This is a genomic window from Vibrio sp. 11-4(1) (assembly GCF_013048625.1).
In the GTDB taxonomy this organism is placed as follows: Bacteria; Pseudomonadota; Gammaproteobacteria; order Enterobacterales; family Vibrionaceae; genus Vibrio; species Vibrio diabolicus.
Window position 1 is genome coordinate 1 of the sequence record NZ_VHSY01000013.1, and the last position, 57,671, is coordinate 57,671.

Consider the following 57,671-nt stretch of genomic DNA (forward strand, 5'->3'; position numbering starts at 1 on the left):
TGCAGTGCTCTTTAGGGACGGGCGCGTCCTTGAAGATTCAGAACCGCTGCCCGCCGGGTTCAGGTCAGGGTACTTAACCAACTCTGGTAAAGAGGGCGCAGTTTTCGATATCAACTTTCGTCAAGCTCAGGGCATTACCCTTTAATAAGTGGCGCGTCCTGGAGGATTCGAACCTCCGACCGCCTGGTTCGTAGCCAGGTACTCTATCCAGCTGAGCTAAGGACGCGCAGTTTTTGATATCAACTTTCGTCAACATCAGGGCATTACCCTTTAATAAGTGGCGCGTCCTGGAGGATTCGAACCTCCGACCGCCTGGTTCGTAGCCAGGTACTCTATCCAGCTGAGCTAAGGACGCGCAGTTTTCGATATCAACTTTCGTCAATACCAGGGCAATACCCTTTAATAAGTGGCGCGTCCTGGAGGATTCGAACCTCCGACCGCCTGGTTCGTAGCCAGGTACTCTATCCAGCTGAGCTAAGGACGCGCAATAATCTTATTTTACTTTGTATAACCCGTTTATCAAACGAATTATTAAATAGTGGCGCGTCCTGGAGGATTCGAACCTCCGACCGCCTGGTTCGTAGCCAGGTACTCTATCCAGCTGAGCTAAGGACGCGCAGATCTTCTTGCTAGGAAGTTGTGAAGCAAATCACATTCATTTCTTACGAAACAAAAAAAAGGCCATCGGGCCAGTCAATGAATGGCGGTGAAGGAGGGATTCGAACCCTCGATACGGGATAAACCGTATACTCCCTTAGCAGGGGAGCGCCTTCAGCCTCTCGGCCACCTCACCGTTTTCATTGTTATATCTCAGAAGAGATATGGCGCGTCCTGGAGGATTCGAACCTCCGACCGCCTGGTTCGTAGCCAGGTACTCTATCCAGCTGAGCTAAGGACGCACTTTTTTGTTGATTTCTCAACGTTGCAAGAATGGCGGTGAGGGAGGGATTCGAACCCTCGATACGGGATAAACCGTATACTCCCTTAGCAGGGGAGCGCCTTCAGCCTCTCGGCCACCTCACCGTCTTGCGGAGGCACATATTACGTTTTACCGAAAATATGTCAAACACTTTCTTTGAAAAAATCCACGAAACTGACTTAACCGTTGCTGATTTAATCAAAGTGACTATTAAACGAACTTTACCACTCTATTATGATGAAAAAAAGAGAGTCTTCTCTGAAAAAAAGACATTTATTTTCAAACAACTTCCTGGTGTTCGATTCAACAATATTGACGGATTCACAGCCACAGTCAACACAATGGTTTCCGCAAATCTTCAAAAACATTAAAGACTAAAAAGGCCAACCCTTCGGTTAGCCTTTTTCATTCAAACTAAGCTCTGTAAACAGGAGCGACTTAGTAGTTACCTGAAGCAACGTTGCCATTGCCTTTTTCAGCTTGAATGCGCATGTAGATTTCTTCACGGTGAACTGAAACCTCTTTCGGAGCGTTAACGCCGATACGTACTTGGTTACCTTTCACACCTAGTACAGTTACAGTCACTTCATCACCAATCATCAGTGTTTCGCCTACGCGGCGAGTCAAAATTAGCATTCTTTGCTCCTTGAGTAATCTCTAAATTTTCTTGCTACAAAGCTATTATCCAACAAAAGTTATATTTTCGTAAACTACCTTGTTAGCGAAAATCAGCCTAAAAAGGCATGTTTTTGTTGAATGTTTAATGCTTCACTAGATGTAATGTAAGCATCATGCAGAATGTTTGCTGCTGTATCCACACATTCGGGTGCTAAAACTAGCATCATAGTGAGTGCATTCGTTGCGCTGAAATTGATCTCAATATCTCGCTTTGCCAACAAATCGCATGCGTGCTCTACCATTCCATTGGCCTCAAGCCCCACTGCGGTCAACAGGCTTACCACTTCACTATTACGGATTTTGTCGCTGAACACCAGATCGAACTTGGCACATGCATCTTGTTTTATCATGATACCTGCCCGTTCTGCTTCCTCGATCACATTCCAAATGTCTATACCCAGCATCTGACATTGTTTTGTAGCACTAGATAAATGTTCTTTATCGACTTCGATAATGGCAAGGTTACGTTGAATGGCTATACCAGAGACGGCTTGATTGCCTGACTCCCCCTTTACCAAACTGCCTTCATTAACATCAAATGTCGAAAGCACGCGTAGTGGCACATTATTCTTCCATGCAAATTGCACTGAAGGTAAATGTAATACTTTTGCGCCTCGGCTTGCCATCGCTTCCATTGAAGGAAAATCGATAACCGCCAATTTGCGCGCATTTTTCACTATACGTGGGTCACAAGTATAAATACCATCAACGTCGGTAAAGATTTGACACTCGTCAGCGCGCAATGCGCCCGCCAGTGCCACAGCGCTCGTATCTGAGCCACCTCGACCTAATGTGGTGATATCCCCGTTCTCATTCACACCTTGAAATCCCGCAACAATCACGATTTGGTCTTGCTCAAGCAATCCCATAATTGTCGTGGTATCAATGTGTTTAATCGTTGCGTCATTGTGTTGATTATCCGTCACAATATTCGCCTGTGCTCCGGTAAGCGAGCGCGCAGCATGACCCATTTTATTCAAAGTCATGGCTAACAGTGCCATTGACACTTGCTCACCAGCAGAGAGCAAAACATCAAGTTCTCGAGCTGTAGGTACGCTATCTATCTGTTTAGCGAGATCCATCAGTCTGTTTGTTTCGCCTGACATTGCAGACACGACAACAACAACTTGATTGCCATCATTTTTCGCCTTAATGATGTGTTCAGCGACTTGGTGGATTCTTTCAATTGAACCCACAGAGGTTCCGCCAAACTTTTGCACGATAAGGGGCTTTTTCACCAGTCTTCACCTTCCCAAGACCGAAGTCTCTTTAGAACTGCTTACATCTTAAATATTTCCTTTGAGAAAAATTATATAAGCAGTAGTTACAACAAAAACCAAGCAGCTTAAATGACTCGGTTAACTTTTGGTCAATTAAACCACTTGGTTGCTAAAAAAAATTACGCTCAATCAAAGAAACTTGATTGAGCGTAATTTTATTAGTTAAGAGCTTATAAACGCTCTTCTAGCCAAGGCTGAACTGTTTTGATTGCCTCTGGTAGTGCTGAAACATCAGTACCACCGGCTTGAGCCATGTCTGGACGACCACCGCCCTTACCACCGACTTGCTCTGCAACCATTTTAACCAGATCACCTGCTTTTACTTTACCAGTGAGATCTTTAGTCACACCAGCAATCAAGCCAACCTTGTCACCCGTTACGTTTGCAAGCAGTACAACACCAGAACCCATTTGATTCTTGATGTCATCAACCATGGTACGTAGGTTCTTGCTATCAGCACCTTCAAGGGCCGCAACTAGAACTTTTGTGCCATTTACTTCAACCGCTTTGCCCATGATGTTAGCGCTTTCTGCGGCTGCCATCTTATCTTTTAGCTTCTGCACTTCTTTTTCTAGTGCTTTTGCTTTCTGTGCAGACTCTGCCAGTTTCTCTTCGTACTTCGCGTTTTGAGCTTCAATAGCGTCTAATGCCGCCTCGCCTGTTACCGCTTCAATACGACGAATACCGGCTGCAATACCGCTTTCTGATGTGATTTTGAATAGACCAATATCACCCGTGCTTGATGCGTGAATACCACCACAAAGCTCAGTAGAGAAATCGCCCATAGATAGCACGCGAACTTCGTCATCGTACTTCTCACCAAACAATGCCATTGCGCCTTTCTTCTTAGCAGACTCAATATCCATCACGTTGGTTTCAATCGTGTGGTTACGACGGATTTGCGCGTTAACTAGGCGCTCAACTTCTTTCAACTCTGCTGCGGTTACGGCTTCTAGATGCGAGAAGTCGAAACGTAGGTTGTCTGCCTTCACCAATGAGCCTTTCTGCGTTACGTGCTCACCAAGAACTTGGCGTAGTGCTGCGTGTAGCAAGTGCGTCGCGGAGTGGTTAAGAGAGATAGCTGCGCGACGCTCTGCGTCAACGATGGTTGCCACTTCGTCACCTTTCGCTAGCACGCCTTCTGCCATTACACCGTGGTGTGCGATTGCGTTACCGAGTTTTTGAGTGTCTTCAACGCGGAATACACCAGACTCAGTACGGATTTCACCCGCGTCACCACACTGACCGCCTGACTCTGCGTAGAATGGCGTTTCACCAAGCACGATGATGGCTTTATCGCCTGCAGATAGTGAATCTACTTCGTTGCCTTCAACGAACATCGCTGCGACTGAACTAGAACCTTTAGTACCTGTGTAACCACAGAACTCTGTTTGCGTATCAACTTTGATTGCTGCGTTATAATCTGTACCGAATTGACCAGCTTCACGCGCACGTTGACGCTGCTCTTCCATCGCTTTTTCGAAACCCTCTTCGTCGATCGCGAACTCACGCTCACGTGCAACGTCGTTAGTGAGGTCTGCTGGGAAGCCGTAAGTATCGTAAAGCTTGAATACCGTTTCGCCGTCTAGCACTTTGCCATCTAGGTTATCTAATGCTTCGTTAAGAATTACCATACCGCGCTCAAGTGTACGACCGAAGTTTTCTTCTTCAATACGCAGTACTTTTTCAACCACTGCTTGTTGACGCTTCAGCTCTTCGCCTGCTGTACCCATCACTTCTGCTAATACGCCAACAAGCTTATAGAAGAATGCACCTTGTGCACCTAGCTTGTTACCATGACGTACGGCACGACGAATGATACGACGTAGTACGTAACCACGACCTTCGTTTGAAGGCATCACACCATCAACAATCAAGAATGAACATGAACGGATGTGGTCAGCAATAACGCGTAGCGATTGGTTCGATAGATCTTCATAACCAATGACTTCAGCTGCTGCTTTGATAAGAGTTTGGAATACATCGATTTCGTAGTTTGAGTGAACCCCTTGCATGATTGCAGAGATACGCTCGATACCCATACCAGTATCTACCGATGGTTTTGGTAGCGGTTCCATAGTGCCGTCTGCGTGACGGTTGAACTGCATGAATACGTTGTTCCAGATCTCGATGAAACGGTCACCATCTTCTTCAGGCGTGCCAGGACGACCACCCCAGATATGTTCACCGTGATCGTAGAAGATTTCAGTACATGGACCACAAGGACCAGTGTCGCCCATTTGCCAGAAGTTATCAGACTCGTAAGGCTTGCCACCTTCTTTGTCACCAATGCGCACGATACGATCAGCAGGCACGCCAACTTTTTTGTTCCAGATGTCGAATGCTTCGTCGTCGGTTTCGTAAACGGTTACCAATAGACGATCCGCAGGCAGTTTAAGAACTTCGGTTAGGAATTCCCAAGCAAATGAAATCGCATCTTCTTTGAAATAGTCGCCAAAGCTGAAGTTGCCTAGCATTTCAAAGAATGTGTGGTGACGAGCGGTAAAGCCAACATTTTCCAGGTCGTTGTGTTTACCACCAGCACGTACACAACGTTGAGCCGTAGTCGCTCGAGTATAGGCTCGTTTTTCTAAGCCTAAGAAACAATCTTTAAATTGGTTCATACCTGCGTTTGTGAACAGCAGGGTTGGGTCGTTATGTGGAACTAACGATGAACTTTCTACGATTTGGTGTCCTTTGCTTTCAAAGAACTTGAGGAACGCGTTACGAACCTCGTCAGTGCTCATGTACATGCAGCTCTTCCTGAAAATAGTCGAGTTAGAATTTTGCCGTATTGTAGATCATGCAAACAGCTGAGACTAGTTTTCTTGAGGAAAAGAGGGAGTAGAAGAAAAAATTTGAAGCAAAACAAAAATCAGCGCAATTGGATCAACGCTAATCTTGGTCTTCAAAGGCAAGCGCATAGCTAATTTGGTCGAAACTGTAGCCTCGGTATTGTAGAAAACGGACTTGTTTCGCGTATTCTTTTTGGTCCTTGGCTTTGACACCTTTGAATTTCTTTTCTGCCGCCTGCTTAGCAAGTTCAAACCAGTCTTGCGGTTCTTCAGCCATGGCTTGCTCAATCACCGATTCCGCAACACGTTTCTGGTTTAACTCTTGGCGAATTCGACGCTCTCCATGTCCTTTGTATACATGCTGCCGAATTTGGCTCTTCGCATAACGTAAATCATCTAAATAGTTATGGTCTAAGCAAAAATTAATCGCGATTTCGATGTCTGATGCTTCATAGCCTTTCATCGACAGTTTTTGGTACAGCTCATACTGACCATGATCGCGACGGCTAAGCAGTTGGATAGCCGCCTCTTTGCTCGATAATGTTGGTGTCTGGCGCTTTTGGTACATGGTGATCCTAAAAGTATTTTTGCTGTACAGACTCTCAATGGCCTTTGTGATGATTCGATTTTTGATGTCAATAGATACAACAAAGCCCCGCATTGCAGGGCTTTATCACTTTTTAATCTGTGAAGGGATTAAAACTCTTCAGCTTGCTCAGGCGCCTCGCCTGCTTCAGGAGCTTCCGCAAGGGCTGGCGCTAACAACATTTCACGCAATTTAGTATCGATGGTTTTAGCCACTTCAGGATGCTCACGTAGGTAGTTGCACGCGTTCGCTTTACCTTGACCAATCTTATCGCCTTGGTAGCTGTACCAAGCACCAGCTTTTTCAACCAGTTTGTGCTTCACGCCTAGATCTACTAGTTCACCTTCGCGGTTAAAGCCTTGGCCGTACATGATTTGCGTATTGGCTTCTTTAAACGGTGCAGCAATCTTGTTCTTAACCACTTTGATGCGCGTTTCGTTACCAACGACTTCGTCACCTTCTTTGATTGCGCCAGTACGACGAATATCAAGACGAACAGAAGCGTAGAATTTAAGTGCGTTACCACCCGTGGTCGTTTCTGGGTTACCGAACATCACACCAATCTTCATACGGATTTGGTTGATGAAGATACACATACAGTTAGACTGTTTTAGGTTACCTGTTAGCTTACGCATCGCTTGAGAAAGCATACGTGCTTGCAAACCCATGTGGCTGTCGCCCATTTCGCCTTCAATTTCTGCTTTTGGTGTTAGCGCCGCAACTGAGTCAACAACCATTACGTCGATAGCGCCAGAGCGAGCTAGTGCATCACAAATCTCTAGTGCTTGCTCACCAGTGTCTGGCTGAGAAACCAAGAGCGCATCGATATCAACACCAAGTTTCTTCGCGTAGACAGGATCCAGAGCGTGCTCTGCATCGATAAACGCACAAGTTTTACCTTCACGTTGCGCAGCAGCGATAAGCTCAAGCGTTAGTGTTGTTTTACCTGAAGATTCTGGACCGTAGACTTCTACGATACGACCCATTGGCAGACCACCTGCACCCAAAGCGATATCAAGAGAAAGAGAGCCTGTTGAGATGGTTTCTACGTCCATTGCTCGGTTATCACCAAGGCGCATGATAGAGCCTTTACCGAATTGCTTTTCAATTTGACCTAGCGCAGCGGCGAGCGCTTTCTGTTTGTTCTCGTCCATTACTTTCTCCGATTTATTCATCTTCTTTGGGCGACGAATAGTAATTCATTTTTCTTAAGCAGCTAACCTGCTCAGCAATGAAAGTCATTATACTGTTGATTCATACAGTGTCTATACCTGTATAGAAAAAATTTAGTTCACTGCTTCTAAGGATTTGCTCTAGCCCTTATCAATTCTGGGCTAAGACGGTGTAAGAAACTCTAAATTAAATGTTGATGCAATCGAGTCAATGCATGCATCACCGCTTGTTGACGAACTTCCGCCCTGTCACCAGAAAAATGCATGGTCTCAACAAAGAGCCAGTCGTGCTTATCCGCAAAAGCAAAGCAGACGGTTCCAACCGGCTTTTCATCACTGCCTCCTCCCGGCCCAGCAACACCACTGATGGAAACCCCAATAGTGGCATTCGAGTGTTGAAGCGCACCTTGCACCATTTCAATCACAACGGGCTCACTCACGGCACCATGTTCCTCTAAGGTTTCCACTCTCACACCCAGCATTTCCATTTTGGCTTCGTTGCTGTAAGTGACAAAAGCTCTATCTAACCAACCTGAGCTGCCTGCAATATCTGTAATAGCGGTCGCAACACCGCCACCCGTGCACGATTCTGCCGTCGTTAAAACATGACCATACTTTGCCAATAATGCGCCTAAATCTGCGCTCAATTTTGTTGTTTTTTCCATAGCCAAAATGCCCTTTGTCTCTTTTTACTTGATAGGGATTCACGTATCCTAAGCCGCTACGGAAATAAACAAAAGAATTTACCTGTGAAAGCTGAACAAAAACACACTCCGATGATGCAGCAATACCTCAAGCTAAAAGCTGAGAACCCTGAGATTTTGCTGTTCTACCGCATGGGCGATTTCTACGAACTCTTTTACGATGATGCAAAGCGAGCGTCCCAACTGCTTGATATTTCGCTAACTAAGCGCGGTTCGTCAGCTGGAGAGCCTATTCCTATGGCGGGAGTGCCATTTCACGCAGTAGAAGGCTATCTAGCAAAACTTGTTCAGCTTGGTGAATCAGTCGCAATCTGCGAACAAATTGGCGATCCAGCCACCAGCAAAGGTCCGGTAGAACGTAAAGTTGTGCGTATCGTGACACCAGGCACTGTTACTGATGAAGCATTACTTTCTGAGCGTGTCGATAACTTAATCGCAGCAATTTACCATCACAACGGTAAGTTCGGTTATGCGACGCTGGATGTCACTTCTGGTCGCTTCCAACTGACAGAACCAGAAACCGAAGAAGCGATGACAGCCGAGCTTCAGCGTACCGCACCACGTGAGCTACTATTCCCAGAAGATTTTGAACCTGTACATTTAATGGCGAGCCGCAACGGTAACCGTCGTCGCCCAGTATGGGAGTTTGAGCTTGATACGGCTAAGCAACAACTCAATCAACAGTTTGGCACCAAAGATCTGGTTGGTTTTGGTGTAGAACATGCGTCCTTAGGGTTATGTGCTGCTGGTTGTTTGATCCAGTATGTGAAAGATACACAACGTACGGCTTTACCTCATATTCGCTCTTTAACGTTTGATCATCAGGACCAATCCGTCATCCTTGATGCCGCTACCCGACGCAACCTGGAAATTACTCAAAATCTAGCAGGCGGAACCGATAACACGCTAGCTGAGGTACTCGACCATTGCGCGACGCCGATGGGTAGCCGAATGCTGAAGCGTTGGTTACATCAGCCTATGCGTTGCATTGAAACGTTAAACAATCGTCTTGATGCGATTGGTGAGATTAAAGAACAAGCGCTGTTTGCCGATCTTCAACCAACGTTAAAACAAATTGGTGATATTGAACGTATCTTAGCACGCCTTGCACTACGCTCTGCTCGCCCTCGCGATATGGCTAGACTTCGCAATGCCATGCAGCAGCTACCAGAGCTAGAATCTGTCACCGCTTCTTTGACCCATCCATATCTAGCAAAACTGGCACAATACGCAGCTCCGATTGACGAAGTATGCGATCTGTTAGAGCGTGCAATTAAAGAAAATCCGCCAGTTGTTATTCGTGATGGTGGTGTGATCGCTGAAGGCTATAATGCCGAGCTCGATGAATGGCGCAAATTAGCAGACGGTGCAACAGAATACCTTGAGCAGCTTGAGCGAGATGAGCGTGAACGACACGGCATCGATACGCTTAAAGTCGGCTACAACAACGTACATGGCTTCTTTATTCAAGTGAGCCGTGGCCAGAGCCATTTGGTTCCACCGCACTATGTACGTCGCCAAACACTAAAAAATGCCGAACGCTATATCATCCCAGAGCTCAAAGAGCACGAAGACAAAGTACTTAACTCGAAATCGAAAGCGCTGGCACTTGAAAAGCAGCTGTGGGAAGAACTGTTTGATCTATTGATGCCAAATCTGGAGAAGCTGCAGAATTTAGCTTCTGCTCTGTCTCAGCTCGATGTACTACAAAACCTAGCAGAGCGTGCAGATTCGTTGGATTACTGCCGACCAACGCTTGTGAAAGACGCTGGCATTCACATTCAAGCGGGTCGTCACCCAGTCGTAGAGCAAGTAACAACAGAACCGTTCATCGCGAACCCAATTGAGCTTAACCCAGCTCGTAAGATGTTGATCATCACCGGTCCAAACATGGGTGGTAAATCCACCTACATGCGTCAAACTGCGCTGATTGCATTGATGGCGCATATCGGCTCTTATGTACCTGCAGAATCTGCACAAATTGGTTCTTTAGATCGTATATTTACTCGTATTGGTGCGTCAGATGATCTTGCATCTGGTCGTTCAACCTTCATGGTAGAAATGACGGAAACCGCTAATATTCTGCACAATGCGACTAAAAACAGTTTAGTGCTAATGGATGAAATCGGTCGCGGTACCAGTACTTACGATGGCCTCTCTTTAGCTTGGGCAAGTGCGGAATGGCTCGCAACACAAATTGGTGCGATGACATTATTTGCAACTCACTACTTCGAATTGACAGAGTTGCCAAACCAACTGCCAAACTTAGCGAACGTTCACTTGGATGCCGTAGAGCATGGAGACAGCATTGCCTTTATGCACGCAGTTCAAGAAGGTGCGGCAAGTAAGTCTTACGGCCTAGCTGTTGCGGGCTTAGCTGGTGTACCAAAAACGGTTATCAAAAATGCGCGTAACAAGCTATCTCAGCTAGAGCAACTAGGGCAAAACAGTGACGCACCACGTCCAAGTGCAGTAGATGTAGCTAACCAATTGAGTCTAATTCCAGAACCTAGCGAGATCGAACAAGCCTTATCTAGTATTGATCCTGATGATTTGACTCCACGCCAAGCACTTGAAGAGTTGTATCGTTTGAAGAAGATGCTTTAAATCGATTCACTTTAGCGAGCGCAAAAAAAAAGGCTATGGATAACCATAGCCTTTTGCATATCTACTGAAGTACGGATTATTTAATCATCTTCGACGTTAAATAAGTTTTCCATATTCAAACCTTGCTTGATTAAAACTTCACGAAGACGACGTAAACCTTCTACTTGGATTTGACGTACGCGCTCACGTGTCAAACCAATCTCTCGACCAACTTCTTCAAGCGTCGAAGGCTCATAGCCTAGAAGACCAAAACGTCGTGCAAGTACTTCTTTCTGTTTTGGATTCAACTCTTCTAACCAATGAATCAGCGATGATTTGATATCGTCATCTTGAGTCGAGACTTCTGGATCGGAGTTGTTTGCGTCGGGAATAATATCCAACAGCGCTTTTTCACCGTCACCACCGATTGGCGTGTCGACAGAGCTAATACGCTCGTTAAGGCGTAGCATTTTGCTTACATCTTCGACTGGAATATCTAACTGAGCAGCAATTTCTTCTGCGGTAGGTTCGTGATCGAGCTTCTGAGAAAGTTCACGCGCAGTACGCAGATAAATGTTCAGCTCTTTCACGACATGAATAGGTAGACGGATCGTACGAGTTTGGTTCATCAACGCACGTTCGATCGTTTGTCGGATCCACCAGGTCGCATAAGTAGAGAAGCGGAAACCACGCTCTGGATCGAACTTCTCGACCGCACGGATCAAACCAAGGTTACCTTCTTCAATCAGATCGAGTAGTGCTAGGCCGCGATTACTGTATCGACGAGAGATCTTGACCACCAAACGTAGGTTACTTTCGATCATACGTTTACGTGCCGCTTCGTCGCCACGCAGAGCTCGTCGAGCATAAAGCACTTCTTCTTCGGCAGTAAGTAGAGGTGAGAAGCCAATTTCACCTAGATACAACTGAGTTGCGTCTAAGCTTTTACTGCTCGCGTCAAATTCTTCACGCGCAGCCGTTTTGCTTTCTGTGGATGATGATTTTTCGAGTTCGTTATCAATGGTCTTCACTGACGCATTGTCAAATGCAAACTCTTCAACTTTGGTTACTGTGTTGCTGATACTCATAACGCCTCCCCCTGGCGAGTTAGCAAGACATGACAACTCAATATGTCGCTAAATGATGTCGCAAGTTGTTTTTCAAAGTTTTAAGGCAAATAGCGTTTTGGATTCACCGATTTACCTTGATAGCGAATTTCAAAGTGTAGCTTGACTGATTTTGCACCTGAACTACCCATGGTGGCGATTTTCTGTCCGCTTTTTACACTTTGTCCTTCTGATACCAGCAGTTTGTCATTATGTGCATAGGCGCTTAAATAATTGTCGTTATGCTTTACTATAATTAAGTTGCCATAACCTCGTAGCGCATTGCCTGAATAAACAACGGTGCCGGCTGCGGTTGAAACGATAGGTTGACCACGCTGTCCTGCGATGTCGATACCTTTATTTCCCTGTTCTCCCGCCGAAAAGTTCTTGATTACTCTCCCTTTTGTTGGCCACAACCACTTAGAAACTTTATCACTCTTCGCCGTGGTAACTGGCGCTTTTTGCTTCACTTTTTGGTTATCTTTTGAACCAACATACTCCTTTGTTTTCGATTGTTCAACCTTCTTTGGAGGCTGTTTTTGTACGACTTTAGGCTTAGTCTCTGTAGGTTTTTGACTAGAGTTTTTACTTGAATTTTTCGGTTTAGAGGCTGTTGATGTTTTCGTCACTGGGGCTGGTGGCGTCGTAACAACAGGAACCACAACGGGTTCAACTTTTTGGCCATATTTAGGGGCGACATATTTCGGAGCCCAAAGTTTTAGCCTCTGTCCAGGGTAGATGGTGTAAGGCTGAGTTAACTCATTGTAACGGACAAGATCATTTACATCTTTATCTGTGACATAAGCTATGAAGTAAAGTGTATCGCCTTTTTTTACCTCATAATAACTCCCTCTGTAACTTCCTCTTTCAAGGCTTGAATAGTCTTTCTTTAAGCTAGAGACAGGTGCAGGAGAATGCGCTGCACAACCAACTAGTCCTGCAGCAAACACAAAGCTAATACCAATATGACGTAATAACTTACTCACCTATCCCTAACCCTTAAGCTAAATCACCCGCAACCAGAGGTACAAATCGAACCATTTCCACAACAGTAGAGAGATATTCATCTCCCTTACGTTCAATTTTTAGTAACTGTTGCTCCTTATCTCCAACAGGAATCACCATCTTACCGCCATCTTTTAATTGTGCGAGAAGTGCTTGGGGGATCACTTCTGCAGCTGCAGTAACAATGATGGCATCGAAAGGACCACGAGCTTCCCAGCCTTGCCACCCATCAGCATGCTTGGTTGAAACATTGTAGATATCCAATTGTTTCAGACGGCGTTTTGCTTCCCATTGCAACGATTTAATTCGCTCAACGGAGTATACATGGTCAACAATTTTCGCCAGTACTGCGGTTTGATAACCGGAACCCGTTCCGATTTCCAGTACGTGACTCGTTGGCTCTAGTTCGAGTAACTCGGTCATACGAGCAACAATATAAGGTTGAGAAATAGTTTGTCCCTGACCAATCGGTAACGCATTGTTATCGTAGGCTTGGTGCATCATCGCTTGAGAGACAAAGCTTTCTCGTGGTAAGCGTTGGATAGCATCCAGAACTCTTTGGTCTTTGATGCCACTGGAGATAAGAAACGCTATCAACCTGTCAGCATGTGGGTTACTCATTACTTCTCTTCCTTTAACCAACTATTCATTGCACGCAGCGACTCATGAGCAGTGAGATCAACTTGCAGAGGCGTCATTGAAACTCGACCATGTTCAATCGCATAAAAGTCGGTGCCCTCCCCCGCATCTTGCTCTTTTCCTGGAGGCCCTAGCCAATAAATATCATGACCTCTCGGATCTTTCTGCTTAATCATATTCTCTGCGTGATGACGCGCACCTAAACGCGTGACTTCGATTTCGCCCAGGTTTTCTGCTGGTAAGTCAGGCACGTTTACGTTCAATAACCGATTCGTTGGAATCGGAGACGCTAAATGCTGTTGCACAATTTGACGTGCAATTTTTGCGGCAGATTCGAAATGACGCTTACCCACCAGCGAAAAAGCAACCGACTGAACACCAAGGAAATGCCCTTCCATTGCTGCAGCTACCGTTCCTGAGTAAAGAACATCATCACCCAAATTTGCACCATGGTTGATGCCTGATAAAACAAGATCGGGCAAATCATCTTTCATCAGCTCATTCAGCGCGAAATGTACACAATCTGTAGGCGTTCCTTGCACTGAATAGATATTTGGGGCAATTTCAGTTACGCGTAATGGTTGCTCTAGTGTCAGTGAGTTCGAAGCACCTGAACGATTTCGGTCGGGTGCGACAATGGTCACTTCAGCGATATCTCGCAACTCATCAGCAAGTGCATGAATCCCTTGCGCATGTACGCCATCGTCGTTGCTGATTAAGACTCTTAGGGGCTTCGCGTTTAGTGAATCCTGTTCCATTAGTATTCTCTTTCTACTTCAACCTCATTAACTAACTCACGAACGATAGAGGTTGCAAAAGATCCTGCATCCAGTGAGAAAGTCAGCGTAATATTATTACCTTCAACCGCCCAAGCTAAGTCTTTTGGTTTAAGTGCAATATCTCGACGGTCATGACGCATACGATTCCCGCGAATCAATGCCATGAGATCAGGCTCTTCATCTAAAAACGGTTGCTCTAATGCCAAAGCCTCAGCTTGAGTAGGCAGTGCATTATCGCCAGCAAGCGCAGCGGTAATTGCCACTTCACCTGCAGCAAATTGTGCTTGTAGATCTGCGATATTGCTTGCATCAACCAACTGAGTGCCAGAACTTGTCTGTGCAATATCACCATCGATAAATTTATCAAACACACCACTTTCTAGACGAGCAGAAACGATACGGTTGAAGATCCACGAACGCGCCGCTGATAAATACATGCTGCGCTTATTTTGATTACGGGTACGAACGTTTTCGCGTCCCCATCGACGTGCTTCTTCAAGGTTATTGCCATCATTGCCAAAACGCTGACTACCAAAGTAGTTTGGCACACCAACTTGTTTCACTTTTTCAAGGCGTTGCTCTACATCTTCAACGTCAGTCACTTCAGACAAAGTGACAACAAACTCGTTCCCTATTAAGTCTCCAGGACGCAGTTTTTTGTTGTGTCGATCAGTCGCTAAGATTTCAATACTCGGATATTGAGCTAGGAATGCCGAGAAATCCGGCGTTTCCCCTTTCGGTAAATGGACACTCAGCCACTGTTCCGTCACCGCATGGCGGTCTTTAAGGCCTGCCCAGCTCACGTCTTTCGACTTTACGCCACAAGCTTTCGCCAACTCATTCGCAACAAAACTGGTATTTTCTCCAGTTTTTCGAATACGCACCATTAGGTGCTCGCCTTCGCCCGTAAAGGCAAAACCTAAATCCTCACGAACCTGAAAATGTTCTGGTTGCGCTTTGATTTTTGCCGATGCAACAGGCTTACCCGTTAGATAAGCCAATGAAGATAAAATATCTGACATGATGTTTTTCCGCTGTTTACACAGCATTAAGGAGCAAGTTGGTTAATTATTGCTTGAACAGAAGCACCACGGCTTCCGTTGCAATGCCTTCTTTGCGTCCAGTAAAACCGAGACGCTCTGTCGTCGTCGCTTTTACGTTAATGTTACTAATATCGGTTTCTAGGTCTTCCGCAATCGCCGCACACATCGCGTCAATATGAGGTGCCATCTTAGGTGCTTGTGCCATGATGGTGACATCGGCATTACCAAGGCGGTAGCCTTGCTCTTTGACACGACGATAAACGTCTTTCAACAATTCGCGGCTATTAGCCCCTTTCCATTTATCGTCGGTATCCGGGAAGTGACGACCAATATCACCCGCAGCAATCGCCCCGAGTAGCGCATCAGTCAAAGCATGAAGTGCAACATCACCATCTGAGTGGGCTACTAAGCCCTGCTCGTAAGGGATAGCAACACCACCGATAATGACCGGGCCTTCACCACCAAATTTATGCACGTCAAAACCGTGACCAATTCGAATCATTTTTTATCCTTTCTTTTTTAGCCGCGCTCACGGCTCAGATAAAACTCGGCTAACGCGAGATCTTCTGGCTGAGTAATTTTTATGTTATTCGCATTACCCTGGACTAAAGCAGGCGTTTCGCCCAACCACTCTAAAGCCGATGCTTCATCCGTGATGGCTAAGCCTTGTTCTAATGCGTCAGCCAGTACTCGAGCCAGTTGTTGAGTTTTAAACATCTGTGGAGTTAATGCATGCCACAATGCTTCTCTCTCTACCGTATGACCGATATCTTGTGCTGCATTTGCTCGCTTCATTGTGTCTCTCACTGGAGATGCGAGGATGCCACCCGTTGGGTGAGCGCAGCAAACATCAATCAAACGGTCAATGTCGGATGTTAATACACATGGCCTTGCAGCGTCGTGGACCAATACCCACTCGCTTTCCAGATGTTCATTGACATAGTTTAGCCCTGAAAGTACGGAATCAGCGCGCTCTTTGCCACCCGCGACTTGAATTACATCGGGATGGTTCGCGATGGTTAACTCAGGGAAATAAGGGTCACCTTCGGTAATGGCGACAACCACTTTCGAAATTCGTGGGTGCGACAGCAACTTTTCTACAGTGTGTTCCAGCACCGCTTTTCCGTCGATCAATAAATATTGCTTAGGGCGGTCAGCCTTCATTCGACTACCGACACCGGCAGCAGGAACAATTGCGACATGCGATGAGTTCACATCCAACATTTTAATGGTTTTCCTCACCTATAATGCGGTAGAAAGTCTCGCCATCTTTAACTAAACCAAGCTCATGACGCGCACGTTCTTCAATCGCATCAAGACCTTGCCTTAAGTCATCAATCTCAGCAAACATTTCATTATTGCGAGCTTGTAGCTTGCTGTTCACTTGTTGCTGAACTTCAATTTCATCTTTTACTGTGTAGTAGTCAGACACTCCGTTTTTACCAAACCATAGAGTGTATTGAAGCAAGCCAAACAGTAGCGTAAGGGCTATAACAAAGATTCGCATATCGCTGCTAACATTCTGTACCGGAAGGAATTAGATAAGGTGACATATATAGCATAAATGCGAGGTTGCCTCTAGGGGAGAAAGGGAGACTCACACGCTCCTTACAAGAAATAAGCAGCAAAATGAAACAAAGACATATGAAGCTATTCTTAGCACTCACCAAAGTAAGACCAAGAAATACAAGCCTATAGATACAAAAACACCCCGCAAAATCAGGGTATTTCAAAGCTTCAACCTAAGCGGTTAATCCAATGAAGAACTAAGCTTGAGCTTCTTTAAGACCGCTTCTTTGAAACATGGAGGAGCGTGCTCACCTAGAGCTTCCTCGATGCAGATAAATGGGTTGCTTTCTTTAGGTATGGCAGCAACACGGCCAGAACGGCTCATCGCTCTTAAATAAAAAAACGCCCCACCGAAGTGGAGCGTTTCTAGAAAGCTATTTAGCTAAACTTATTCAACTAAGAATTAAGCTTGACCTTTAACTTCTTTAAGACCGTTGAAAGGAGCGCGCTCACCTAGAGCTTCCTCGATACGGATTAGTTGGTTGTACTTAGCAACACGGTCAGAACGGCTCATAGAACCAGTTTTGATTTGACCTGCAGCAGTACCTACCGCTAGATCAGCGATAGTTGCATCTTCAGTTTCGCCAGAACGGTGAGAGATTACTGCTGTGTAACCTGCGTCTTTAGCCATCTTGATTGCAGCTAGAGTCTCAGTTAGAGAACCGATTTGGTTGAACTTGATAAGGATAGAGTTAGCTACGCCTTTCTCGATACCTTCAGCAAGGATCTTAGTGTTAGTAACGAATAGGTCGTCACCTACTAGTTGAAGCTTGTCACCTAGTAGTTCAGTTTGGTGCTTGAAGCCATCCCAGTCAGACTCGTCTAGACCGTCTTCGATAGAAACGATTGGGAATTGGTTAGCTAGCTCAGCTAGGTAGTGGTTGAACTCTTCAGAAGTGAAAGTTTTACCTTCGCCTTTCATGTTGTAGATGCCAGCTTCTTTGTCGAAGAACTCAGATGCTGCACAGTCCATCGCTAGAGTAACGTCTTTACCTAGTTCGTAACCAGCAGCTGCAACAGCTTCTGCGATAACTTCTAGAGCTTCAGCGTTAGATTTAAGGTTAGGAGCGAAACCACCTTCGTCACCAACTGCAGTGCTGTAACCTTTAGACTTAAGAACTTTAGCTAGGTTGTGGAATACTTCTGCACCGATACGTAGACCTTCTTTAAGAGTCTTAGCACCAACTGGTTGGATCATGAACTCTTGGATGTCAACGTTGTTGTCTGCGTGCTCACCACCGTTGATGATGTTCATCATTGGTAGAGGCATAGAGAACTGACCAGCTGTACCGTTTAGTTCAGCGATGTGCTCGTATAGAGGCATGCCTTTAGCTGCAGCAGCAGCTTTAGCGTTTGCTAGAGAAACAGCTAGGATAGCGTTAGCACCGAATTTAGATTTGTTTTCTGTGCCGTCTAGTTCGATCATTACTGCGTCGATTGCAGCTTGGTCTTTAGCGTCTTTGCCAACTAGAGCTTCAGCGATTGGGCCGTTTACAGCTTCAACTGCTTTAAGAACACCTTTACCTAGGAAACGTGCTTTGTCACCGTCACGTAGCTCAAGAGCTTCGCGAGAACCAGTAGATGCGCCAGATGGAGCTGCCGCCATACCTACGAAACCGCCTTCTAGGTGTACTTCAGCTTCTACAGTTGGGTTACCACGTGAGTCGATGATTTCACGACCTAGAACTTTAACGATCTTAGACATTAATGTTTCCTCTCGTTTCAAATATAAATGTCAATTTTAAAGGGCAGCAGCACAACCTTCGCCGCCGCCCGTATCCTTTTACTTCTCGAATTCGCCGCGTGCGTTTTGGCCCGCAGCCTTAACGAAACCTGCAAACAATGGGTGGCCATCGCGAGGAGTCGATGTGAATTCTGGGTGGAACTGAGCCGCTACAAACCATGGGTGAGCTGGGTTCTCAATCATTTCCACTAACTTCTTGTCCGCTGATAGGCCAGAAACTTTCAGACCTGCTTTTTCGATTTGCGGACGAAGCACATTATTCACTTCGTAACGGTGACGGTGACGTTCATGGATCGTCGCGCTACCGTAAAGTTCACGAGCTTTCGTACCTTTCTCTAGGTGACATAGCTGTGAACCAAGACGCATCGTACCACCTAGGTCAGACTTTTCAGTACGCTCTTCTACGTTACCTGACTCGTCTACCCACTCTGTGATCAAACCTACCACAGGGTACTTAGTCTCTTTGTTAAATTCTGTTGAATGTGCACCTTCCATACCCGCAACGTTACGCGCGTATTCAATTAGTGCAACTTGCATACCCAAACAAATACCTAGGTAAGGCACATTGTTTTCACGTGCGTATTGAGCTGCACGGATCTTGCCTTCAATACCACGATCGCCGAAGCCACCTGGTACTAGGATCGCGTCTAAGCCTTCTAGCAGCTCAACGCCTTTTGTTTCGATATCTTGTGAGTCTACATACTTAATTGTGACACTTAGACGGTTTTTCAAGCCAGCGTGTTTAAGCGCTTCGTTCACAGACTTGTATGCATCTGGCAACTCAGTGTATTTACCAACCATACCGATGGTTACTTCACCAGTAGGGTTTGCTTCTTCGTAAATAACCTGTTCCCACTCAGAAAGATCAGCTTCAGGAGCTGTGATGCCAAAGCGAGCACACACAAGATCATCTAGACCTTGAGACTTGATCAATTGAGGAATCTTGTAGATAGAATCTACGTCCTTCATTGAAATTACTGCTTTTTCTGGAACATTACAGAATAGTGCGATTTTCTTACGTTCATTCGCTGGAATAACGCGGTCGCTACGGCAAACTAGGATATCTGGCTGAATACCGATAGATAGAAGTTCTTTTACAGAGTGTTGAGTCGGCTTAGTTTTCACTTCGCCCGCTGCCGCTAGGTAAGGAACAAGTGTTAGGTGCATGAACATTGCGCGCTCACGGCCTAGTTCAACGGCTAGCTGACGAATCGCTTCCATAAATGGTAGTGATTCGATATCACCAACGGTACCGCCAACTTCAACGATAGCCACATCATGGCCTTCAGAGCCAGCAATTACACGGTCTTTGATCGCGTTAGTGATGTGAGGGATAACTTGAATAGTTGCGCCTAGGTAGTCACCACGACGTTCTTTACGAAGTACGTCGGCATAAACACGACCTGCAGTGAAGTTGTTACGCTTGGTCATCTTGGTACGGATGAAACGCTCGTAGTGACCAAGGTCAAGGTCAGTCTCTGCGCCATCTTCTGTAACGAACACTTCACCGTGCTGAGTAGGGCTCATTGTGCCTGGGTCAACGTTGATGTAAGGGTCAAGCTTCATCATAGTCACTTTAAGACCACGAGCTTCTAGAATAGCCGCAAGAGATGCTGCTGCAATACCTTTACCTAGAGAGGATACAACCCCGCCAGTAACAAAAATGTAATTTGTCGTCATGTTTAACCTGAAATTGGTTGAATGAGGGAAATGGAGTGCTTCTGGACGGGAGATAAATATACCAGAAGCTCCTTACCGCCACAACGTGAAATCTATCACACCGTAATTTTTTATTTTTTGCTTCAAATCAAAGTGAGCAAAGACAAACCAAAGTCCGTTTTCGTGTTAAGAGGCAAACTGGCCTCATATTGTATATTCCGCTTATTTTCCCCTATCTAGACTCTTCTCGCTTTACTTCATCCCAGAAATCGTCGAGCTCTGATAAAGAACAATCTGTAAGCGCTTTGCCTGACTGCTGGACCTTTCCTTCAACTTGCTTAAAACGTCTCGCAAACTTTAAGTTTGCTTTACCTAGTGCGACTTCTGGATTTTTATCAAGATGGCGTGCCAAATTGACGGTCGCAAATAGCAAATCACCGAGTTCCAACTCCACTTTTTCTTCATCAGGCTGGACTTGTAGTGCTTCTTCCATGACTTCATCAATTTCTTCTCGCACCTTATCGACGACCGGGCCAAGAGAGTCCCAGTCAAATCCATATTTCGCACATTTTTTCTGTATCTTTGTAGCACGAGAAAGTGCTGGCAAAGAGTTTGGTATTGAGTCTAGGATACTTTCTTCCGCTTTGCCCACCTGCGCTTTTTCTTTTGCTTTTTCGGCTTCCCAGTTCGCGTTGATTTCCTCGTCCGATTCAAACTCAACATCTGAAAAAACATGCGGATGGCGACGAGTCAGTTTTTCATTCACGGTTTCGACGACATCCGAAAAGTCGAACAGCTCTTGCTCTTTCGCTAGCTGACTGTAAAAAATCACCTGAAACAACAAATCCCCTAGCTCTTCTTTTAGATTGGTCCAGTCTCGATTTTGAATCGCGTCCACCACTTCGTAAGTTTCTTCGATGGTGTGCGGAACGATGGTGTCAAAGGTTTGTTTTAAGTCCCAAGGGCAACCGCTTTCTGGGTCACGCAACTTCGCCATGATTTGTTCTAACTGTTCAATTGGATGACTCATTTTTTGTTCCTTTAAACCTTTCTACTAAAGAAAAAGGTGAGCAGCCAAAACCACTCACCTTAAGTTATTTCATTGGTCGGTTTTTACTAAACAGTTGGCTCTTTTAGCAAGGCAGCAAACTTATTCGCTCCATCACATGGTTCACCATGTGATGGAGCGAATAAGTGCAGCTAACGCAGATAAAAAGCCAAATGTGACGCAAAAATTAGCCGAGGCGTTTCACCGTCATGACATCCTTTATTTGTTCTACCCGTTTCGAAACACGAGAAAGCACCTCAATATTGGTGACTTCTAGATCAAAATCCATGATGGCAAGTTGACGTCTGTAATCGACTCGGTTCTTCATACTGGTCACTTTGATCTTTTCGTTAGCGAACAGTGTCGTAATGTCTTTGAGTAGACCGCCTCGCTCCATCGCTTCAACACGGACGGTGAGGATGTATGATCCGACGAAGCCGCTGCCCCAGACAGTATCAATGATACGCTCTGGCGCATGATGGCGCAGTTCTTCTAACTGCTCACAGTCACTGCGGTGTACTGAAATCCCGCGACCTTGCGTGATGTAACCACAGATATCATCACCTGGAATCGGCTGACAGCAACGCGCTAGGTGCGTCATTAGATTATCGACACCTTCTACAACGACGGCGTCTTTTTTCGGTCGGCTTTGCGCTGGTGATTTGTGCTCTGCTTCTTGCAGTTTTTCCAGTGCTTGCTGGTCTTCTTCTTCTGCCGTTGGCTTGTTAACGAGCGCATTAATATGGTTAATGATTTGGTTGATACGCAAATCACCGCTACCAACACCAACGTAAAGCTCATCTGGTGTTTTGACGTTAAACCGTTTCAGAGCGTAATGCTCAGCATCTTTTAACGTTGCGCCAATTTTTGCTAACTCATGTTCAAGAATTTCACGACCCGCTTCGAGGTTCTTCTCACGGCTTTGCTTTCGGAACCAGGCGTTAATTTTGGCACGCGCGCGGCCAGAATGAACGAAGCCTAATGATGGGTTTAACCAGTCACGTGATGGGTTAGGTTCTTTCTGAGTGATAATCTCAACCTGATCACCCATATGTAGTTTATGAGTAAACGGTACTATGCGGCCTCCGACTTTGGCGCCAATACAACGGTGTCCCACTTCGGAGTGAATATGGTAGGCAAAATCTAGCGGCGTTGCCCCCATTGGCAAATCGACAACATCACCACGTGGTGTAAAGGCATAAACACGGTCATCAAAGACTTGGCTACGTAGCTCATCAAGCATTTCGCCAGAATCTGACATTTCTTCTTGCCAATCCAGTAGCTTACGCAGCCACGTGATCTTCTCATCATAACCGCTTCGGCTGCTTGCCCCTTCTTTATATTTCCAGTGCGCTGCAACACCCAGCTCCGACTCTTCATGCATTTGCTTGGTACGAATCTGGATCTCGATGGTTTTGCCTTCTGGCCCTAGAATTACGGTGTGGATCGATTGATAACCGTTTGGTTTAGGGTTAGCAACGTAGTCATCAAACTCGCTCGGTAGGTGCTTGTATTTGGTGTGAACTACGCCCAAAGCCGCGTAACAGTCTTGCAGTTTGTCTGCGATGATACGTACTGCTCGAACATCAAACAGCTCATCGAATGCCAAACTCTTCTTCTGCATTTTTCGCCAAATGCTGTAGATGTGCTTAGGTCGACCACTCACTTCGGCGTTAATACCTGACACTTCCATTTCGTGCGTGAGGTCTTCAACAAAGTCTTTGATGTACTGTTCACGAACAATACGTCGCTCAGAAAGCTGCTTGGCAATTTGTTTGTAAGTTTCCGGTTGTTGGTAGCGGAAAGCGTAATCTTCAATTTCCCATTTAAGCTGACCGATGCCTAATCGGTTTGCTAGCGGCGCATAGATGTTGGCACACTCTTTTGCCGCCGCACGTCGCACTTCATCTGGCGCTTTTTTAACTTCAATAAGGTTACAAATTCGCTCCGCAAGCTTGATAACCACGCAGCGGAAGTCATCCACCATGGCAAGCAGCATGCGGCGTACGTTATCTACCTGAGATGACGCCGCACTCCCTTCCATGTTGACATTGAGTTGGCCAATAGCCGCCATTTCTTCAACGCCATCGATTAATTTTATGATTTCTTTGCTGTATTTCTCTTCCAGAATTTCTCTGTTAAAAGCACCACTTGAAACCAAAGGAAACAGTTGTGCAGCCACTAAGGTGGCCTGATCCATAGACAAGGTGATCAAAATTTCGATCATTTCTCGTCCACGCCACAACAACAGTTCCGCTTGCTCGTTATCGGCTAATACCGTCTGGCAATCTCGATATACTTCGATTAAGCGTGAGGCTGTGTTTTTCTCTTGTCCTAGGCTAGCCACCCAGTTTTCGAGTTCAAACTGTTCATCTTGGTTTAAATGCGCGCTTCTTACCGCAACCATCTCATCATCCTAATTATTATATTCGTGTGGTTTGACTAACACCGTCCAGGTTAGTTCTTTTACCTGCGCGTAAACGCTGGCTTTATGACCACCCACCACAAATAAGGGGCCAAAGTCCTAAAGTTAGGACTTTTCAAACAATGCCATCGATTCTAGATGACTGGTATGAGGGAACATGTCCAGCATACCTAATTTAGTTAATTTATAGCCTTGCTCCATCAAGCTTTGGCTGTCCCTAGCAAGGGTAGCAGGATTACAAGAAACATAAACTACACGCTGTGCGCCAAGCTCAGAAACTTGATCGATGATCCCACTTGCCCCCGCGCGTGCTGGGTCTAACAGCACTTTATCAAACTGTTCTGCCGCCCAGACCTGCCCTTCAAAGTCTTGCTCAAGGTTAGCGTGATAAAATTGCGCATTATTGATTTGGTTCAAGGATGCATTATTTGTGGATTTTTCGACCATCTCTGCAACACCTTCAACCCCAACCACGTGCTTAGCTAACTTCGCAATCGGTAAACTGAAGTTGCCTACGCCGCAGAACAAATCTAACACTCGGTCACTCTTTTGCGGGTCTAACCACTCAACCGCTTGTTTGACCATTTGTTGGTTTACACCTTGGTTTACTTGAATAAAGTTATTTGGTGCAAAAGGAATTTTCACGCCAACTTCTTGATAAAAAGGCATATCGCCTTCGATAAGGTCTAATTGCTCTGTCGATGGCATTAAGTACAACGATGCACCATGACGTTTTGCCAACTCCGTTAGAGATTGAGTTTCACTCGTTGTCAGAGCGCTCAAGTGGCGCAGCGTAATACACGGCCCATTATCACCAAGTACCAGCTCTACATGGCCCAATTGTTCCGGCTTTTTATACGCTTTTAGTACTGAATAAATCTCTGGAAGCAGAACGTTCAGTTCCGGCGCCAGCACTGGGCAGTCGGTCACTTGAACGATTTGCTTACTCTGCTTTTTACGGAAACCAAAATGTAGCTGACGTGTTTTCTTATCAACAAACAAGCTCACTCTCGCACGGCGACGGTAGGCCTGCGAATCTCCCAATAACGGGGCATCTAGTTCAATGTCACTGCCTGAAAATTTTCTCATTAGCTGACGCAACGTTTGCTGTTTGTACGTCAATTGTTGGTCATAATCTAGGTGTTGCAAGTCACAGCCACCACACTCGTGGTAATGCGGACAAAATGGCTCCACGCGAGTGTCACTCGGCTTGAGAATCTTAATCAGTTTACCGCGAGCAAATTTACTTTTTTCTTCCACTAATTGTGTGACGACTTCTTCTCCCGGCAATGCGCCATCAATAAACAGCGGTTTTTTCTTTAGGTAAGCAATACCTGCGCCGTGGTGATCTAAACGCTCCACTTGCACCGCTTGATGACGAATATTGAGTTGGGTTTTCTTTTTCGGTTGAAAGATGCGTGCCATGCTCTATGCCTGATTTATGTCTAATTGCTCTTCGGCTTCACTATTCTTGATTGCAGCCGTTGTGTGATTCGAGTGACTTGATTATGCTTACCGTTTATTAGGTGACGTCACTTCTTTGCTCAACGCCTTATCGTGCGCTTGAGAAATAATGCGTTATTTTCCCATATCCAGACTCCGATGTAATTAGATAACATGACCAGATATGGCTTACGAGCACGTGTAATTACACTGACTCTCGCTCCCACTCTCATCATTGGTTTATTACTGAGCGGTTTTTTCTCTTTCAACCGCTACCAAGATCTTGAGAAACAAGTTATCACCACTGGTAACAGCATCATTGAGCCGTTAGCAATTGCCAGTGAAACTCATCTACTATCAGAAAGCCGAGAGGCGGTACGTCGCTTGATAAGCTACGCCCATCGCAAAAACTCTAAACTGGTTCGTAGTATCGCGGTGTTTGATGAACATCATGAGCTCTTCGTGACATCTAACTTTCACCCTAATTTCGAAGCCTTGATGTTCCCTAAAGATAAACCGATCCCGCAACTGGGCAATTCGGAAATCTACGAAAACTCACTGATATTGCGCGTACCTATTTTGTCCGAGGGTCACTATTTAGCGGAGTTATCGAACGAAAGCCAAGGAACTAAAGCAATTGGTTATATTGCCGTTGAGTTAGATCTCTCCTCTTTAAGGCTGCAACAGTATCAAGAAGTTTTCTCTGCTTTTTTAGTTCTTATACTCGGTCTTGGCTTGGCAAGTGTGTTTGCTTCACGTCTGATGCACGATGTTACCCAACCTATCACCCACATGAAGAATGTCGTTGACCGCATTCGCCGTGGTCACCTAGACGTGCGTATCGAAGGTAAAATGCACGGTGAGTTAGACCAACTGAAAAACGGTATTAACGCCATGGCGGTATCGCTATCGGAATATCACGTGGAGATGCAGCACAGTATAGACCAAGCCACATCAGACTTGCGTGAAACGCTTGAGCAGCTAGAGATTCAGAACGTTGAGTTAGATATCGCGAAGAAACGCGCGCAAGAAGCGGCCAGGGTTAAATCTGAGTTCTTGGCGAACATGTCGCACGAACTGCGTACTCCGCTCAATGGGGTTATTGGCTTTACTCGTCAAATGCTTAAAACGCAGCTTTCTAACAGCCAAACTGATTACCTACAGACGATTGAGAAATCGGCGAACAACCTGCTGAATATCATCAATGACATTCTCGACTTCTCGAAACTTGAGGCGGGTAAGCTGGCGCTGGAAAACATTCCGTTTGACTTCCGAGAAAGTTTAGAAGAAGTGATTAACCTACAAGCCACGAGTGCACATGAGAAAGGGTTAGAAATCACCCTAAAAGTGGACCCTAAAATTCCACCGGGTTTAGTTGGGGACCCACTACGTATCCAGCAAATTTTGACGAACTTGGTCGGTAACTCAATCAAGTTTACCGAGCGAGGCAACATTGATGTTAGCGTTGAAATGCGCTCTCAATCAGGGGACTCCGTCGAACTGCAATTCATGGTGCGTGATACCGGCATTGGTATTTCTGAGCGTCAGCAAGCGCAGTTGTTCCAAGCCTTTAGCCAAGCAGATGCAAGTATTTCACGTCGTTACGGCGGTACTGGCCTTGGTCTGGTCATCACTCAGAAACTGGTGAGCCAGATGGGCGGCGAAATCAGTTTAACCAGCCGTCTACACCAAGGTTCGACGTTCTGGTTTACGGTGCGCTTGCACTCAACCGAAATGCCGATGAGCGAACTGATTGAAGTGGAACTTCTGACAGGCAAACAGTTGCTGTTGATTGAACCAAACATGCAAGCCGCATCCGTAACCCAACAGATTCTAAGTCAAGAAGGTATCTTAGTAACCTACCGTTCTTCGCTACCGAAAAACGAAGAACAATATGACTATGTATTACTGAATTTAGCGGCGAATCAAACGCATGATACAGACGTCATTACACCTTGGATAGAACAAGCGAAACGCATGGCTCCGAGTGTGATCCTAGGGACGCCGAGTACCGAACTGGCACTTGCCGACCAAATTATGACAGAGCATCACGTCCAATGCCTGACGAAGCCGTTGTCTCGCCGTAAACTGCTACAAAGCCTGATTAGCGAACATGTCGAATCACCACCAACATTGAGTGCTCCAATTACGCCAAGCGAAGGGGAGCGTTTACCTCTGACGGTGTTAGCGGTGGATGATAACCCAGCGAACTTGAAGCTGATTTCCGCTCTGCTTCGCGAACGAGTAGAAACCGTCACCGCCTGTAGCAATGGCCAGCAAGCGGTGAACCTTGCGACGGAGAAAAAGTACGACTTAATCTTCATGGATATCCAAATGCCACAAATGGATGGTGTGACCGCTTGTCAGCACATTAAAGAGTTGGAGTTAAATAAAGACACGCCAGTGATTGCGGTAACTGCGCATGCCATGGCGGGTGAAAGAGATCGTTTGCTCTCGGCAGGAATGGATGACTACTTGACCAAACCTATTGAAGAGCATGTGCTACAACAGGTTTTGGTTCACTGGAACCCAAATGCTTGTACAGAGAGCATTGGCAAAGTCGCCCCTTCATACGTTGATGAGCCTGAAGGGAGCGCGCCACAATCCGTTTCTTCGCCTCAGCAGGATGTGATTATTGATTGGCAAGCTGCCTTAAAACAGAGCGCGAATAAAGAGGATCTAGCCAAAGACATGCTGCGCATGTTGATTGAGTTCATCCCTGAAGTAGAAGCAGTCGTTGACCAAGCTCTGGAGCAAGAAGATATCTCCCGTGATGACCTAATTCATGTCATCCATAAGCTGCACGGCAGTAGCTCATATTGCGGAGTGCCTAGGCTGAAATCACTCTGTGCGACGCTTGAGCAAGCACTGCGCTCAGGGATCAGTCTTGAGGAGGTTGAGCCTGAAATGTTCGAGCTGCAAGATGAAATGATTAAAGTCACAACGACTGCAAAATTATACCTTGAACAGTAATCTGCTCGAGAGACAAGAAAGCCAGAGCATCTGCTCTGGCTTTTTAGTATTTTGTTTAAGACTTACAAGCTAGGATTCAAAAATGACCGTCGCCACAGCGTAATGACGCTCATCGGAAATGGACAGGTGAATGTGGTTAACGCCCATCGCATCCGCTATTTGCTTTGCTGTGCCCGTCAATGCGAGCACTGGTTTTCCAAGCGCATCGTTCGAGATGGAAAAATCGTGAAACGTGACCCCTTTTGCGATCCCTGTCCCCAATGCTTTTGAGGCCGCTTCTTTGACCGCAAAGCGCTTAGCAAGATAACGGCCTTGCAGCTTAAGCTGTGAAAATTTAGCCATTTCTTCTTCTGAAAGAATACGCTGAGCAAAAGGCTCACCACTACGAGCTAACGCTTTTTCAATACGCTCAATTTCTGCAATGTCGGTCCCTAACCCTATAATCGCCATCTAGATAGCCCTATTACTGGCGTGCCTCAATCATCAGTGCTTTCATGTCCGCAACCGCTTTATTCAAACCATCAAATACCGCGCGACCAATGATTGAGTGACCAATGTTGAGTTCGTAAATTTCTGGTAATGCAGCAATTGGCGCGACATTGTGATAAGTCAGGCCATGCCCGGCATTAACAATAATACCTAGGTCATGAGCATAACTCGCACCAGCGGCAATCTTCTTCAGTTCTGCTTGCTGTTCGTCTTCTGTCGTCGCATCAGCATAATGACCCGTGTGCAGCTCAATAAACGGAGCACCACACTTTTTCGCAGCTTCAATCTGTTGACGATCAGCATCAATAAAGAGTGAAACTTTAATGCCTGCATCTGTCAGCTTTTTCGTCGCAGCTTTAATTTTTTCAAGCTGCCCCACAACGTCCAAGCCACCTTCCGTCGTCAGTTCTTCACGTTTTTCAGGCACTAAGCACACAAACTCTGGTTTAGTTTGCAGCGCAATCTCAACCATTTCGTCCGTCACTGCCATCTCTAGATTCATGCGCGTTTGAATGGTTTCACGCAGAATACGTACATCACGGTCCAAAATATGGCGACGGTCTTCACGTAAGTGAATTGTGATACCATCCGCGCCTGCACGCTCAGCAATTTCTGCAGCGTGAACAGGATCAGGGTATTTTGTACCACGTGCATTACGTAGAGTGGCAATATGGTCGATATTGACGCCTAAATAAATTGAGCTCATTTTCCGTTACTCCGTGCTCTGGGGGTCTGAATGAAAAATTCACGACTTTTTAAAGGTTTGCCGCCAAGATACGGCTTTAAGGCTATACGTGTAAAGCGTTTTGCCGCTTTTAGCTGCTCTTTAGTGACGAACCGCCGCTCACTGATAGCAATCAGCTCATTCCCTAAAAACGTAAGGTTATCGCGCCTAACCGAAGCTATGAAGCCTTTTTGTTCCCGGTAACGATACGTCATCTCTGGGTCGACGGGCTCGCCAGTACCTGCACAGTGCAAGAAATCCACGCCATACCCCATAGAAGAGAGCAATGCTAACTCAAAACGACGCAGTGCTGGCTCAGGGTTCTCGTTGTGTGCCAACTCTGTTAACGCATGCAAATAATCATGAAATAGCGCTGGCATCGGCACTTCAGCCATCAATATCCGACCAATCAGTTCATTAACGTACATGGCAGAGTAGAGATTAATGCCCGTTAGCGGTAAGCCTAGGCTTATCGGCTCAGCTTGACGCAAAGTCTTCATCGAACCTTTCCCCGACCATTTAAGTAACAGCGGAGTAAAAGGTTGCAATGCGCCTTTTAAGTTCGAACGCTTACTGCGCGCGCCTTTCGCCATTAAAGTCATTCGACCATATTCCTCACTGAATACATCAAGGATTAAGCTCGATTCACTGTAAGGGCGGCGATGTAATACAAAGCAGCGCTGTAAACCTTCGGAAGACAGATTACTCATCTAAGTCATTGTGCCTAAAAAGTGTGAAATAAAAAATAAGGAGCCGAGCGGCTCCTTATTTTAATCGATACTAATTTTTCATCGATGTTGGAGCGAAGCATCTTCGCAGCCAAGATTATAAATCGTCGATATAGCCCAACGAGCGCAGTGCTCGTTCATCGTCTGCCCAGCCAGATTTCACTTTTACCCAGGTTTCTAGGTAAACCTTACGACCGAACAACTCTTCCATATCTAAACGCGCTTCACGACCAATGGTCTTGATCTTCTCGCCACCTTTACCAATCACCATTTTCTTCTGGCCATTACGCTCAACAAGAATCAAGGCATTGATGTGGAAACCGTCGGTTTCTGGGTTGTAATCAAAACGTTCAATCTCGACCGTTACCGAGTATGGCAATTCTTCACCCGTGAAACGCATTAACTTTTCACGCACAATTTCAGATGCCATAAAGCGCTGGGAGCGATCAGTCACGTATTCTTCTGGGAAGTGGTGCGTTGCTTTAGGTAAGTGATTACGCACGTGCTTACGCAGTACATCAATGTTCTTCCCTTGCTTCGCAGAGATTGGCACAACGTCCACGAAATCCATCTTCTTAGACATCTCAGCCATGTGTAGCATCACTTCGTTACGATCTTGCACGTTGTCGACTTTATTGACACAAAGCACAACTGGGAAGTTCGATTTTTGAAGCTTAGTTAGCACCATCTCATCGTCTTTGGTCCAATGCGTACCATCGACTAAGAAGAACACTAGGTTTACATCACTTAGAGATGAGTTAGCCGCACGGTTCATCAGGCGGTTAATCGCACGCTTTTCTTCAATGTGAAGTCCTGGCGTGTCGACGTAAATCGCTTGGTAATCGCCATCCGTGTCCACACCCATAATGCGGTGGCGTGTTGTTTGCGGCTTACGTGAGGTGATCGAAATCTTCTGACCCAAGATTTTGTTCAGAAGTGTCGACTTACCTACGTTTGGGCGACCAACAATAGCAATAAAGCCACAGTGCTGGTTTTCTGGCGAGCTTGGCTCACCTTGTGATGCGAAAAACGCATCGATATCGAATTCGTTATCAGCCATTTGTTAATTGCTCAAGTGCTGTTTCAGCGGCCGCTTGTTCTGCCTTGCGGCGGCTGGTGCCTTTCCCGATTACAGGCTTGTCCACACCTGCTACTTCACACTCAACCGTAAACTCTTGGTTGTGCGCTTCACCTTTAATATTAGTCACTGTGTACACAGGCAGCGGTTTTCTTCTGCCTTGTAGGAACTCTTGTAGGCGAGTTTTCGGATCTTTTTGTGAGACGCCTGGTTTAATGGCTTCAAGGCGTGAGTTGTACCAACTCAGTACAATGCCTCGCACGACTTCAAGATCGCTGTCTAGGTAAATTGCGCCAATAATGGCTTCAACCGCATCGGCTAAAATAGAGTCTCGGCGGAAACCGCCACTCTTCAATTCACCTGGACCTAATTTTAAATAATCTCCTAGATCGAATTCACGACCCAGTTCCGCCAATGTATGTCCACGAACCAAAGTAGCACGCATACGGCTCATGTCACCCTCGTTCACTTTCGGGAAACGATGGTACAGATCATCAGCGATGACAAAACTTAAAATTGAATCGCCCAGAAACTCAAGACGTTCATTATGCTTACTGTTGGCGCTGCGGTGAGTCAGCGCCAAGTTGATAAGCCCGGCATCTTGAAACTGGTAGCCGAGCTTTCTCTCTAGTTTATCAATTGGAGAATTCATACTCTCTCGATATAAAATGGTTAGTGAATACCACCGATGCGGTTAAAACGCACACCAGTTGGAATCCATGAAGGTAGAACGCTATCTGCGCCACGATCAAACTCGAAGCTGATCCAAATGGCGACAGCTTTGCCGACTAAGTTTGCTTCAGGAACGAAGCCCCAGTAACGGCTGTCAGCACTGTTGTCACGGTTATCACCCATCACAAAGTACTGACCTTGTGGTACAACCCACTCTGTCGTGCCGCTACGTGGGAAGTATTGCTCCACACGGTTACGAACAAGAGGGTTAACCAAAATATTGTGCTCCACGTTACCCAATTTTTCATCCAGTTGGATCATTGGAATACCGTTCGAGCTAAACTGACTTTCTTCAACATTGCTCAGTTTAACTGGTTTACACGCCGATTCACCTTGGCTTTGCACGCAAAGCTGCTTATCACTTGAATAACGCACGATATCACCAGGCAAACCAACAACACGCTTAATGTAATCCACACTTGGTTGTGGTGGGTATTTGAATACCACGATATCACCACGCTCAGGTTTACCTGTTTCAACTAACTGCGTGCGCCATACCGGATCTTTCAAGCCATAGGCGTATTTTTCTACCAAGATAAAGTCACCCACCAACAAAGTCGGCATCATTGAGCCTGATGGGATTTGAAATGGTTCGTAGATAAAAGAACGTAATACTAAAACGAACGCAATCACAGGAAAAATTGAGACGCTATTTTCAACCCACCAAGGCTGACGCTCAACTTTTTGCAAGGTCACTGCATCCAAACCATTAGACGTCTGAGCTTGAATCTCAGCCAGTTTTTCCTGACGCTTTTTCGCGAAAACCAGCTTTTCCAGTAGCCAAACTACGCCAGTTACCAAAGTCGCAATAACCAACATCAGTGAGAATGTATTCGCCATTAAATTCCCTTATCTAAAAATACGAAAGTGAAAGAGCCGAAACCCTTTCACTTATTTTAATATCTAACGTCTTAAGACCGACAAGTGTGAGACAAAGTTCAACTTTAGTCTTTACCTACGTGAAGGATGGCTAGGAACGCTTCTTGAGGCAGCTCAACGTTACCGATCTGCTTCATGCGCTTCTTACCTTCTTTCTGTTTCTTCAGAAGTTTCTTCTTACGACTTACGTCACCGCCGTAACATTTCGCGATTACGTTCTTACGCAGCTGTTTTACAGTTGAACGTGCGATAATGTGGTTACCAATCGCTGCTTGGATTGCGATATCAAACATTTGGCGAGGGATAAATTCTTTCATCTTCTCTACCAGCTGACGACCGCGAGTCTGAGACTGGTCTTTGTGTGTGATCATCGCCAATGCATCAACGGTGTCACCGTTCAGAAGAACGTCTACACGTACCATATTCGAAGCTTCAAAACGCTGGAAGTTGTAATCCAAAGACGCATAACCACGAGATGTCGATTTCAGACGGTCGAAGAAATCCAGTACCACTTCTGCCATTGGAATATCGTAAGTCACGGCAACCTGGTTACCGTGGTAAACCATATCGACCTGAGTACCACGCTTTTCAACACACAGCGTTATCACGTTACCTAGGTACTCTGAAGGTACCAGGATATTACAACGAGCGATCGGTTCACGAATTTCTTCAATATCATTGATCGCTGGTAGTTTGGCAGGGCTATCAACGTACAGCAGTTCACCATCCGTTTTTTCAACTTCGTAAACTACCGTTGGTGCCGTGGTGATAAGATCTAAGTCGTATTCACGCTCTAGACGCTCTTGGATGATTTCCATGTGCAGCATGCCAAGGAAACCACAACGGAAACCAAAGCCAAGTGCCGCTGAGTTTTCAGGCTCGTAGAATAGCGATGCGTCGTTTAGGCTTAATTTGCCCAGCGCATCACGGAAGTTTTCGTAATCGTCAGAAGATACAGGGAACAGACCTGCGTAAACCTGAGGTTTTACTTTCTTAAAACCTGGTAGCGGTTTTTCACAGCCATTCTTCGCCATAGTCAGCGTATCACCAACAGGTGCACCAAGGATGTCTTTAATACCACAAACCACCCAACCTACTTCACCAGTACGAAGGATATCGGTATCTACTTGTTTTGGCGTAAAAATACCAAGACGGTCTACACCCCAAACTTGACCCGTGCTCATCACTTTGATCTTGTCGTTCTTCTTCAGTTCGCCGTTTTTAATACGTACTAGAGAAACAACGCCAAGATAGTTATCAAACCATGAGTCAATGATCAGCGCTTGTAGTGGCGCATCTGGATCACCTTCCGGTGCTGGAATCGCTGACACAATGTTCTCTAGAACGTCATCAACACCGATGCCTGTCTTCGCAGAACAGCGGGTTGCTTCCATTGCATCGATACCAACGATTTCTTCAATTTCTTCTGCCACGCGCTCAGGATCGGCTGCTGGTAGGTCAATCTTGTTCAAGATTGGCACAACCTCTAGATCCATCTCAATCGCGGTGTAACAGTTAGCCAGTGTTTGAGCCTCAACACCTTGACCCGCATCTACAACCAATAACGCACCTTCACAAGCAGCTAGAGAACGTGATACTTCATATGCAAAGTCAACGTGCCCTGGAGTATCGATGAAGTTCAGCTGATACGTTTCACCGTCTTTAGCGGTGTAGTTTAGCGTCACACTCTGAGATTTAATGGTGATACCACGCTCACGTTCAAGATCCATAGAATCCAGAACCTGTGCGGCCATTTCACGATCGGTTAACCCGCCACAAACTTGGATTAGACGGTCTGATAGGGTCGACTTACCATGGTCGATGTGGGCGATAATCGAAAAGTTACGAATGTGCTTCATAGATTTAGGGTGACTAACTCTTTACAAATAGGGACAGTAAGAAACGCCATCCACTGACGGCATTTCAATCAAGTTGGCAGATTCTACCGAATTTCGTTAACGGGCGCACGTAATTTAAAGTACATACCCAAATAACCTTTAGTGGAGGGGGGACGGCGCTTACTGGATTGGCTCTCCAAGTACCCGAACAAGGGTAACTTGGCGCTTAGATTCATCCTCTAACGGACGAGAAACACGTTTTGCGATCCACATTCCACCAGCTGCAAATAATACTGATGCCAATATGATGATACCTTCCCCGCCCGCGGTCAGCGGCGCTAATAGGAAGTGACCAAACATCGCACCGATAATCAAACCAAACAACGGCAGTAAATAAACCGCCATTGCTGATTTTATCAGGCTCGACTCAGGAAAGCCTATCTCGACGACTTGACCTATCTTCACTGATTTATCCGTGCGCAGGTGCCAAGATAAACTCTTGTTACCAATGGCTTTAGTCACAACGCCCGTTCCACAGCTTTTCTGTGAAGAGCAACTACTGCAACTGGTCTGCTGTTCGCAGCTTAAATCAATTTCGTATTGTTTACCGCGACGATGTACGTCTGTCACAGTAGCCAACGCGGTCATCATTGTTGTTTACTCTTTGTTACATTAAATGTGACAGATTGAGCGATACGCTGTGCTGTGGTCGGCGGAATGTCTCCAACTACGGAGATTTCATGTTGACCGCTCACAAAACTATGCAGCGTTCTTCGGCCTTGGCGAACCAACTGACCTTTTAACGAGTGCTCATCTTTGTTTGCTACGTAAACAGAGAAGCTAAATAGACCGTCAGAGTACAGCTGACTCTCCACCATTTGATTGGTAACAGCCATGCGATAGCGGTTCAGCTCGTTCGGTTCGAAACCTTCAGGGATCCAACCTACCTGCCAATTGCTGGTTCCAATATCGCCTTTTGGCATGGTGAGAACAGCTGGTAATTGAACATCTTGTAGGCCACTCATTAACTCTGCGATTTTTGGATTCACTGTGTAAGAAATAGTGCGATATTGTTCAAGCATCTCACCATCACGGTCCACAAGGTCGGCACGTAACGGCAATTTACTCTTTTCATCGATCCATAGTACGTATGAATAGCGCAGACCGTCTTTAGGGACGACACGCAGCACTTGTGTTGCTACACCTGCTTCACGAGCTCTACCCACTTTTACATAGTCGTAATACAAGTTTAGCTCATCGATATTGGTATTGAGCATAGGCATGGTCGGAGCGACCATTTTACCTGACTCGATGGTGAATGGTTCTAAACCCGTTTCGATATAGCTTACTTCTGTGCCGCGACGAATCACTTCGCGTACAGGGCCACTTAAATAGACAAGATGAGCATATTGATCGTCACCATGCGTCGCATGACGATACAGCAACGGCTCAATGCTGTTCTTTTTGATAAGGATATAAGAGAGTTCGTAACTTAAATTCTTACTCGCCTCGCTCATTTGATGCAATAAAGCCTCCGCTGGCTTATCACCAGCAAAGGCTTGAGAAGACATCATACTGAACAGAGCGCAAGCGCTGATCAGAAATTTTTTCATTCAATATCCGGATTCAGATTTGCATCTTGTTGAGATGCATCACTGTTAATTCGTAACTGCAATTCATAGTCTCGCAGCATAGCATGAACACGCTTACGTTGCTCTTGCATATTTGCTTCACCTACAGAACGCTCAACAGACTCACGAGTTAAACTCACAGGCTCTGCGCTGCCAGCAAACGGAACTGTCTGCAACACAGGCAATTGGTCTGTTTGCGGCGACATTGAATCGCTACCACCGTACTGCTGTACACCTAAAATAACGACAAGCGATACACATGCAGCAACAGCAACTTGACCAAACTGTGTCAACCAACCTGGCAACTGACGTTTTGCTTTTTGCGGTTCTGGTTGTGACTCTTTTGGCGTATCAGCAATTGAGATAACATTTGCACTGTGCGCATCAAACGCACGGTGTGCAGGTTCATCTTCTAACGCTAACGCCACGCTTTCAGCAATATTCCACTCAGGTTTTGCTGGCGCTTCGCCTCGCATCACATCACCAATCAGGTGATAGTTCTGCCAAGCATCACGGCTCTCTTGGTCTTGCTCTAACTCTTGAATTAAAGCCTTATCGACCAATTCTCCATCCATGAGAGCTGAAAGTTTTTCTTTGTCAGCCATTATTTTCACCATAGTTATTACTTGTACTAGCGTTGCAAAAGAGGTCTGATTTTCTTTTCCACCGCCTCACGAGCACGGAAGATACGCGATCGTACCGTTCCTACCGGGCAATCCATCACTTCTGCAATTTCTTCATAACTCAAGCCATCGAGCTCTCGTAATGTCATTGCGGTTTTTAAATCTTCAGGTAAAGCTTCGATTGCACTGAACACCACCCGTTGCAATTCTTTGGACAACGTTAAGTTCTCAGGGTTCGATATTTCTTTAAGTGCACTACCTGTTTCGTAAAATTCAGCATCTTCAGCATCGACATCTGTCGCTGGAGGTCTACGCCCTTGAGCAACAATGTGATTTTTCGCAGTATTCACTGCAATGCGATACAGCCACGTATAAAACGCACTCTCCCCACGAAAGCTGGGAATAGCTCGGTAAGCTTTAATAAACGCTTCTTGTGCTACATCTGGTACATCGCCAGGATTACTAACGTATCTGGAAATAAGATTACATACCTTGTTCTGGTACTTCGTTACCAGCAGGTTGAATGCTTGCTTATCGCCATTCTGAACTCGCTCAATCAATACTTGATCGGTCAGCTGCTCGTTCATTCGAGCGGATACTCCTATTTGTTATGCCCCTACTCTTCTCAGATATGGGTACTAATTATGCAAAACGTAGTATTGACACCACTGCTTACTTGAGCACTATTGTGACCCTAACGTGAATGAGAAAGTTCCATGGTTTCTCAAGTTTTTTGTCATTGTTTTTTCACAGTGTGATGTCTATACCCAAATGACCACCGTTGCCTGACTTTAGTCTAAGTTTGACAAGCGAGCATCTTGAGGGGAAATGGGTATAATGAATGATCTCTGTCCCAGATTGTGCTGGGTCGAGCATGGAAAAGCAATGGCATTGACAAACTATTACTTTTCATTTGCATGGCTAATGGCTATCTGAACACCGCGTTACAAATATAACTTAGGAAGCATGCTCATGCTCTGCATGAAAAAGAAGAGTGGCTCAGTCACCGCAGTAACACGGATGTCGATAGGTCTCCCAACTTAGCCCTTGCGACAGGTGTCGCGATAATGGAATGCACATGGTGTGCAAATAATACACAAGGTGACTTTGTTACCTTAGCTTGGGATTATAAAAGTTATATGAACACAAATCGTGAACATGAGTGTGATGTGTTAGTGGTAGGGAGTGGCGCGGCTGGTTTGTCGTTGGCTTTGCGCGTTGCTAACCACTGTAAAGTGATGGTGCTGAGTAAAGGGCCACGCAGCGAAGGGGCGACCTATTATGCCCAGGGTGGTATTGCTGCTGTATTTGATGAGTCAGACACCATTGATTCACACGTTGAAGACACGCAAATCGCCGGCGATGGTATTTGCGATGAGGACACCGTGAGGTTCATTGCTGAACATTCAAAAGAGTGCGTACAGTGGTTGATCGACGGTGGTGTCCCATTTGATCGTGAAGAGGATGACTCTGACGATGAGCCTCGTTACCACTTAACTCGAGAAGGTGGCCATAGCCGTCGTCGTATTCTTCACGCGGCAGATGCAACAGGTATGGCGATGCAAACCTCTCTGCAAGATAACGCTCACAACCATCCAAACATTCATGTTCTCGAACGTCACAATGCTCTGGACTTAATCACCGAAGACAAAATTGGCGGTGATAAAAACAAAGTTATCGGTGCTTATATTTGGAACCGCAACGAAGAGCATGTCGAAACCGTGCGAGCCAAATTTGTGGTTCTCGCTACAGGTGGCGCTTCAAAAGTTTATCAATACACCTCTAACCCAGATGTTTCGTCTGGTGATGGTATTGCCATTGCTTGGCGTGCAGGGTGTCGTGTGGCAAATATGGAGTTTAACCAGTTCCACCCGACGTGTTTATATCACCCAGAAGCACGTAACTTCTTGTTGACCGAAGCGTTACGTGGTGAAGGTGCTTACCTGCGTCGTCCCGATGGTTCTCGCTTTATGCCAGATTTCGATGAGCGTAAAGAGCTTGCTCCGCGTGACGTCGTGGCTCGTGCTATCGACTTCGAAATGAAGCGTTTGGGTGCCGACTGTATGCACCTCGACATCAGTCACAAACCTGCGGACTTTATTACTAAGCACTTCCCAACCATTTACTCACGTTTAATGGACTTGGGCATTGATATGACCAAAGAGCCAATCCCAATCGTACCTGCTGCGCACTACACTTGTGGCGGTGTCATGGTGGATAGAAATGGCTGCACCGATCTTAAAAACTTGTATGCAATTGGCGAAGTCAGCTATACAGGGCTGCATGGTGCTAACCGCATGGCATCAAATTCACTTCTCGAATGCGTGGTTTATGCTTGGTCTGCGGCGAAAGATATTCTAAAACATCACACTAATGTGGAGCTTCCTTCTCAGGTGCCATGCTGGGATGAAAGTAAAGTGACCAACAGTGATGAAGAAGTGATCATTCAGCACAACTGGCACGAACTTCGACTGTTTATGTGGGACTACATGGGCATTGTACGGACAGATAAGCGCTTAGAACGCGCCTTGCGCCGTATCCAACTGTTGCAACAAGAAACGCATGAGTACTACAGCAACTTCCGTGTATCGAACAACTTATTAGAACTGCGTAACCTTTTACAAGTAGCAGAGCTGATGGTTCGCTGTGCGATGCAACGCAAAGAGAGTCGTGGTTTGCACTATACACTCGATTATCCAAATCAACTGGAAAACAGCGGACCAACGATTTTGGTTCCAGCTAAACAGCTTTAATTCGACAAAATAAACTATTACATCAACAGGGAGCATTGGCTCCCTGTTTCATTTCCCACTGGCGTAATACCAAAGATAATTGACGGTAATGCTGATCGTCACAGCTATCACGCCAAATCGTGACGCTACGGCCAGACTCCAATCGAAATGTTATCTTGAATGGCAATGTCGATGTATCGATTCGTTGTAACTGATCCTTTTCAGACTCAAGAGGCGCCGAACATTCACTATACTCGAGGGCCTCAAACCTAACCGAGCCGTCGCAATGCACATACCAATAACCCTGACTTGTCGGTTTAACAAAGCCTTGGCTCAATAGTGCCTTAACAATCATTAATAACAAATAAATCGATAATACGAGAGGGATGCTAGAGAGGGTAACGGCCCAAGTCATCAGTAAGAAAAGTATTACATTGAGAACTCGGGCAGTCAGAGAGGGAGAAGCGGTAAAATTAACGAACTTTGCTGAGGTTATGGGCGACAATTTTATCAACCATTGCAGCATGACCTAAGTTTTCGCTGCGGCCATGCCCCATTATCCAAGTAAACAGATCAGGATCATCGCATTCAAGTAAAGAAACAAAGTCACGCTGCTCTTGTTCACTCAGAGTATCAAAGCACTCTTCAAAAAACGGCATAATTACTACGTCAAGCTCAAGCATGCCTCGACGACAAGCCCATTTAATACGCGCTTTTTCTTCCGGAGTGTACATTCACTATTCCTTCATAGATGTCTTGTTGTTAGTGCGGAGTGTAACAAGGGATGTGCTACGTCACTAGTGTGCGGGTCACAATACGATAGTGAAAGCAGACAAATGTTGATTCGTAAATCGCTCCCCTAGTATCTCAAGGTTATTTGGGTATAACATAGCGGAAAAATATCTTCAAAAGGCATTGTAATTATGGAATGGCAAACTCGTTTTTCAGCACTACCTCTCTCAACTCAAGACGCACTTCCAGAGTTATCTATCTCGCTGCTGGACAATTTCGGCATGATCACCATGGTCGGTGACGATAAAAAATCATACTTACAAGGTCAGGTTACCTGCGATGTCGTTTCTTTAGAACAAGACCAATCAACATTAGGCGCACATTGTGATGCGAAAGGTAAAGTGTGGAGTGTGTTCCGCCTTTTCCATCACCACGATGGCTACGGCATGATCCAACCAAAATCGGCGATTGACGTAGAACTTAGCGAAATAAAAAAATACGCCATTTTCTCTAAAGTAACGATTGAAGCTTCTGATGAAGTTATCTTAGGTGTTGCAGGCGTCAAAGCCGACGAGCTTATTTCTTCAATGAGCAAAACGACTGGCAGCGTTCGCCCTGTTGAAGGCGGCACCGCGGTACAAGTTTCACAAAACCGCTGGCTACTGATATTAAGTGCGCCAGCTGCACAACAAGTCGTTGAAAATACAGATGCTGCCCTTACGACAAATGAGCTTTGGAATCGTTTCGACATTGAAGCTGGTTTACCATTTGTCTCTGCATCCGCGCAGAATGCTCACATTCCACAAGCACTCAACGTGCAAGCTTTAGGAGGCATTAGCTTCACAAAGGGCTGCTACACAGGACAAGAAACGGTAGCACGAGCTAAGTATCGCGGTACAAATAAACGTGCGATGTACATCGTAAAAGGGGCAACTTCAGCTCCATTCAGTGACGAGCCAATTGAGCTCGAACGCAGCGTGGGTGAAAACTGGCGTTCAGTGGGTGCTTTATTAAACCACTACCAGTTCAGCGACAATCAAGCGATTGGCCTGATCGTACTGCCTAATAATCTCGATGAAGACACTCGTCTTCGTTTGGTTGCTCAGCCAGAATGTGAGTGGACAATCGAATCACTGCCTTACAGTCTTGATGATGAGTAATACAATCAATACTCCTTTGATGCAATTTCTCACAGACCAACACATTCCGTTTCGTCTGTTACCGCATCAAAGACCAGCAACCACTATTGAGGATGCCGCGCAACAACGCGGCATTCGCCCTTCTCAAATGGTGAAAGCAATCTTGCTACGAGACATGGGTAATCAATATGCTCTCGCCTGTGCGCCTGGTGATCGTAGTGTCGATCCCAAAAAAAGTGCGCTCATTACTGCAATGCCGCCGGATGACTTGCGTTGATCAAGCCGACGTTGAGGCCATCACGGGTTACAAAATTGGTACTGTCACTCCACTATTACTCAAACGACACATGCCGATCGTGTTCGATCCTAGCTTACTAGAAGAACAGGAAGTCACGATCAGCAGTGGCGATCGCATGGCTGGACTGGCGCTTTCTATCCAAGATCTTATCCAATTGTGTCAGCCGACCGTAGCTGAGATCTGTCGTTAATCGTCTAAAAATAATGTAATAGCACGTAGTGTTTCTATCATCACGTGATCTCGCTCATATCTACAAAAATAGACGATAGAATTTTTAATCACATATAAAACATAAATAGTCACGAAGATAAAACTCGTATATGCTGAATTTGTTGGTTAAGTTTCAAACAAGCACTTAACCAACATAAAGTGAATCAGCTGACTGAATGACAGTATTCATACCGTCAGCTGTCCACTTTTGTGTAATGCATCTGTGACTATTCGCCCGCTGAAGCGGGCTTTTTTTTGTACGGAACTTTTTTCTCTTCCTCTTTCTCTAACCGTTAGGACGTAAAGTTTGTTCTGTTGGATACCACCTTAATAGAAACAATTAGCAAACAATCATTTTCGTTCTATTCTTAATTCTGTAACAAAACTATTGCTTAATGCGTCACGTAAAAAGGAGTGTATTGTCGTAAGGGTTCCTTGAACGGTGATTTTTTGGGGTAATCCTCACGCTATTTAAGAGATGACACTGTCAAATTGTCTAAGACAACACAAATCTCTGACGCAACACCCTACATCTGTATTTAATACTATGGCTGTCACAATAATTTTCGCGTCCAAAACGTAGAATACCTAGGCTAGGTTAGATAAAAGGAAAGTAAATATGAGACTGTTTAAGCGCTATACACCAAGTATGATTGCTAAACATATAAGTCGTCTTTTTAAAGGAAGAATTTATATTTACGGGGTCGGTAGATTCGAGTTTGATAACGGCAAGTTAATACTGCCGGAGAAAGCAGAGCAACGCCATTTCCGAGCGGTCAAAGAGATCAACCAAGAAATAATGAAACTCCGATGCGCATATGCTTAGCAAAACGTTGATAAAACAAAGGCTGGATTAACCAGCCTTTTGTGTATTTGAAGTTCGCTTTACACCTACTGACGTGCCAGATCCGGCAGATGACCTTTTAGACCAAGCGCACGCTTCATGATCTCATCTTTCGCTCCCGGCAATTGACCCGCTAAACTCAAACCAATGCCACGAACCAGCTTCTTAGCAGGATTCTCTCCTGAGAACAGGTCTCGGAATCCTTGCATTGCAGCAATCATCTTTGCTGCTTCCGCTTTGCGCCAACGCTCATAACCTCTTAGATTGCGTTTGCTGCCAATATCTTGGCCTTGCTTCCATAGCGCTAACACCTCTTGAGCGAGGCCGGCTGCATCTAATAAACCTAAATTCACACCTTGCCCCGCTAGTGGGTGAATGGTATGGGCTGCATCGCCAACCAATGCGACTCGCTCCACAACAAAATCTCGCGCATAACGCATTTTCAGAGGAAACGCGGCACGCTCTCCCACGACTTCACATAGACCAAGTCGTGTATCAAATTCGCTCGTCAATGCTTTGTTGAAATCATGCTCACTCATTGCCAATAGCTGCTCTGCACGATTTGGCTCAGTGGACCAAACAATAGAGCACATATCTGGTTGCGACATTGGCAAAAACGCCAATGGTCCTTGAGGAGTAAAAATCTGTCGTGCAATGCTATTGTGCGGAGCAGCGGTTTTAACATTCGCGACCAGAGCATGATGTCCATAATCCCAATGCGTTAACGGAATATCCATTTGATGACGAAGCCACGAGTTTGCCCCATCGGCTCCGACCACTAACTTAGCCGTCATGGCTTGACCATTGTCGAGCGTCAACCAACTTTCTTGTTCGCCCACCGCTAAGGTCGCGCAACGTGCAGGCATAAACATAGTGACGTTATCGAGCTTTTGGACTTGTTCGAGCAGTGCGAGTTGAATCACTCGATTCTCAACAATATGCCCTAAATCAGGTTGTGCCATGCTTTGTGCATTGAACTCAATACTAGCGAAGCTATCTTGCTCCCACACTTCCATACCGTAGTATGGTGAAGCTCGGCGTTGCTCTATCCCCTGCCAAGCGCCAAGCTTACGCAAGATAGTCTCACTAGAACGGCTCAACGCAGACACACGCACATCAGGTAACTCTTTCAACGACTCATCTGGCACCTTGCCTTCTATTACGGCGACACGCAGATCACTGTCCTTGAACGCGGCAGCAAGTGCCAACCCAACCATCCCTCCGCCGATGATGGCGATATCTACACTTTGCATCATTGCTTTTTATTACCTAATTCAGTGCGGCCGTTCATCGTTTTACCAAACCAAGCGTATGGCGCAGTAGCGGCTGCTTAAAAATAGAAAGGTTATCCATCGCTGCTAAGGCTGTATTTCGCCCAATTCGCATCGCGGGTAAATCATTTGAAAAAATATGCACTAAGGCACTGGTTAGCCAGATCGTTTCGCTTCGATCTGCCTCTCTACGCTGACTAAAGCGCATCAAGCCTTGATAAAGACCAACATCATCGCTTTGCTGCACGATTTCTTCTGCTAGCGAGACAACGTCGCGGATACCAAGATTAAAACCTTGTCCAGCTATCGGATGCAGCGTTTGCGCCGCATTCCCAACAATCGCAAAACGATGAGAGATATTTTGCTTTCGATGGCGAAGAAGCAATGGGTAACTCGCACGTCGTCCCACTTTTTTCATCGCGCCCAAACGCCAGCCAAAATCTTGTTGTAAACGTTGGAGAAATGCTTGGTCAGATAACTCAAGAACTGCTTGGGCTTCCTCAGGGTGCAGACACCAAACTAAGGACATTCTATTGTCACTCATTGGCAATAAAGCAACAGGGCCATTTTCAGTAAAACGTTCAAAGGCTCTACCTTGATGAGGTTCTTGAGTCACAATATTGGCAATGACAGCCACTTGTTCAAAATCTTGCTCAGAAAGCTCTAAACCAATTTTCTGACAGCAGGTTGAAACAGCACCATCGGCTGCCACCAACAGTTTTGCGTCAAGCTGCTCACCGCTTTTCAACGTAATATGGGTACAGTCTTGCTCGCGCTCGATATCGGTAACAGAGTCAGGGCAAAACAGCGTTATGGATGCGCTGCTATCTAATAATTCTTGATATACGCGACCAACATCGGCTAATTCGACAACATACCCTAGTGCTTCAACGCCAATCTCTTGCTTGGTGATTTCCGTCATCCCAGCATGAGAGCGGTCAGAAACGTGGATATGTTCAATAGGTGTGACAAACGGCTCTATCGAGGTCCAGAGCTGTAGTTGACGCAACAGATTGACAGTACCGTAAGACAATGCGATTGAGCGAGAGTCAAAACCAGGGTGCATATCTGACTGCGCTTTAAAAGGCTCAACGACGGCAATGCGGAGCTTTCCCTGAGACAAATGGTCAATCGCTAATGCCAACGTTGCCCCTGCCATGGCACCACCAGCAATGACTACATCATATTGCTTCATGCTAACCTCTGGACCATCTACGATTAATGAATAGTAGGCTTTTTATCGCTACTTTCAGGGCGAACACCAAACTCAGCATGAATCGTTAGTACGCAAGCTTTGATGTGTTCAATCACTTGTTCTAGCAATTGCGCTTGTTCACCGAGGTCGTCATCTTCATCAATGCCTAATTTGGCAATCTCTTCTAGGTCAGCCAATGCTTCTTTAGCGTCATCTGACGCTTTATTTAGCGCAACACCTGCTAGACCTAACCCAGAAATAAAATGGTTTACGAAATCGGACACGCTGTCAGCCAACGTGAATAAGCCTTCTTCTCCCGGCTCATCTGGCAATAATAAAGACAGCTCCATCGACGTGCCCGTGAGTTCATTGACAGTAACGGTGAATACGCTTTGAGCAAACGCTAGCGCGTTAGAAGGCCACCCCATCCCATCATTGGTGTAGTCAAACAGAATAGGCTGCCAAGTTTGATCATTAATCGCCAATCCACCACTTAACATGCCGACAAATAAGCCATGTAATTCCGCAGGTGTTACTGCTAGGCTTGCAGATTGCAGTTCAGCAGCAATAGATTGGTATTCAGGAAGGGTGATTTCACTCATAACTTGGCTCATTCTTGCATAATAATGTATTGGTATATCCTACCATCAAGGTTAGTGGTCTGAAACGGCTATCAAATTCAATTTTGAACAGCATTTGCTCAATTTGCCCAATTCCTGTGTGATCTCGTCATCATTTCTCTTTCTGTGATGGGAAATGCTTGAATCTTAATAGCGGTTTTCCTATAGTTTGCTCCTCGGTAGTTGTATGAAGCAACACCTTAGATAGCGCGAATATAGAGTTTATTCATCATGAGCAATCAAGCGATCGACGTTGAAATATTAGGCAAAGTTACACGAGTGAATTGTCCGACAGGACAAGAAGAGTCTCTTGTTGCAGCGGCAAAAGATCTGGATCGCCGATTGAAAGAAATGAGCGAACGTACTAAGGTAACCAATGAAATCCAACTGCTGACCTTCGCTGCATTGAATATTTGTTATGAGTTGCACACCAAGTCATACGAATCAAACGGTCAACAGCAAGAAATTACTGAGCGAATGGAAAAGCTCACTGCGTCTCTTGAGAACGCACTAAGCAAAGTTACGCAAGGACAGCAGTAAATACAAAATTTACCCTGGGGTGTGCGTCAGCAGGATTTAAGTCCCTGAGCCGATAAGCAATACCTAAGGGTTAGTATTTGGTAGCTATTGAGCAAGCTCGGCATGTACCGAGAAGCCTACGGTTGTCATTGCTGATCCGCCTTGAACCAGCTGGTTCAAGGGCCACAATCCTCAACGGCACCCTGGGGTATTCTCTCTATGTCAGACCTCTCTCGACAAGACTTCCGCAAACAGATTCGTGAAAAGCGCAACGCATTGTGTAGCGATACGCAATTCCAAGCGGGGATCGACCTTGTCACTCAGTTCTCTCAACTTCCTGAAATCCAGCAAGCGCAGCATATTGCTATTTATCTTTCTGCTGACGGTGAACTTGATACCAAGCCGCTCATTGAGTGGTTGTGGCAACAGGGAAAATCGGTTTATCTACCTGTCATCCATCCGTTTTCCAAAGGTCAGTTACTGTTTCTTCTGTACGTAAGTGATGATCAATTGGTCTACAACAAATACGGCATCTTAGAGCCCAAACTGGACATCCGCCATCTCAAGCCCGTTCGTCAAATTGATATCATTTGTACACCTTTGGTTGGATTCGACAGCATCGGCCACCGCTTAGGCATGGGCGGAGGGTATTATGACCGTACCCTGTCTCATTGGTTTATAACCGGAGAAGGTGCCAAGCCTGTTGGTATCGCTCACGACTGCCAACATGTAGAACGCTTACCAATTGAAAGCTGGGACATTCCATTACCTAAGATCGTGACCCCAAGCCGAATATGGCAATGGGAAAGTGGCAAGTAAGCCGCTATAATCACGCCCGCAAACGTTAACGAACATCTATTCAGGAGATTGGCATGACTCAAGATGAAATGAAAAAAGCGGCTGGTTGGGCAGCACTAAAATATGTTGAGAAAGGCAGCATTGTCGGTGTTGGTACTGGCTCTACCGTGAATCACTTCATCGATGCACTAGGCACTATCAAAGACGATATTAAAGGTGCAGTGTCTAGCTCTGTCGCTTCAACTGAGCGCCTTAAAGAGCTTGGTATTGAAGTATACGAGTGTAACGACGTAATGAAGCTGGATGTGTATGTTGATGGCGCAGACGAAATTAACCCAGCACGTGAAATGATCAAAGGCGGCGGCGCGGCTCTGACTCGTGAGAAAATTGTCGCAGCAATCTCTGATAAGTTTGTATGTATTGTTGACGGCACCAAAGCAGTTGACGTACTAGGTCAGTTCCCACTACCTGTAGAAGTGATCCCAATGGCACGCTCTTACGTTGCGCGCGAATTAGTAAAACTGGGCGGTGACCCGGCTTACCGTGAAGGCGTTGTGACTGACAACGGCAACGTAATTTTGGATGTACACAACATGCAGATTACTAACCCGAAAGAAATGGAAGACAAGATCAACGGTATCGCGGGTGTGGTGACTGTGGGTCTTTTTGCTCACCGTGGTGCTGACGTCGTAATCACAGGTACACCAGAAGGCGCAAAAATTGAAGAATAAATAACAGCTCAAATCGACCTATCTGGTTCACTTTTCTGTTATTTCATTACATACGGTGCTGCAAGGCACCGTTTTTTATTCCTTTCTCTAAGAAAATTATCTCTTATTCCGTAATTTTCTTACCCAAAGCAATTTTTTTTTGTTACTTTATTGAACAGAAGACGCACAAGGAAACGTTTGTCCTCCTACAAAACTATCAATTATCCCCTTTTTAATAGTTTTGCCCAATGTGCGCCACATTAGCCCACCTTTCCATTTTAAGGACGAGAAAAAATGGCCAAAGTTTCACTGGAAAAAGAAAAGATTAAGATCCTCTTGTTAGAGGGACTCCACCCTTCTTCAGTTGAAGTTCTTCAAGCAGCTGGTTATACCAACATTGAGTACCATAAAGGTTCCCTTCCGGAAGAAGAATTGATTGAAGCGGTTAAAGACGTGCACTTCATCGGTATTCGCTCCCGTACGAACCTATCCGAAGAGGTAATCAATGCGGCGAATAAACTGGTTGCAATTGGCTGTTTTTGTATCGGTACTAACCAAGTAAACCTAGACGCAGCAGCAAAACGCGGCATTCCTGTGTTTAATGCACCGTTCTCTAACACACGCAGTGTGGCTGAGCTGGTACTTGGTCAAATCCTACTACTTCTGCGTGGCATTCCTGAAAAGAATGCGCTTGCACATCGCGGTATTTGGAAGAAAAGTGCTGACAACTCTTACGAAGCACGTGGCAAACGTCTTGGCATTATCGGATACGGCCACATTGGTACGCAGCTAGGTATTATTGCCGAAAACTTAGGTATGCGCGTTTACTACTACGACATCGAAAACAAGCTGTCCCTTGGTAATGCGACGCAAGTACATACCATGAGTGAACTACTAAACAAGTGTGACGTAATTTCTCTGCACGTTCCTGAAACGCCAGAAACAAAAAATATGATGGGTGAAGCTGAGTTTGCTCGCATGAAGCCAGGCTCAATCTTTATTAATGCAGCACGCGGCACTGTCGTGGATATTCCAGCGCTTTGCCATAGTTTAGAAGCAGGTCATATTGCGGGCGCTGCGATTGATGTATTCCCAACAGAACCGAAAACGAATGCCGACCCGTTCGAATCTCCTTTGCAGAAGTTCGATAATGTCATTCTCACTCCACACGTTGGTGGTTCAACGCAAGAAGCACAAGAGAACATCGGTGTTGAGGTCGCAGGAAAACTGGCGAAGTACTCTGACAACGGCTCTACGCTTTCAAGTGTAAACTTCCCAGAGGTGTCACTGCCAGAGCACGGTGGTGAATGCTCTCGCTTGCTTCACATCCATAAAAACCGTCCTGGTATTCTTACTCAGATCAACACCATCTTCGCGGAAGACGGCATTAACATTGCCGCACAGTACCTACAAACAGCCGCTGAAATCGGCTACGTAGTGATCGATGTTGAAACCGAGCGCTCAGAAGAAGCGCTAGCGAAACTGAAAAGTATTGAAGGCACTATCCGTGCTCGTATCCTTCACTAATTTGTGAAGCAGAAATAACAAAGGCAGGGAATACCCTGCCTTTTCTTTTTGCACCCAGTATTACTTCAGCTTGTAAATCACGTCAACTTGATCGCGAATAATCATGGTAGAATCTTGGTAGCTGTTTGCCCCTTCTTTACTGTCCATCGCCATCGAGCGCATTAGAACTGGCTGAACGTGCATCTGTCTGTAATTGATCTGCCAGACATCACCCAATTTTTTCTCAAAGCCAGTAGCCAGTGACGCTGCTTTTTCTCGCGCATCTTGGATAGCCGCCATGCGTGCCTTTTGCTGATACTCAGCCTGGTTGCTTACCTTAAGTTGAATATTATCAACCTGATTAATCCCTGCTTCTAACGCCATATCTAGGTACTGGTTTAGGTTTTTTAGATCCGTAACCGTCACATCAATGCTACGAGAAGCGCGATAACCAACGAGCTCTGCTTTGCCTGATTTAGGGTAGTGGTATTGAGGCGCAAGGTATAAATTCGAGCTGGTAACATTGTCTTTTGATAAGCCAGCATCGGACAGATTTTTCAGAAATTGCTCAACGGTTTTGTCAACTGACTGCTTGGCCTGTTCAGCAGTCATTGTCGTATCTACCACTTTCACAGAAAACGTCGCCATATCTGGTGTAGCAATAACTTCACCATAACCTGTCGTCGTTACGTGAGCAAATTCAGGCGAGTTCGCCAACACTGAAGCACTGGTAAGGCTGAGTGCAGAAGCCAGCAAAAATGAATACAGTCTCATTCAATAAATCCATCCATACAAAAATAAAGTACTTACTCTCAGCAGAAAGGCTCAAGATTCAGACAAAACTATCACTACTGAGAAAGTGTATGGTTTCATAATAGAAACTTCTGTCGATTATCCAAGCACTCAGAATGACTTCTAACACAACTTTGACTATGTAACATTGGCGTAATTTTTCAACGAAACACTCTGTCGGCAATGAACCCATCGCTGCGACAATGAACTTATTGAGGTAAGTGTCGCTGAGCATACCCGACTATCGCGTGTGAGATTTCTTGTAGAACCCCCGTTTCCAGTTGCCAATGATGCCAATAAATCCGATGGGACATTAAAAAATCGGGAGTAACATCAACCAACGCGCCACGCTCTAGCTCGTCGGTAATTTGCAAACGAGGGATTAAGCAATAGGCTACACCAGCTAACGCCACTTTTAGAAACGCTTCAGAGCTGCTGATGTTATGGTGAATGACGCTATCAGGGCTGACATTGAAATGCTCGGTAAGAAAGGTTTTATGTAGGTCATCATATTGATCATACGAAACGGCCGGCGCCTTGGCCAAAGTCTGGTTATTGACGCCTTGAGCAAAGTAACGCTGATAAAACTCCGGACTCGCGACACAAACGTAATCAACACGTCCCAAGTAATCCGCTCTACAGCCAGGTATCGGCTGGGATTCTAAGCTGATCGCCCCCGTCACTTCGCCACTTTTTAGCTTTTCGATGGAACGAGATTCACCATAGATAGTGAGTTTGAGTTCAACCTGACGCTGCTTCATGACATCTTGCAGTGCAGGCAGTAGCCAAGTAGCAAGGCTATCAGCATTGGTCGCCAAAGAGAGTTGTACAGGTCGAGTACTGGTATCATTCTTGAGTTCGGGCAGAATTTCATGCTCGAGTAAGCGCACTCGACGATAAAGGCCTAATAACTTTTTACCAATCGGCGTTGGCTTGGGTGGTTGACTACGAACCAAAACGGGTTGTGCGAGAAACTTCTCTAATTGTTTAATACGTTGAGAAATTGCTGATTGCGAGACAAATAAATGTTCGGCTGCACGCTCAAAGCTCCCCTGATAAACCACTGCATCTAATGCCTCAATCCATTTATAGTCCAACCCTCTCATCCTGCTCTTCCTCTCCTGATAAAACATCAACCCTTAAATTAGCCTAGCTAATATAATATTAAAATCATTAATTATACTTATTTAGATAAACTCTTTATCTTTCACTCTTCTGAGAATTTATTGGTTATTTTGAAGTGAGGTGAAGTGTGAGCTTGTGGGTTCTATTGCAAGGGTTTGGTTTAGGGGCATCAATGATCATTCCAATCGGCGCACAAAATGCGTATGTCTTAAATCAAGGCATAAAGCGCAATCATCACCTGACGACTGCCACTATTTGTAGCATCCTAGATATGATCTTCATTTCTCTAGGTATCTTTGGTGGTGGTGCGATTTTGTCTCAAAATGAAATCTTACTAACATCGGTGACCCTTGGTGGTATTGCCTTCCTGAGCTTTTATGGATTACTGTCACTTAAGAGCGCGTTTAAGTCAGACAGTGACTCAGAATCAAAAGGTGAAGTCGTCGCTCGTGGTCGTCGAACGGTCATATTAGGCGCGTTAGCCGTCACTGTACTTAACCCACATTTGTACTTAGATACAGTCGTTATTCTGGGCTCTATTGGTGGGCAGTTTGAAGGCCATGACCGAATTGCTTTTGCACTAGGTACGATGATGGCTTCCTTTGTTTGGTTCTATACCTTGTCGATAGGAGCCGCAAAACTAGGCCCTACCCTATCAAAGCCAAGAGTGAAAAAAGGCATCGACATCGCGGTCGCAGTAATGATGTTCACGATAGCGTATATTTTAGCTAGCGAACTTATTGAAAAGTACTGGTAATCAACAGGACAACATAGACATGGAGTCACTAAAGCGTATCTATGATATCAATAGAGAGCGACTCAACGCGCTCTCTATTCCTTTTCGGGAATGGCAGCATGAAGCCATCTTAGACTTTGACACGGATATAAGAATTGCGTCCGAGCTTGGATGGACAGGCACGCACACCAAAAGCCTCTTCTTAAAACTTAAAGGACAAGGCTACGCAATTTATCTAACAGAAAAAGACTCTCGCCTCGATGCCAAACAAATAAAAGCCGTCACAGGTAAACGCCCATCAATTTGTGACGACGGTGAAATGGTCGAAGTGTTAGGTTGTTTGCCTGGAGCGGTATGTCCGATTGGCTTACCTGAATATGTCACGCTCATTGTAGATACAACCCTGTATCTACACGAAGAGTTGCTCTATACGCCAGGGTTGCCTGAATTCACCTTTGGCTTTGCCGGTAAACATCTAAAACGTCTATTGCTTGCCGGTAATCACATTCTTTATGAGATATAAAAAAGCGAGGCCAATTGGCCTCGCTTTCGAATATCTACCGCTTGTATTAAGCGTCGATTTTGTTCAGATGAACATCCATTTGTGGGAATGGAATTTCGATACCATTTTCATCCAGTGCTTCTTTAATACCTTGCATTGCATCAAAGTATACGCCCCAGTAATCTGCAGTTTTCACCCATGGGCGAACCACAAAGTTTACTGAAGAGTCTGCCAGTGTAAGTACACCGATTGTGATATCAGGATCTTTCAAGATACGCGGATCTTTTTCTAGCGTCTCGCGAATTACTTTCTTCGTTAGTTTAAGATCCGCTTTGTATGACACACCAATCACTAAGTCGACACGTCGCGTTGCATGACGAGAGTAGTTAGTAATTGCACCACCGATTACTGACGAGTTAGGCACAACAACCATCTTGTTGTCTGGTGTTTTTAGAACAGTTTGGAAGATTTGAATTGCTTCAACACTACCCGCTACACCGCCAATTTCTACGTAGTCGCCAGATTTGAATGGACGGAACGCAACAATGAGTACACCAGCTGCAAAGTTTGATAGTGAACCTTGTAGCGCAAGACCAACAGCAAGACCTGCCGCACCGATTACAGCCACGACTGAAGCGGTTTGAACGCCTAATCGACCAAGAGCGGCGATAAGTACGATTACAAATAGCAAGTAACGAACAAGACCGTGAATAAATTCAACGACAGCCTTATCCATGTTTTTCTTTTCTAGTACTTTAGAAACACTACCAGCGACTGCTTTAACGATAATATTACCGATAAACAGAATAAGCAGCGCAGAGATAATGTTCACACCGTACTGAACCAGTAGATCTGAGTTGTTTGTCAGCCAAGTTTCAGCCTGAGTTAGACCATCCGTTAAAGTGGTATCGATACCCACCGATTCACCTGCCATAATTCTTATCCTCAAAAATAAAGATATATAAATCCAATTGCCGTTAATTTATGAACCTTGTTTTTTAAAGGCTCTTTTCTAAAACAACATCCCTATTGCCCCACTGAACAGTGTCAGATTTTTGGCACAATATCCCAACTTTGACTTTTTTCAAAGTCAGAGTTTCGCAAAGATATGCAAAACAAGACTTTATCAGAGTTTTCTGATATTGGCTTGTTACAGGTTACGCAATGCACTCTTATTTCGCCACTCCTATGACTGATATTCCTATGTTTTTATTTAAAAACGTTAAAGGGGGAACATCCCACCATAAAATACAACCTGACGCATAAAGATATCAATAGGAAAGCAGGGAAAGAAACATAGGGGCAAAATGATAGACATAAAAAAACCCGCTCAAAAAGCGGGTTTTTAAGTAACTTAATCAGTAACGATTATAGTACGTCAACTGCGTTTAGGTCAGCAAATGCTTGCTCTAGACGAGCTACCATTGAAGCTTGACCAGCACGTAGCCATACGCGTGGATCGTAGTACTTCTTGTTTGGTGCATCTTCACCAGTTGGGTTACCGATTTGGCCTTGTAGGTAATCGTGGTTTTCAGCTTCGAACTTACGGATACCATCCCAAGTTGCCCACTGTGTATCAGTATCGATGTTCATTTTGATAACACCGTAACCGATAGACTCACGGATTTCTTCTAGAGAAGAACCTGAACCACCGTGGAATACGAAGTTTAGAGAGTTCGCTGGAAGACCGAATTTCTCAGAAACGTGCGCTTGAGAATCACGTAGGATAGTTGGAGTTAGAACAACGTTACCTGGCTTGTACACGCCGTGTACGTTACCGAAAGATGCTGCGATAGTGAAACGGTGGCTGATTGCGCTTAGTTTCTCGTATGCGTATGCAACGTCTTCTGGAGAAGTGTATAGCTCAGACGCATCCATATCAGAGTTGTCAACGCCGTCTTCTTCACCACCAGTACAACCTAGTTCGATTTCTAGAGTCATGTTCATTTTAGCCATGCGCTCTAGGTACTTAGCAGAAATCTCGATGTTCTCTTCTAGAGACTCTTCAGAAAGGTCGATCATGTGAGAAGAGAACAGAGGCTTACCAGTTTGAGCGAAGTACTCTTCACCAGCGTCTAGTAGACCGTCGATCCAAGGAAGTAGTTTCTTAGCAGCGTGGTCAGTGTGTAGGATTACTGGTACACCGTAAGCTTCAGCTACAGCGTGAACGTATTTCGCACCAGCAACAGCACCTAGGATTTGAGCCTCTTGACCTTCAAGTTTTAGACCTTTACCAGCAAAGAAAGCAGCACCACCGTTAGAGAATTGAACGATAACTGGAGCTTTAACTTTTGCAGCTGCTTCAAGTACTGCGTTTACAGAGTCAGTACCCACACAGTTTACTGCTGGAAGTGCAAAGCTGTTTTCTTTTGCAACTTCAAATACTTTCTGAACGTCATCGCCAGAGATAACACCTGGTTTTACGAAGTCGAAGATCTTAGACATGGATGTAATCCTATTTATCTGTCGTTTTTAAACAAAACTTGTTAAGTTGAAAATCTTGCAAACGTTTGCTCACAACTGAGGCTATTCTAGCAGAGTTCCTCACACGTTGCAGCAAACAAGAAAGCGGGAGAATCACTCCCCCGCTTTGCTTTAATTACTTAGCGCGTGCTTCTAGCATTTCTACTGCTGGAAGAACTTTACCTTCTACGAACTCAAGGAAAGCGCCGCCACCTGTAGAGATGTAAGAAACGTCAGCTTTGATACCGAACTTGTCGATAGCTGCTAGCGTGTCACCACCACCTGCAACAGAGAAGCCTTCAGATGCTGCGATAGCTTCTGAGATACCTTTAGTACCTGCTTCGAAGTTCTTGAATTCGAATACGCCTACTGGACCATTCCATAGGATAGTCTTCGCGTTCTTAAGGATTTCTGCTAGTTCAGCTGTTGAATCTGGGCCAAGGTCGAAGATCATGTCGTCGTCTTGTACTTCAGAAACGTGTTTAATTTCTGCTTCTGCGTTTTCGTCGAATGCTTTCGCACATGCAACGTCAGTTGCTACTGGAATTGCACACTCATCCATTAGCTTCTTAGCAGTGTCTACTAGATCCGCTTCGTATAGAGACTTACCAACGTTGTGGCCAGCAGCTGCGATAAATGTGTTAGCAATACCACCACCAACAACTAGTTGGTCAGCGATTTTAGATAGAGACTCAAGTACAGTTAGCTTAGTAGAAACTTTTGAACCACCTACGATAGCAACCATTGGACGAGCTGGGTTGTCCATTGCTTTACCTAGCGCTTCAAGCTCGTTTGCTAGAAGAGGGCCAGCACAAGCGATAGGTGCGTGCATACCAACACCATGAGTTGACGCTTGAGCGCGGTGAGCCGTACCGAATGCATCCATTACGAATACGTCACATAGTGCTGCGTATTTCTTAGATAGCTCTTCGTCGTTTTTCTTTTCGCCTTTGTTAAAGCGAACGTTTTCTAGAACAACAAGTTCACCAGCGTTTAGCTCTAGTCCATCTAGGTAGTCTTTTGCTAGCTTAACTTCACAATCTAGTGCGTCGTTTAGGTAGTTAACAACTGGTTGTAGAGAGAACTCTTCAGCGTATTCACCTTCAGTTGGGCGACCTAGGTGAGACGTAACCATTACTTTAGCGCCTGCTTCTAGGCAGTGCTTAATAGTTGGAAGAGATGCGATGATACGTGCATCTGAAGTTACTTTACCGTCTTTTACTGGCACGTTTAGGTCAGCACGGATAAATACACGTTTACCTGCAAGATCCAGGTCAGTCATCTTGATTACAGACATGATGTGTCCTCTCAAATATTGATAATTAAAGTTTTTGAAAACTCGGCAACCCTGCCAAGCCTGTTAATTCTTCAAACTGGTTATAGATGATATGGAGATATCATGGATTTATTTCAAGGCTTGAAATAAAAATTCTCCATCACTTCTTCGTCATTACTGCTCCACTTGAGAAGAAGCTTGCATTGCTAAGGCAGTATCCAGCATCCGGTTAGCAAAGCCCCATTCGTTGTCGCACCAAACGAGCATTTTTACGAGTTGCCCGTTACTCACTCTAGTCTGGCTTCCATCTACAATCGCACTATGGGGGTCGTGGTTAAAGTCGATGGAAACGAGTGGCGATTCAGTATAGTCAACAATGTTACGTAATGTACACTGAGATGCGTTAACAATGGTTTGATTTACGTCATTAACTTTCACATTTGTATTAATTGTGACACTTAAATCCATTGCGGTGACGTTAACGGTTGGGACACGAACAGAAATTGCTTCGAATTTGTTGGAAAATTTCGGGAAGATTCTTTCAATCCCCTTATGCAACTTGGTGTCAACCGGAATAATAGATTGGCTAGCAGCGCGGGTACGGCGTAGATCGTTATGGTACGCATCGATTACTTGCTGATCGTTCATGGAAGAGTGAATCGTGGTAATGGTACCGGACTCAATACCGAAGGCTTCGTCTAACACTTTAATGATGGGAACGATACAGTTGGTAGTACAAGAGCCATTGGAGACAACACGGTGCTCGTCTTTCAGAGTTTCGTGGTTCACACCATAGATAATCGTATTATCTATGTCGTTTGCGCCCGGGTGTGAAAACAGCACTTTCTTCGCGCCAGCTTCTATATGCGCTTGCCCATCGGCTTGCGAACCAAACACGCCAGTGCAATCCAAGACAATATCGACTTCTAAATCGCGCCAAGGAAGTAGTTCGAGTTCAGAGAGGTGAAGAATGCGAATAGAGTCATATTCGCCGCTGTCATGATGAACATGCAAGTGTTCTTGGTCGTGGGAGATTTTTTTACCGAAGCGACCATGACTAGTGTCATATTGCAGTAGGTGCGCCATCGCTTCTGGCTGCGCTAATTCGTTAACCGCCACAACCTTGATCTGCTGATGTTTTCCGCTTTCATATACGGCTCGCAGAACATTACGACCTATACGTCCAAATCCATTGATCGCAACCTTTAGCATTTATCCTTCGCCCTACCAAAAATTTCGTGTCACAGATACTACCTGATCAGGCTGAAAAACGCACCTGTTGAATCATAGTAAAGCAGGATTAAAAAAGGCCGAGACAATGCTCGGCC

General features: G+C 45.4%; 52 protein-coding genes, 7 tRNA genes, 1 other RNA gene and 1 pseudogene. 13 read left to right on the forward strand and 48 right to left on the reverse strand.

What is annotated here, in order from left to right; genetic code table 11:
- Window positions 1-149: 149 nt before the first annotated feature.
- From FKN16_RS20605 to pncC, 13 genes are all read right to left on the reverse strand, one after another.
- Window positions 150-226, reverse strand: a tRNA-Arg gene (locus tag FKN16_RS20605).
- A gap of 52 nt (window positions 227-278) precedes the next feature.
- A tRNA-Arg gene (locus FKN16_RS20610) sits at window positions 279-355 on the reverse strand.
- Between the two features lie 52 nt (window positions 356-407).
- Window positions 408-484, reverse strand: a tRNA-Arg gene (locus FKN16_RS20615).
- A gap of 55 nt (window positions 485-539) precedes the next feature.
- Window positions 540-616, reverse strand: a tRNA-Arg gene (locus FKN16_RS20620).
- An 85-nt stretch (window positions 617-701) separates the two neighbouring features.
- Window positions 702-793: transfer RNA gene (locus FKN16_RS20625), tRNA-Ser, on the reverse strand.
- Window positions 794-822: 29 nt separating this feature from the next.
- A tRNA-Arg gene (locus FKN16_RS20630) sits at window positions 823-899 on the reverse strand.
- A 32-nt stretch (window positions 900-931) separates the two neighbouring features.
- Window positions 932-1,023, reverse strand: a tRNA-Ser gene (locus FKN16_RS20635).
- Window positions 1,024-1,357: 334 nt separating this feature from the next.
- On the reverse strand, window positions 1,358-1,555 hold the full coding sequence (csrA, locus tag FKN16_RS20640) for a carbon storage regulator CsrA (protein WP_004415691.1): 198 nt from the start codon (window positions 1,553-1,555) through the stop codon (window positions 1,358-1,360).
- A 92-nt stretch (window positions 1,556-1,647) separates the two neighbouring features.
- Window positions 1,648-2,835, reverse strand: coding sequence for an aspartate kinase (locus tag FKN16_RS20645; protein WP_170903467.1), 1,188 nt, complete (start codon window positions 2,833-2,835; stop codon window positions 1,648-1,650).
- 212 nt (window positions 2,836-3,047) lie between these two features.
- Window positions 3,048-5,630: an alanine--tRNA ligase gene (alaS, locus tag FKN16_RS20650; protein ID WP_109169448.1), complete on the reverse strand. Its 2,583-nt coding sequence runs from the start codon at window positions 5,628-5,630 to the stop codon at window positions 3,048-3,050.
- A 142-nt stretch (window positions 5,631-5,772) separates the two neighbouring features.
- The gene (recX, locus tag FKN16_RS20655; RefSeq protein ID WP_005393871.1) at window positions 5,773-6,240 is read right to left on the reverse strand and encodes a recombination regulator RecX; all 468 of its coding nucleotides are present in this window, start codon (window positions 6,238-6,240) and stop codon (window positions 5,773-5,775) included.
- Window positions 6,241-6,368: 128 nt separating this feature from the next.
- Window positions 6,369-7,412: a recombinase RecA gene (gene recA / locus FKN16_RS20660; protein ID WP_005393872.1), complete on the reverse strand. Its 1,044-nt coding sequence runs from the start codon at window positions 7,410-7,412 to the stop codon at window positions 6,369-6,371.
- Window positions 7,413-7,612: 200 nt separating this feature from the next.
- Entirely contained in the window at window positions 7,613-8,095 is a 483-nt protein-coding gene (pncC, locus tag FKN16_RS20665) for a nicotinamide-nucleotide amidase (protein WP_104970950.1), read from the reverse strand.
- Between the two features lie 84 nt (window positions 8,096-8,179).
- Here pncC and mutS point away from each other — a divergent pair, with 84 nt between their 5' ends.
- Window positions 8,180-10,741, forward strand: coding sequence for a DNA mismatch repair protein MutS (gene mutS, locus FKN16_RS20670; protein WP_170903468.1), 2,562 nt, complete (start codon window positions 8,180-8,182; stop codon window positions 10,739-10,741).
- An 80-nt stretch (window positions 10,742-10,821) separates the two neighbouring features.
- Here the strand turns inward: mutS and rpoS are convergent, their stop codons facing one another.
- From rpoS to rlmD, 13 genes are all read right to left on the reverse strand, one after another.
- Window positions 10,822-11,808 (reverse strand): RNA polymerase sigma factor RpoS, encoded by a 987-nt coding sequence (gene rpoS, locus FKN16_RS20675; protein WP_005393877.1) that lies wholly within the window; start codon window positions 11,806-11,808, stop codon window positions 10,822-10,824.
- An 80-nt stretch (window positions 11,809-11,888) separates the two neighbouring features.
- Complete coding sequence (locus FKN16_RS20680; protein ID WP_114323632.1) at window positions 11,889-12,812, reverse strand: peptidoglycan DD-metalloendopeptidase family protein; 924 nt, start codon at window positions 12,810-12,812, stop codon at window positions 11,889-11,891.
- 13 nt (window positions 12,813-12,825) lie between these two features.
- Window positions 12,826-13,452: a protein-L-isoaspartate(D-aspartate) O-methyltransferase gene (locus tag FKN16_RS20685; RefSeq protein WP_005393881.1), complete on the reverse strand. Its 627-nt coding sequence runs from the start codon at window positions 13,450-13,452 to the stop codon at window positions 12,826-12,828.
- Window positions 13,452-14,228: a 5'/3'-nucleotidase SurE gene (surE, locus tag FKN16_RS20690; protein WP_048625982.1), complete on the reverse strand. Its 777-nt coding sequence runs from the start codon at window positions 14,226-14,228 to the stop codon at window positions 13,452-13,454. Before surE ends, FKN16_RS20685 begins: the two co-directional genes overlap by 1 nt.
- The gene (gene truD / locus FKN16_RS20695) at window positions 14,228-15,271 is read right to left on the reverse strand and encodes a tRNA pseudouridine(13) synthase TruD (RefSeq protein WP_048625983.1); all 1,044 of its coding nucleotides are present in this window, start codon (window positions 15,269-15,271) and stop codon (window positions 14,228-14,230) included. Before truD ends, surE begins: the two co-directional genes overlap by 1 nt.
- 46 nt (window positions 15,272-15,317) lie before the next feature.
- The gene (ispF, locus tag FKN16_RS20700) at window positions 15,318-15,794 is read right to left on the reverse strand and encodes a 2-C-methyl-D-erythritol 2,4-cyclodiphosphate synthase (protein ID WP_005393886.1); all 477 of its coding nucleotides are present in this window, start codon (window positions 15,792-15,794) and stop codon (window positions 15,318-15,320) included.
- Between the two features lie 17 nt (window positions 15,795-15,811).
- A complete protein-coding gene (ispD, locus tag FKN16_RS20705; RefSeq protein ID WP_170903469.1) occupies window positions 15,812-16,516 on the reverse strand; it encodes a 2-C-methyl-D-erythritol 4-phosphate cytidylyltransferase in 705 nt (234 codons plus the stop codon).
- Window position 16,517: 1 nt separating this feature from the next.
- Window positions 16,518-16,799 (reverse strand): cell division protein FtsB, encoded by a 282-nt coding sequence (ftsB, locus tag FKN16_RS20710; RefSeq protein WP_005380907.1) that lies wholly within the window; start codon window positions 16,797-16,799, stop codon window positions 16,518-16,520.
- A 465-nt stretch (window positions 16,800-17,264) separates the two neighbouring features.
- Window positions 17,265-18,566 (reverse strand): phosphopyruvate hydratase, encoded by a 1,302-nt coding sequence (eno, locus tag FKN16_RS20715; protein WP_005383785.1) that lies wholly within the window; start codon window positions 18,564-18,566, stop codon window positions 17,265-17,267.
- Window positions 18,567-18,644: 78 nt separating this feature from the next.
- The gene (locus FKN16_RS20720) at window positions 18,645-20,285 is read right to left on the reverse strand and encodes a CTP synthase (RefSeq protein WP_005393892.1); all 1,641 of its coding nucleotides are present in this window, start codon (window positions 20,283-20,285) and stop codon (window positions 18,645-18,647) included.
- A 211-nt stretch (window positions 20,286-20,496) separates the two neighbouring features.
- On the reverse strand, window positions 20,497-21,294 hold the full coding sequence (gene mazG, locus FKN16_RS20725) for a nucleoside triphosphate pyrophosphohydrolase (RefSeq protein ID WP_170903470.1): 798 nt from the start codon (window positions 21,292-21,294) through the stop codon (window positions 20,497-20,499).
- Between the two features lie 205 nt (window positions 21,295-21,499).
- The gene (gene relA, locus FKN16_RS20730; RefSeq protein ID WP_005393896.1) at window positions 21,500-23,719 is read right to left on the reverse strand and encodes a GTP diphosphokinase; all 2,220 of its coding nucleotides are present in this window, start codon (window positions 23,717-23,719) and stop codon (window positions 21,500-21,502) included.
- Between the two features lie 123 nt (window positions 23,720-23,842).
- Window positions 23,843-25,162, reverse strand: a complete 1,320-nt coding sequence (gene rlmD, locus FKN16_RS20735; RefSeq protein ID WP_170903471.1) for a 23S rRNA (uracil(1939)-C(5))-methyltransferase RlmD — start codon at window positions 25,160-25,162, stop codon at window positions 23,843-23,845.
- 192 nt (window positions 25,163-25,354) lie between these two features.
- Between rlmD and barA the strand changes: the two genes are divergently transcribed.
- A complete protein-coding gene (gene barA / locus FKN16_RS20740; RefSeq protein ID WP_104969798.1) occupies window positions 25,355-28,153 on the forward strand; it encodes a two-component sensor histidine kinase BarA in 2,799 nt (932 codons plus the stop codon).
- Window positions 28,154-28,222: 69 nt separating this feature from the next.
- Here the strand turns inward: barA and acpS are convergent, their stop codons facing one another.
- The 11 genes from acpS to rpoE all read right to left on the reverse strand — a co-directional run bounded on the left by acpS (window position 28,223) and on the right by rpoE (window position 37,462).
- Window positions 28,223-28,603 (reverse strand): holo-ACP synthase, encoded by a 381-nt coding sequence (gene acpS, locus FKN16_RS20745; protein WP_012841407.1) that lies wholly within the window; start codon window positions 28,601-28,603, stop codon window positions 28,223-28,225.
- A gap of 13 nt (window positions 28,604-28,616) precedes the next feature.
- Window positions 28,617-29,348: a pyridoxine 5'-phosphate synthase gene (pdxJ, locus tag FKN16_RS20750; RefSeq protein WP_048625989.1), complete on the reverse strand. Its 732-nt coding sequence runs from the start codon at window positions 29,346-29,348 to the stop codon at window positions 28,617-28,619.
- Window positions 29,345-30,076 (reverse strand): DNA repair protein RecO, encoded by a 732-nt coding sequence (gene recO / locus FKN16_RS20755; protein ID WP_006743310.1) that lies wholly within the window; start codon window positions 30,074-30,076, stop codon window positions 29,345-29,347. The genes pdxJ and recO overlap by 4 nt, the downstream gene beginning before the upstream one ends.
- A gap of 115 nt (window positions 30,077-30,191) precedes the next feature.
- On the reverse strand, window positions 30,192-31,154 hold the full coding sequence (gene era, locus FKN16_RS20760) for a GTPase Era (RefSeq protein WP_006743309.1): 963 nt from the start codon (window positions 31,152-31,154) through the stop codon (window positions 30,192-30,194).
- On the reverse strand, window positions 31,147-31,824 hold the full coding sequence (rnc, locus tag FKN16_RS20765; protein ID WP_005393907.1) for a ribonuclease III: 678 nt from the start codon (window positions 31,822-31,824) through the stop codon (window positions 31,147-31,149). The genes era and rnc overlap by 8 nt, the downstream gene beginning before the upstream one ends.
- A 20-nt stretch (window positions 31,825-31,844) precedes the next feature.
- On the reverse strand, window positions 31,845-32,744 hold the full coding sequence (gene lepB, locus FKN16_RS20770; protein ID WP_005380933.1) for a signal peptidase I: 900 nt from the start codon (window positions 32,742-32,744) through the stop codon (window positions 31,845-31,847).
- Window positions 32,745-32,848: 104 nt separating this feature from the next.
- On the reverse strand, window positions 32,849-34,642 hold the full coding sequence (gene lepA, locus FKN16_RS20775) for a translation elongation factor 4 (RefSeq protein WP_005393909.1): 1,794 nt from the start codon (window positions 34,640-34,642) through the stop codon (window positions 32,849-32,851).
- A gap of 159 nt (window positions 34,643-34,801) precedes the next feature.
- Window positions 34,802-35,272, reverse strand: a complete 471-nt coding sequence (locus FKN16_RS20780) for a SoxR reducing system RseC family protein (protein ID WP_005384575.1) — start codon at window positions 35,270-35,272, stop codon at window positions 34,802-34,804.
- Window positions 35,269-36,234: a sigma-E factor regulatory protein RseB gene (rseB, locus tag FKN16_RS20785; RefSeq protein ID WP_005393918.1), complete on the reverse strand. Its 966-nt coding sequence runs from the start codon at window positions 36,232-36,234 to the stop codon at window positions 35,269-35,271. Before rseB ends, FKN16_RS20780 begins: the two co-directional genes overlap by 4 nt.
- A complete protein-coding gene (locus tag FKN16_RS20790) occupies window positions 36,231-36,857 on the reverse strand; it encodes a sigma-E factor negative regulatory protein (protein WP_012841405.1) in 627 nt (208 codons plus the stop codon). The genes rseB and FKN16_RS20790 overlap by 4 nt, the downstream gene beginning before the upstream one ends.
- Before the next feature lie 26 nt (window positions 36,858-36,883).
- Window positions 36,884-37,462, reverse strand: a complete 579-nt coding sequence (rpoE, locus tag FKN16_RS20795) for an RNA polymerase sigma factor RpoE (protein WP_005380946.1) — start codon at window positions 37,460-37,462, stop codon at window positions 36,884-36,886.
- Window positions 37,463-38,014: 552 nt separating this feature from the next.
- On the opposite strand from rpoE, the gene nadB reads away from it, so the two are divergent.
- A complete protein-coding gene (gene nadB, locus FKN16_RS20800) occupies window positions 38,015-39,628 on the forward strand; it encodes an L-aspartate oxidase (RefSeq protein ID WP_170903472.1) in 1,614 nt (537 codons plus the stop codon).
- A 22-nt stretch (window positions 39,629-39,650) separates the two neighbouring features.
- On the opposite strand, the gene FKN16_RS24835 is transcribed toward nadB, so the two are convergent.
- Both FKN16_RS24835 and FKN16_RS20805 read right to left on the reverse strand, forming a co-directional pair.
- The gene (locus tag FKN16_RS24835) at window positions 39,651-40,133 is read right to left on the reverse strand and encodes a protein YgfX (protein ID WP_346341437.1); all 483 of its coding nucleotides are present in this window, start codon (window positions 40,131-40,133) and stop codon (window positions 39,651-39,653) included.
- Window positions 40,081-40,341 (reverse strand): succinate dehydrogenase assembly factor 2, encoded by a 261-nt coding sequence (locus FKN16_RS20805; protein ID WP_005393925.1) that lies wholly within the window; start codon window positions 40,339-40,341, stop codon window positions 40,081-40,083. The genes FKN16_RS24835 and FKN16_RS20805 overlap by 53 nt, the downstream gene beginning before the upstream one ends.
- Window positions 40,342-40,530: 189 nt before the next feature.
- Between FKN16_RS20805 and ygfZ the strand changes: the two genes are divergently transcribed.
- The 3 genes and pseudogenes from ygfZ to FKN16_RS20820 all read left to right on the forward strand — a co-directional run bounded on the left by ygfZ (window position 40,531) and on the right by FKN16_RS20820 (window position 42,812).
- A complete protein-coding gene (gene ygfZ, locus FKN16_RS20810; protein WP_170903473.1) occupies window positions 40,531-41,499 on the forward strand; it encodes a tRNA-modifying protein YgfZ in 969 nt (322 codons plus the stop codon).
- Window positions 41,492-41,966, forward strand: a pseudogene (locus FKN16_RS20815) (YbaK/EbsC family protein). Before ygfZ ends, FKN16_RS20815 begins: the two are co-directional and overlap by 8 nt.
- A 639-nt stretch (window positions 41,967-42,605) precedes the next feature.
- Complete coding sequence (locus FKN16_RS20820) at window positions 42,606-42,812, forward strand: DUF1107 domain-containing protein (RefSeq protein ID WP_005380970.1); 207 nt, start codon at window positions 42,606-42,608, stop codon at window positions 42,810-42,812.
- A 65-nt stretch (window positions 42,813-42,877) separates the two neighbouring features.
- Here the strand turns inward: FKN16_RS20820 and FKN16_RS20825 are convergent, their stop codons facing one another.
- Genes FKN16_RS20825 through FKN16_RS20835 form a run of 3 tightly spaced genes read right to left on the reverse strand, consistent with a single transcriptional unit; the run spans window position 42,878 to window position 45,898 of the window.
- Entirely contained in the window at window positions 42,878-44,086 is a 1,209-nt protein-coding gene (locus FKN16_RS20825; protein ID WP_170903474.1) for an FAD-dependent 2-octaprenylphenol hydroxylase, read from the reverse strand.
- A gap of 31 nt (window positions 44,087-44,117) precedes the next feature.
- Complete coding sequence (gene ubiH, locus FKN16_RS20830; protein ID WP_104974798.1) at window positions 44,118-45,296, reverse strand: 2-octaprenyl-6-methoxyphenyl hydroxylase; 1,179 nt, start codon at window positions 45,294-45,296, stop codon at window positions 44,118-44,120.
- A gap of 23 nt (window positions 45,297-45,319) precedes the next feature.
- Window positions 45,320-45,898, reverse strand: coding sequence for a YecA family protein (locus FKN16_RS20835; RefSeq protein WP_170903475.1), 579 nt, complete (start codon window positions 45,896-45,898; stop codon window positions 45,320-45,322).
- 249 nt (window positions 45,899-46,147) lie between these two features.
- Here FKN16_RS20835 and FKN16_RS20840 point away from each other — a divergent pair, with 249 nt between their 5' ends.
- From FKN16_RS20840 to serA, 5 genes are all read left to right on the forward strand, one after another.
- Window positions 46,148-46,456, forward strand: coding sequence for a cell division protein ZapA (locus FKN16_RS20840; RefSeq protein ID WP_005393932.1), 309 nt, complete (start codon window positions 46,148-46,150; stop codon window positions 46,454-46,456).
- A gap of 8 nt (window positions 46,457-46,464) precedes the next feature.
- Window positions 46,465-46,649, forward strand: a non-coding RNA gene (ssrS, locus tag FKN16_RS20845) — 6S RNA.
- A gap of 5 nt (window positions 46,650-46,654) precedes the next feature.
- A complete protein-coding gene (locus FKN16_RS20850) occupies window positions 46,655-47,254 on the forward strand; it encodes a 5-formyltetrahydrofolate cyclo-ligase (RefSeq protein ID WP_170903476.1) in 600 nt (199 codons plus the stop codon).
- Between the two features lie 53 nt (window positions 47,255-47,307).
- Complete coding sequence (gene rpiA / locus FKN16_RS20855; RefSeq protein ID WP_005380982.1) at window positions 47,308-47,964, forward strand: ribose-5-phosphate isomerase RpiA; 657 nt, start codon at window positions 47,308-47,310, stop codon at window positions 47,962-47,964.
- A 273-nt stretch (window positions 47,965-48,237) separates the two neighbouring features.
- Window positions 48,238-49,470, forward strand: coding sequence for a phosphoglycerate dehydrogenase (serA, locus tag FKN16_RS20860; protein WP_005393937.1), 1,233 nt, complete (start codon window positions 48,238-48,240; stop codon window positions 49,468-49,470).
- 60 nt (window positions 49,471-49,530) lie between these two features.
- On the opposite strand, the gene FKN16_RS20865 is transcribed toward serA, so the two are convergent.
- On the reverse strand, window positions 49,531-50,223 hold the full coding sequence (locus tag FKN16_RS20865) for an oxidative stress defense protein (RefSeq protein WP_005393939.1): 693 nt from the start codon (window positions 50,221-50,223) through the stop codon (window positions 49,531-49,533).
- 227 nt (window positions 50,224-50,450) lie between these two features.
- Window positions 50,451-51,347 (reverse strand): LysR family transcriptional regulator ArgP, encoded by an 897-nt coding sequence (locus tag FKN16_RS20870; RefSeq protein WP_170903477.1) that lies wholly within the window; start codon window positions 51,345-51,347, stop codon window positions 50,451-50,453.
- Window positions 51,348-51,493: 146 nt separating this feature from the next.
- Between FKN16_RS20870 and FKN16_RS20875 the strand changes: the two genes are divergently transcribed.
- Window positions 51,494-52,123: a LysE/ArgO family amino acid transporter gene (locus FKN16_RS20875; protein ID WP_065646102.1), complete on the forward strand. Its 630-nt coding sequence runs from the start codon at window positions 51,494-51,496 to the stop codon at window positions 52,121-52,123.
- Window positions 52,124-52,142: 19 nt separating this feature from the next.
- Complete coding sequence (locus tag FKN16_RS20880; protein ID WP_161444047.1) at window positions 52,143-52,625, forward strand: YbaK/EbsC family protein; 483 nt, start codon at window positions 52,143-52,145, stop codon at window positions 52,623-52,625.
- A gap of 46 nt (window positions 52,626-52,671) precedes the next feature.
- On the opposite strand, the gene mscS is transcribed toward FKN16_RS20880, so the two are convergent.
- From mscS to epd, 4 genes are all read right to left on the reverse strand, one after another.
- Window positions 52,672-53,538, reverse strand: coding sequence for a small-conductance mechanosensitive channel MscS (mscS, locus tag FKN16_RS20885; protein ID WP_005393946.1), 867 nt, complete (start codon window positions 53,536-53,538; stop codon window positions 52,672-52,674).
- Window positions 53,539-53,972: 434 nt separating this feature from the next.
- Window positions 53,973-55,049: a class II fructose-bisphosphate aldolase gene (fbaA, locus tag FKN16_RS20890; protein ID WP_005393947.1), complete on the reverse strand. Its 1,077-nt coding sequence runs from the start codon at window positions 55,047-55,049 to the stop codon at window positions 53,973-53,975.
- A gap of 154 nt (window positions 55,050-55,203) precedes the next feature.
- On the reverse strand, window positions 55,204-56,364 hold the full coding sequence (locus FKN16_RS20895; protein WP_005393948.1) for a phosphoglycerate kinase: 1,161 nt from the start codon (window positions 56,362-56,364) through the stop codon (window positions 55,204-55,206).
- Window positions 56,365-56,517: 153 nt separating this feature from the next.
- On the reverse strand, window positions 56,518-57,555 hold the full coding sequence (gene epd / locus FKN16_RS20900; RefSeq protein ID WP_006743084.1) for an erythrose-4-phosphate dehydrogenase: 1,038 nt from the start codon (window positions 57,553-57,555) through the stop codon (window positions 56,518-56,520).
- Window positions 57,556-57,671 lie beyond the last annotated feature (116 nt).

Bases quoted from the DNA above. Each gene is read 5' to 3' on its own strand.
- csrA (WP_004415691.1), bottom strand. From the start codon at position 1,555: ATGCTAATTTTGACTCGCCGCGTAGGCGAAACACTGATGATTGGTGAT.
- alaS (WP_109169448.1), bottom strand. From the start codon at position 5,630: ATGTACATGAGCACTGACGAGGTTCGTAACGCGTTCCTCAAGTTCTTT.
- recX (WP_005393871.1), bottom strand. From the start codon at position 6,240: ATGTACCAAAAGCGCCAGACACCAACATTATCGAGCAAAGAGGCGGCT.
- recA (WP_005393872.1), bottom strand. From the start codon at position 7,412: ATGGACGAGAACAAACAGAAAGCGCTCGCCGCTGCGCTAGGTCAAATT.
- pncC (WP_104970950.1), bottom strand. From the start codon at position 8,095: ATGGAAAAAACAACAAAATTGAGCGCAGATTTAGGCGCATTATTGGCA.
- rpoS (WP_005393877.1), bottom strand. From the start codon at position 11,808: ATGAGTATCAGCAACACAGTAACCAAAGTTGAAGAGTTTGCATTTGAC.
- FKN16_RS20685 (WP_005393881.1), bottom strand. From the start codon at position 13,452: ATGAGTAACCCACATGCTGACAGGTTGATAGCGTTTCTTATCTCCAGT.
- surE (WP_048625982.1), bottom strand. From the start codon at position 14,228: ATGGAACAGGATTCACTAAACGCGAAGCCCCTAAGAGTCTTAATCAGC.
- truD (WP_048625983.1), bottom strand. From the start codon at position 15,271: ATGTCAGATATTTTATCTTCATTGGCTTATCTAACGGGTAAGCCTGTT.
- ispF (WP_005393886.1), bottom strand. From the start codon at position 15,794: ATGATTCGAATTGGTCACGGTTTTGACGTGCATAAATTTGGTGGTGAA.
- ispD (WP_170903469.1), bottom strand. From the start codon at position 16,516: ATGTTGGATGTGAACTCATCGCATGTCGCAATTGTTCCTGCTGCCGGT.
- ftsB (WP_005380907.1), bottom strand. From the start codon at position 16,799: ATGCGAATCTTTGTTATAGCCCTTACGCTACTGTTTGGCTTGCTTCAA.
- eno (WP_005383785.1), bottom strand. From the start codon at position 18,566: ATGTCTAAGATCGTTAAAGTTCTAGGTCGTGAAATCATCGACTCACGT.
- FKN16_RS20720 (WP_005393892.1), bottom strand. From the start codon at position 20,285: ATGACGACAAATTACATTTTTGTTACTGGCGGGGTTGTATCCTCTCTA.
- mazG (WP_170903470.1), bottom strand. From the start codon at position 21,294: ATGAGTCATCCAATTGAACAGTTAGAACAAATCATGGCGAAGTTGCGT.
- relA (WP_005393896.1), bottom strand. From the start codon at position 23,719: ATGGTTGCGGTAAGAAGCGCGCATTTAAACCAAGATGAACAGTTTGAA.
- rlmD (WP_170903471.1), bottom strand. From the start codon at position 25,162: ATGGCACGCATCTTTCAACCGAAAAAGAAAACCCAACTCAATATTCGT.
- barA (WP_104969798.1), top strand. From the start codon at position 25,355: ATGACCAGATATGGCTTACGAGCACGTGTAATTACACTGACTCTCGCT.
- acpS (WP_012841407.1), bottom strand. From the start codon at position 28,603: ATGGCGATTATAGGGTTAGGGACCGACATTGCAGAAATTGAGCGTATT.
- pdxJ (WP_048625989.1), bottom strand. From the start codon at position 29,348: ATGAGCTCAATTTATTTAGGCGTCAATATCGACCATATTGCCACTCTA.
- recO (WP_006743310.1), bottom strand. From the start codon at position 30,076: ATGAGTAATCTGTCTTCCGAAGGTTTACAGCGCTGCTTTGTATTACAT.
- era (WP_006743309.1), bottom strand. From the start codon at position 31,154: ATGGCTGATAACGAATTCGATATCGATGCGTTTTTCGCATCACAAGGT.
- rnc (WP_005393907.1), bottom strand. From the start codon at position 31,824: ATGAATTCTCCAATTGATAAACTAGAGAGAAAGCTCGGCTACCAGTTT.
- lepB (WP_005380933.1), bottom strand. From the start codon at position 32,744: ATGGCGAATACATTCTCACTGATGTTGGTTATTGCGACTTTGGTAACT.
- lepA (WP_005393909.1), bottom strand. From the start codon at position 34,642: ATGAAGCACATTCGTAACTTTTCGATTATCGCCCACATCGACCATGGT.
- FKN16_RS20780 (WP_005384575.1), bottom strand. From the start codon at position 35,272: ATGATGACCGCGTTGGCTACTGTGACAGACGTACATCGTCGCGGTAAA.
- rseB (WP_005393918.1), bottom strand. From the start codon at position 36,234: ATGAAAAAATTTCTGATCAGCGCTTGCGCTCTGTTCAGTATGATGTCT.
- FKN16_RS20790 (WP_012841405.1), bottom strand. From the start codon at position 36,857: ATGGCTGACAAAGAAAAACTTTCAGCTCTCATGGATGGAGAATTGGTC.
- rpoE (WP_005380946.1), bottom strand. From the start codon at position 37,462: ATGAACGAGCAGCTGACCGATCAAGTATTGATTGAGCGAGTTCAGAAT.
- nadB (WP_170903472.1), top strand. From the start codon at position 38,015: ATGAACACAAATCGTGAACATGAGTGTGATGTGTTAGTGGTAGGGAGT.
- FKN16_RS24835 (WP_346341437.1), bottom strand. From the start codon at position 40,133: ATGCTGCAATGGTTGATAAAATTGTCGCCCATAACCTCAGCAAAGTTC.
- FKN16_RS20805 (WP_005393925.1), bottom strand. From the start codon at position 40,341: ATGTACACTCCGGAAGAAAAAGCGCGTATTAAATGGGCTTGTCGTCGA.
- ygfZ (WP_170903473.1), top strand. From the start codon at position 40,531: ATGGAATGGCAAACTCGTTTTTCAGCACTACCTCTCTCAACTCAAGAC.
- FKN16_RS20820 (WP_005380970.1), top strand. From the start codon at position 42,606: ATGAGACTGTTTAAGCGCTATACACCAAGTATGATTGCTAAACATATA.
- FKN16_RS20825 (WP_170903474.1), bottom strand. From the start codon at position 44,086: ATGATGCAAAGTGTAGATATCGCCATCATCGGCGGAGGGATGGTTGGG.
- ubiH (WP_104974798.1), bottom strand. From the start codon at position 45,296: ATGAAGCAATATGATGTAGTCATTGCTGGTGGTGCCATGGCAGGGGCA.
- FKN16_RS20835 (WP_170903475.1), bottom strand. From the start codon at position 45,898: ATGAGTGAAATCACCCTTCCTGAATACCAATCTATTGCTGCTGAACTG.
- FKN16_RS20840 (WP_005393932.1), top strand. From the start codon at position 46,148: ATGAGCAATCAAGCGATCGACGTTGAAATATTAGGCAAAGTTACACGA.
- FKN16_RS20850 (WP_170903476.1), top strand. From the start codon at position 46,655: ATGTCAGACCTCTCTCGACAAGACTTCCGCAAACAGATTCGTGAAAAG.
- rpiA (WP_005380982.1), top strand. From the start codon at position 47,308: ATGACTCAAGATGAAATGAAAAAAGCGGCTGGTTGGGCAGCACTAAAA.
- serA (WP_005393937.1), top strand. From the start codon at position 48,238: ATGGCCAAAGTTTCACTGGAAAAAGAAAAGATTAAGATCCTCTTGTTA.
- FKN16_RS20865 (WP_005393939.1), bottom strand. From the start codon at position 50,223: ATGAGACTGTATTCATTTTTGCTGGCTTCTGCACTCAGCCTTACCAGT.
- FKN16_RS20870 (WP_170903477.1), bottom strand. From the start codon at position 51,347: ATGAGAGGGTTGGACTATAAATGGATTGAGGCATTAGATGCAGTGGTT.
- FKN16_RS20880 (WP_161444047.1), top strand. From the start codon at position 52,143: ATGGAGTCACTAAAGCGTATCTATGATATCAATAGAGAGCGACTCAAC.
- mscS (WP_005393946.1), bottom strand. From the start codon at position 53,538: ATGGCAGGTGAATCGGTGGGTATCGATACCACTTTAACGGATGGTCTA.
- fbaA (WP_005393947.1), bottom strand. From the start codon at position 55,049: ATGTCTAAGATCTTCGACTTCGTAAAACCAGGTGTTATCTCTGGCGAT.
- FKN16_RS20895 (WP_005393948.1), bottom strand. From the start codon at position 56,364: ATGTCTGTAATCAAGATGACTGACCTGGATCTTGCAGGTAAACGTGTA.
- epd (WP_006743084.1), bottom strand. From the start codon at position 57,555: ATGCTAAAGGTTGCGATCAATGGATTTGGACGTATAGGTCGTAATGTT.